The sequence below is a fragment of the Fundidesulfovibrio magnetotacticus genome (assembly GCF_013019105.1).
Lineage (GTDB): Bacteria > Desulfobacterota > Desulfovibrionia > Desulfovibrionales > Desulfovibrionaceae > Fundidesulfovibrio > Fundidesulfovibrio magnetotacticus.
In genome coordinates, this window is record NZ_BLTE01000001.1 from 444,617 (window position 1) to 500,671 (window position 56,055).

The following is a 56,055-nucleotide window of genomic DNA, read 5'->3' on the forward strand; positions in this document are numbered from 1 at the left end:
ACGAGGCCGAGGTGCTCAGGCTCTGGGAGGGCCTGGGCTACTACCGACGCGCCCGCAACCTGCACCTGGCCGCCCGGCTGATGGTGGAGCGCCACGGCGGCCGCGTCCCCGACGACAGGGAAGCCCTGCGCGCCCTGCCAGGCGTTGGCGACTACACGGCCGGGGCTGTGCTGGCCATCGCCTACAACCGCGACGAACCCGCCGTGGACGCCAACGCCGAACGCGTGCTGGCCCGGCTGCACGACGTGGCCGACTCCCCGCGCGACGCCAAGGGCCGCAGGCTCTTCCGGGAGCTGGCCCTCGGGATCACCCCGCCAGGCCGCGCGCGGGAGGCCGTGCAGGCCGTCATGGAGCTGGGCGCGCTGGTGTGCACGCCGCGCGCGCCGCGCTGCGAGGCCTGCCCCCTGTCCGGGGAGTGCCGCGCCCTGGCGGCGGGGGTGGTGCTGGAGCGCCCCGTGCTGCCCGGCCAGGCGCGCGTGACGCCCATCGGCATGGGCACGGCGGTGATCCGCCACCGGGGGCTCGTTTTCGTGCAGCGCCGCCTGGACAGGGGCGTGTGGGGCGGCCTCTGGGAGTTCCCCGGAGGACAGATGGAGCCCGGAGAGCATCCACGGGACACGGCGCGGCGCGAGGTGCGCGAGGAGACCGGCTTCGAGGTGGAGATCAGGGACAAGCTGGCGGTGATCCGCCACGCCTACACCCGCTACCGGGTGACCATGCACGCCTTCCTGGCCGGATTTCCCGAGGACTCGGACCCGCCCGAGCCCGTGCTCACGGCAGCCCAGGAGTGGCGCTGGACGAGCCTGGAGGGACTGGCGGGCCTCACCCTGCCCGCGCCCATGCGAGAGCTGGCCCAGGCCATGGCCCGCGACCCCAGGTTCGCGGGCTGAGCCCGCCCTGCCCGGTCGCGGACGGGCCGCCTCCCGCCGCCGCCCCGGGCGTGGACGGCTTCTAGGCCGTCGCCGACGGCAGCTTCACCCGGAAGAGCGCCCCCTTCCCCGGGGTCGACTCCACCGTGATGCTCCCCCGGTGATTTTCCGAGACGATGAAGTAGGCCACCGAGAGCCCCAGCCCCGTGCCCGTGCCCACGCCCTTGGTGGTGTAGAAGGGCTCGAAGACGCGCTTGCGGATCTCCTCGGGCATGCCCGGGCCGTTGTCCTCGATCTCGGCCACGGCCATGCCGTTCTCTTCCCTGGTGCGCAGGGTGATGCGCGGCCCCTCGCCCTCGTTGGGGCGGTCCCTGAAGGCCTGCGCCGCGTTGCGCAGGATGTTGAAGAACACCTGCTCGATCTCCATGGGCTGGCAGCGCGCCGTCACGGGCTGGGCGGAGTAGTCGCGCACGATCTCGATGCGCTTGAAGTCGTACTGCTTTCTGAGGTCGTAGTCGCCCCCGGCAAGTTCCACGGTGCGGTCCAGCAGATCCGAGAGGCGGCATTCGCCGTATTCTCCCGCGGACTTGCGCGCGAAGCCCAGCATGTTGCTGACGATGCGCGCCGCGCGCACCCCTGCCTCGTTGATGGCGTCCAGGAACTCGTTCACCCCGCGTTCGCGCAGGTAGACGGCCAGGGCCGCCAGGTCGATGCCGGACCGGCCCGCCTGCTGTTCGTTGGCCGCGAGCCCGGGCTCCAAACGCCTGCGCACCACCTGCAGGGCCTGGAGGATGGAGGCCAGCGGGTTGTTGATCTCGTGGGCCATGCCCGCGGCCAGCCCGCCCACGGAGATCATCTTCTCGGTCTGGATCATCATCTCCTGGAGGCGCAGGCGTTCGGTCACATCCACCAGGGCGGCCACCGCGCCCGACGCGGCAAGGCCGGAACCCGCCACGGGCGCGGCGCTCATGGCCAGGAGCCTGCGTTCCCCGCCGGGGGACTCGTAACTCAGGGCCTGGTCCTGCACGGCGCGTCCGTCCGTCAGGGCCAGGCGCACGGGCAGGGCATCGGGATCGAGGGGCTGCCCCTCGCGGTCTCGCAAGGCGCGCGTCCAGGCGTCGCCCGGCGCGCCCTCCAGGGGGAGCCCCAGGATCTCCCGGGCGCGCTGGTTCATGTAGCGGGTGTCCCCGTGGGCATCGAAGCCCACGATGCCCACGGGAGTGGTCTCGGCCAGGACGCGGTAGCGGTCCTCCGAGGCGCGCAGCCCGGCCACGGCCCTGCGCAGCATGGCCAGCGCGATGCCCACCAGGGCCAGCACGCCGGCCGCGATGAGCCCGTTCATGGTTGCCAGGTTCTCGGCGGGTCTGAGGAACTCGTTCTCGTCCACCACGCCGACCAGGAGCCACCCCGTGGAGGCGTTGACCTGGCCCATGCAGAGCCTGCGGCCCCATACGCCTTCGTAGCGGGCCACATGCCCGGGAGGGGCCGAGCGCAGCTCCACGGAGACGCCGTAAACACGGTTGAACTCGCGCTCGCGCCGCCAGGAGGGCGCGGCAAGGAGTTTGCCGTCGCGATCCAGGAAAACCGCACCGCCCGACCGGCCGATGCGCACGCCGTCCAGAATCTCGCTGCCGAGCGGGGCCACGTCCGTCACCAGGATCAGCAGGCCCTCCGGGGCCTTGTCCTTGGCGGCCAGGGGCGCGGCGGCCACCACCACGGGGCGTCCCGTGTACTTGCCCGCTTCCAGGGACTCCAGGATCACCTCGCCCTCCATGACGCGGCGGAAATAGGCGCGGTCCCCCACATAGACGTTGCCCACGGCGCGTGGGTCCGAGGAGGCGATCACGTTGCCGTCGGCCGTGGCCACGAAGGCCCGGCTGTAGCCGTGGAGCCGCACCCGATCCTCCATGCGGCGGCTGGCGGCCTCGCGGGCGGAGCGGCCCAGGTAGCTCTCGCGCAGGGCCAGCAGGAACACCTCCTCCTGGCTCCAGACGGCGGCGCTGGCCTTGATGTCCTCGGCCTTCTCGGTGAGCTCCCGGTCGATGAACCAAAGGGTCTGGGACATCTGGGCCAGGGCCATGGACTCCACGGAGCTGCGGGTGTGCACGTAGGTCAAGGCCGTGGAGAGCACCATGCCGATGAAGAGCACCGTGACGATGGGGGCCAGGTAGCGCCGGACCAGCGGAGGTTGGACGCCGGGATCCATGGCTACTCCACCACCACGCCGGCCGCTTCGATGATCTCGAAGGGCACTGTCATGCGCAGGCGTTCCGCCGCGCGCAGGTTCACGAACACCACGCCCGTGGCGTTGCCGCGCACCGGCAGTTCGCCCGCGGCGCGCCCGGACTCCAGCACCTCGCGCGTCATGAGCCCGGCCAGGTAGCCCTGCTCGTGGGCCGACTCCAGCACGCCGCAGAGGACGCCGTGATCCGGCGTGAAGTCGGCGAAGCCCAGGGTGGGCAGCCGGTTCTCGGCGTTGGTCCAGGCCATGACCTCCTCGGGTGGGACGAGGCGGCCCGTGGCCTCGTCGCGCAGGGTGTGGTAGACGCCCAGGGCCAGGGCGTCGGACGTTTTCTGGCAGGCCGCCACTTCGGCCTTCCAGGCCTGGAAGCCGCGCACCGTGCGCACGCGCTCCAGGTCAAGGGCGTACGGGGCGTGGGCCGCGAGGTCCTCGGCAACGGAGCGCCCGGTGTCCGAATCGTCGGTCAGGAAGGCCACGGAGCGCGCCTCGGGCGCCAGACGCCTGAGCAGCTCGAAACTCTCGCGGAAATGGAAGCGCTCGCGCACGCCCGAGACGTTGGATGCCGGATAGCCGTAGGACGCCGGAGGGGCGTTGACCCCGCAAAATATCACCTGCGGGCGCTCGCGCCCGGCCAGGAAGGGGCGCACCACCCAGGCCTGGGCCGCGTCGTCGGCGGCCACCACCACGTCGGGGTCGAAGGCCCGGATGCGCTCCCACGCGGCCTTGCCCGCACGGGCCTGGACCGCCGCGTCGGCGCGCTTGGCGTCCAGGTAGAAGCTCTCGAAGGCCACGTTCAGGCCGACCAGGGCGGCGCGCAGGCCCTGGTCCACGTTCCTGGTCCAGACGTACCCTGCGTCGTAGCTGTGCAGGATGAACACGCGCCAGGGCCTGCCGGTCCCGGCGCTTTCCGAAAAGGCCGGACTCGGCAGCAGACAGACGGACAGCAGGAGCGCGGCCACGGTCTGGAGGGTCTTCACGGCCGCCTCGCGTGTCCTGCAGGGCGCGGCCGTCAGCCGACGGCCAGGCTGCCCCGGAAGGTCGAAAGGTCGGTGATGCCCAGGGCCTGGGCGGCCAGGGGCAGTTCCTCGGCCAGTCGGAAGGAGAAATCCGGCCGCAGGAAGTTGGCCGTGCCCACCTGCACGGCGCCGGCCCCCACCAGGATGAATTCCAGGGCGTCCGTGGCCGAACTGATGCCGCCCATGCCCACCACGGGAATGGACACCGCTCGGCTCACCTGCCACACGCAGCGCAGGGCCACCGGCTTGATGGCCGGCCCCGACAGGCCGCCCACCACGTTGGCCAGGCGGGGCTTGCGGGTGCGCACGTCCACGGCCATGCCCGTGAGCGTGTTGATGAGCGAGATCGCGTCCGCCCCCGCGCCCTCCACGGCCTTGGCCACGGCCACGATGTCCGTGACGTTGGGCGAGAGCTTCACCATCACGGGCTTGGACCCCGCGCGCGCCTTCACCGCCTCGGTGACGCGCGCCGCCAGGGCCGGATCCTGCCCGAAGAGCACGCCGCCCGCCTGCACGTTGGGGCAGGAGATGTTCACCTCCAGGGCCGCCACGCCCTCGGCGGAGGCCAGGAGCCCGGCCAATTCGGCGAACTCCAGGGTGTCGCAGGCGTAGAGGTTGGCCACCACGGGGGTCTCGCGCCAGGGCAGCCCCGGCAGCATCGACTTGAGGAAGCGCTCGGCCCCGCAGTTCTGCAGGCCGATGGCGTTGAGCATGCCCGAGGGGGTCTCGGCCAGGCGCGGCACGGGGTTGCCCTCGCGGGGCTTGAGCGAAAGCCCCTTGACCACGATGCCCCCCAGGGAGCGCAGGTCGCCGTAGGGGGCGAACTCCAGGCCGTAGCCGAAGGTGCCCGAGGCGGTCATGACGGGGTTCTTGAGGGTCAGCCCCCCCAGGTCCACGCGAAGATCCATCGAAAACTCCGGTCGGCGGCGGCGCTCGGGCCGCGCCGGTGCGTCACGTTGTTGGCGCTTGGCGCCGGGAGGCCCCGCAAAGGCCCGGCCCAGCCTAGAGCGTCACCTTGTCGGCCCAGAACACCGGCCCCTTCACGCAGGTCTGCACGCGGTGTCCCTCGGGGTTCTCCGCCACGCAGCCCAGGCACGCGCCCACGCCGCAGGCCATGCGGTTCTCCAGCGACACCTGGGCGCGCACGCCGTGCTTGTCCGCCAGGTTCTTCACCGAGCGCAGAAGCGGCGTGGGGCCGCAAGCCAGCACCAGTCCCCCGGCGTGTTCCGCGATGCGCTTCTCCAGCAGCTCCACGAAGCGCGGGATGTCCTCGGGGGTTTTGTCCTGGAAGGACTCCACGGCGATCATGGCCCCCAGTTCGTCGTAGGGATAGCAGGAGCGCGGCGGACGGTGCCCGAAGAGCAGCGCGAGCTTCCCCGGGGTGGGGTGCGTGGCCGCATATTCCACGAAAGGCGCGATGCCGATGCCGCCGCCCACCAACAGTGTTGGCGCGCCGGGCTCCACGGCGAAGCCCTGGCCCAGAGGCCCCCACACCGTGACGGGCTCGCCCGGGGCGAGGCGCGTGAAGGCCGCCGTGCCGCGCCCGGCCACGAGGAAGTGGAAGACGATGCGGTCGTCCAGGGCTCGGGAGATGGAAAGGGGCCTGGCCCAGAGGGGGTCAAACCCCCAGGCGGGCGGACGCAGCATGGCGAACTGGCCGGGTTTAACCCCCGTGAATCCGGGGTTTTCCAGTTCCAGTCGCCAAAGCCCGTTGGCCAGGCCCTCCGGCCCGGCTGGTGCGACGGCCAGCACGGGCACGTCGCGGCAGTGTCGATGCGGCATGTTTCGCTCCTGCACCATACCTTAGCCCCCCGTAAGGCCGTTGTAAATGTTTTCTCCCCGAAGCGCGCTCCGCCTTGTTTTCCCGGGACTTTACGTATAAGATTGACAAGAGAGGGGAAACCGCGCCTTCCGCCCGGCAGGCCGGGTTCGCGGCGTCTCCACGGGGCCGTCGCGGCCTCCAGGAAGTGCGGAGCATCCATGATGAAGAAAGCGGACGTGGGGGACAAGACCAAGACCTTCCACAAGGGACAGGCCATCTACAAGGAGGGCCAGTCCAGCGGAGAGGCCTACATCATCACCCAGGGGGCCGTCGGGCTCTACAGGCTCGCTGGCAACAAGCGCGTGACCCTGGCGCTTTTGCGCCCTGGCCAGATCTTCGGCGAGATGGGCGTGATCACCGGCGAGAAGCGCACCTCCGAGGCCCTGGCCCTGGACTATACCGAGGTCATCGTCCTGGATCAGACGCTCTTGCACACGCTGCTGCTCAAGAGCCCCCGGCCGGTGCAGATCATCACCTCCTACCTGGTGGAGCGCGTGCGCGCCCTCAACGCCCTGGTGCCGGAGCGTTCCAGCTCCAACACCTTCGCCTCGGTGTGTTCCGTCATCCTCCTGGCCTGGCGCGCCGCGGCCAGGAGCGGACCCAAGAGCGAGGCCGCCCAGATATCCACCGTGGAGCTCTCGCGCACCATCAAGGACATCCTGCTCATCACCCAGACCGAGATCGACGAGGTGCTCGAAAAGCTCGCGCGCGTGCACATCGTGGACATCGTGGACGTGAAAGGCACCTACTACCGCACCGATCCGCTCCTGGGCACCAAGAAGAAGTCCGGCGAGTTCGTCAAGGAGCGCCTGCTCTCCATCCCCGACGCCGAACGCTTCGCCCGCGTCTCGCGCAACATGGCCCAGGACAACCCCGACGCCAACGGCGCGGAGCTCGAATTCATCGACCTGGACGACTTCGCCCGGGCAGTGGACGCCCAGCCCGAGACCATCCTCAAAAAGATCGCCTACGGCGAGGTTCCGCCCGCGCTCTTCCACTTCCACAAGCGCCAGGCCCTGGCCTTCGCCGCTTCCAAGGGGCAGGACTACTTCCAGCGCGCCAAGCGCCCGCGCCTGAAGGTGGAGGACCTCCAAAACGTCGACGACGTGGTCGGCGTGGACAACGCCACCCTGGAGGAGGCTCTCTCGCGCCTGGGCTTCTACAAGGTGGGCGTGCTGGCGGCCCTGGCTGGGGACGAGGCCCGCCAGAAGATCTACGCCAACCTCTCCAAGAAGATCGCCTCCGTGGTCAGGGAGGAGGTCCAGCGCATGCCCGAGCCCGATCCGGGCGAAGCCTCCGACATCGAGGACGAACTCATCGGGCTCATCAAATCCATCAAGGGGATCAGCGGGTGAACGTCGCCACCGTCATCGGGTTCGTAGCCGGCATCATCATCCTGGGCACGGCCACCTATTTCGCCACGGACTCCGCCCGGGTGTTCCTGAACCTTCCGGGCCTGGCCATCGTGCTGGGCGGCACGCTGGCCTCCACCTTCATCTGCTTCCCGCTCAAGGAAGTGGCCCGCGTGTTCAGCATCTTCCTCACGGCCCTCAAGCGCGAGGAGCTGCCCATCGGCAACTACATCGAGTCCATCGTGGACATCGCCCGCGAGGCCTCCATGCGCGGCAAGGTCCACCTGGAGAAGACCCTGCCCGGCATCGAGAACGAATTCCTCCAGAACGCCCTGCAGATGCTCGTGGACGGCTACTCCCGCGAGGAGATGAAGGAGATTCTGGAAACGCGCATCGAGCAGACCTACCAGCAGGAGCTCTCCAGCGCGGGCATCTACCGCACCATGGCCAAGCTCTCGCCCGCCTACGGGCTGATCGGCACGCTCATCGGCTTCATCGGCCTCATGCAGGCCATGGGCGGCGGCCAGCTTGCCTCCCTGGGCCAGCACATGGCCGTGGCCCTCACCACCACGCTCTACGGCATCCTGCTCTCCAACCTCTTCTTCCTGCCCATCGCCGTGAAGGTGGAAAAGCGCATCGAGGAACGGGTGCTGCTCATGTGCGTCATCCGCGACGGCGTGCTCTTCATCAAGGACAAGACCCCCGCCGCCATTGTCTACGACAAGCTCAAGGCCTACCTGCCGCCCAGGCGCTGGGCCTCCATCGGCATCCGCCCCTAGGCAGCCGCCATGCTCATGTTCCAGAAACTGCGCGGCCGCTTCAAGGACGAGGACGAGGGCACCTGGTTCATCTCCCTGGCCGACCTGCTCACCCTGCTCCTATGCTTCTTCGTGGTGATGCTCTCGGTCTCCAGCGTGGACCAGGACCGCTACCGCAAGGTGGCCCAGTCCATGGAAGCCGCCCTGGCCGCCGAAAAGGCCAAGCGCCAGGCCCTGGCGGAGCGCCAGCCCGACCGCCCCATGGGCAGTTCCCTGCACCCGGAGCCCGTGCCCGACGGGCAGTACTATCCCGTGATCCAGCCGCCCCTGCCGCCCCAGGTCTACCAGTCCGTGGGCGACCCCGTGGCCGGTCCCGGGCAAGGCGACGGCCCCGGACCCACCGCCCGCCTGAAAACCCTGGACGAAATCGAATCCGAGATGTCCGTGCGCTTCGCCAAGGACCCCGCGGGCATCCAGGTGGAGAAGCGCCAGGGCGGCGTGGCCATCACCCTCAAGGGCGCGGTGCTCTTCCAGAGCGGCAGCGCCGACCTCGCGCCCTCGTCGCGCCCCTACCTGGACTCCATCGCCCAGTCGCTGCGCGCCACGCCCTACCGCGTCACGGTGGAGGGCCACACGGACAACCTGCCCATCCAGTCGTTCCTGTTCCCCTCCAACTGGGAGCTTTCGGCGGCGCGGGCCTCCCGCGTGGCCCGCTACCTCATCGACCACGGCGTGCCCCGCGATCGCATCCAGATCGCGGGGTTCGCCGAAACGCGCCCCGTGGCCCCCAACGAGAACGCCCAGGGTCAGCCCCTGCCCGACAACCAGGCCCGCAATCGCCGCGTGGTCGTGCAGATCAACCCTTGAACGCCTGCTCCGACACTCTCGACTGCGGGCCGGAAACCGCCCCGCCCAAGCTCAGGGGCATCTTTTCCACGCCCGGCATACCGGGCGACCCGGCCAGCGGCGAGGCCAAGCGCTTCTGGTTCGCCCGCGAACAGGAGGACGGCGTGATCAGCGCCCAGCTCCTGGACGAACACCACCTGCCCACCCAGCGACAAATCATCGAACCGCGCGAGAGCTTCCTGGAACGCTTCACCCTGGAGCCGGACCTGGGCTACCGCCTGCTCACCCAGCGAGTGCTCATCGGCGACCACTTCCGCAACCAGGGCAAGAACGTCGAGGCCAAGATCGAGTACCAGAAGGTGCTGCGCATCGACGAGGAGAACATCCGGGGCACCTTCGGCCTGGGTCTGGCTTATCTGGCCCTCAACCAGCTCGAAAAGGGCCGCTACGCCTTCGAGAAGCTCGTGAAGCTCGACGAGAGCTTCGCCGCCGAACACAAGCACCTCTTCAACGACTTCGGCATCGCCCTGCGCAAGCGCGGCCTCTTCGAGGAGGCCCTGGCCTTCTACCACCGGGCCAAGGCCCTGTGCGCCGACGACGAACACCTGCTCCTGAACATCGCCCGGGCCTGGTTCGAGAAGGGCGACACGGAACACGCCTACCGGGAACTCGGCAACTGCCTGGACCTGGACCCGCACTTCCGCGAGGCCCTGGCCTTCCTCCACTATCTGCGCAAGAACAACATCCTCCCCAAAGACCCGGAGCTGCGCGCCCACTTCGACCGCGAAGCCCTCAAACGCAGCGAACTGGCTGGCCTGGCCGGGGAGTGAAGGCGTGATCCGCTACGCCATGCGCCACGAGGATTGCGTCGGAGTCTCCCCCGCCCCGACGACCGCGACGTCCACGGCCACATGCCGGGGCTTGGCGACGTGGCGGGCACTCGCAAATACCTATGTCCCCCGCTCGGATATGGATTCCTCCTTCCTGAAAGATGGAGCAGGTCACCGTGGAATACGGACGGTTGGACGGCAAGCCCAAACGTTTGCAGTGGAGCGGTCTCACTTTTCGGCGGCTTGCCAAGATGGATTCACTATACCACTCGCGATCAGCCTGTCGGACATATGTCCAGCGATAACACTTGCGAACCATGCCGTATAGTGACAGTGATCGACATATATATTGCGTTTTATATCGCGCTGAATGTCGGCAAGGGAGAACACGTCATCGAATGAATGCTCGACTGAGGCCAGCTCATTCAACAGCATAGGATATCCGTCCCCAGCCCTGTCTTGGCCCATAAACCCACCCGAATGCTTAAGCATCCGAAATGGTTCATGGTATTGCAAATCGTATCCGTACGTCGGTACGGGCTGAATAAAAAATGAAACCTTGACCCCGAAGACTGTTGAAACAGCACGGATCTCCTGATGATTGTGAAGTAACTCATCGACAATCATTCTATTAGTAGCAGCTGAATTTTTTACATTGTCGCAGTGGCTCTCGCCGGTCGAACTTATATTTTCATAATAAGAAAGCATCAATGAGGCCAAGCGAAAAAGCGGGAGGGTCGTAAAAAATTTTCTCAAAGCACCCCATTGCGGAGAAGCAGCCTGCGCATTATTTAACATCTCACGGGCGATACGATTCTTTTCGAGCAATGCAAGATGAAAACAACCGCGCGTTACAGGCTGCCTGTCATAAAAGTAAAAATCATTCAATCCATGAAAAAAGATTGCCAGGTCGGGACGATGCCCCTTTAGCAACAGTGTGGAGTGCAGGATTTTTTCTTGAGTTGAAAAATATGCCGAACGTCCAAAATTGTAAACACAAACATTCTTTTCAAGCTTCTCTGACAATAGACCTTGCAAGTAACTCGCGACACTGTGCGAATCTGCACCCGGGTGAATCGTCGTCGACCCCCCGTAAATAAATATATTGAAGTTTGCGGGGTCCAAAGGCCAAGGACCCTGATTACTGACATGACGAAAGCCGTGCTCAGACATGTTGTAATACTTACCAGAAGCTGGAGCATGCTTGAATTCGGTAAAAGACTCGTAAACCGTGTCGAGAGCGCGTCGATCCTGTTCTTCCATGTATTCTGCATACTCATCACGAGACATCGAATACCACCTGGAGGCACTTTCACGAAACTGCTCTTCGCGATACAAGTTATAATACCTGTAATCTGTCTTTTTTTTCAACAAACAAGACTGTACATATCCAAATACATAAAAAGCTGCCAAGTTCAGCAACACAAACAACAAAGACAGATTTACAGCATAGAGAGACACCTCTGAGAACAGCGCATAGTAGGCCTGCAGCATGTCACTGTGCATCGCATCACCAGAGAGGGTAAATTTTGGATGGATCGTCGGCCTTCTTCTTTTTGTTATTCGAATAGGCAGCAATGCAAACAACGCCCAGGACCACAACAAGCCCGACCACGTATAACATAGCAACTCCTTCAAAAAAAATTATCGACCGGGGCTTGTCATTGCTTAGAAAAGATCAAGCATGCCACATCGTGCTCCTCGGAAATTGACACCGGCACGACCGGAAATGCCGCCACTGACTGATTGCAATAATCGCTACCCCAGACATTGAAGTACTCTTCAGCCACAAGGCGCCAGCCGTCATTGCTTATCCACCTGTCTACATCAACCCTTGCAAATATTCGGGTCAACGCTCCGGGCCAAGGCAAATCACCACCGCAATGCTCGTAAATATTATTTACAGGACAGTTGTCGCTATACGGGAAAGTTACAATCAAATGTCCGCCACTGCGAAGCAACCTGTACATATTCGACATGGCCGCGTCACAGTCGAAAATGTGTTCCAGCGTGCTAACACAGACAACAATATCAAACTGTGTATCGAATTTCTTCGTAACGATATCCCCAAGCTCCACATAAAAACATGTGTTGAATTGCTCGCTCGCGTCCAAGGCGACAACTTCAAAACCACATGCATGCAACAAATTAGGCAAGGATGTGCGTGACGTGCCGACATCCAGCAAGCGACGCCCGGGAATCGTCCTTAGCTTATTCATCACAAACGAATACTCAGCAAGCCGTTCTGACGGTTCAATTTGCTTACTACTCTCACGTTTAAGGTACATCTCTTTGAAAGACGCGAAAAAATCTTTCAACATCGCATAGCTTTCTTCTCGAATCAGTGGATTCTTCAAATACTGAACATCCTCGGCGTCTGTGTACATATAGGCAATTGAACACATCCCGTTGCCAGGAGTAAAGTAACTTGACACAATAGCAGCATAATGCTTGGGAGCCGTAGCGATGAACACCAAATCAACACCAGCAAATGCATTTTTATGGAGAGGATTGATATACGGTATGCGGTCCATTGGCGTGCTTGGAGCCCTCGTGTCCGCGACCCCAACCACTTGAATGCCCTCACACTCCCTAAGAAGACTGTATGCAATATGCCCACTCCCCCCCGCTCCATAGATACAAATCCTGACAGGCGAAGCGAGTTCCTGCGTTACGTTATGCGCAAATCCCTCGAACAACTTCCGGGCACGATCAATATTACCCAGAAAGTCAATTGCTATATTTTCAAACCATTCATACGGAATACCGACACAATAAGTACCCATCTGGTCCTCCAGCTCTTTATGATATTACACCACCAAGGCCTTCATTCCGAAGCAACCATGAAAAATATGAAAATTCAGCTGATCGAGGAGGCTCGCGACGTCGTACGCTGGTTTCTGCTCTCATCCATGTCAATTCCGCACTTTAACGGGGCGTGTCAGTATTGGAACCGACAAACGCCGACGAGGTCTCAACAAGCTGTCCGCCATCATCCTAGCCGCATATAGGACGTAGCTGTCGCCTTCGCAAGGACGTTGCAACTGCTTGGCATAACACCACATTGCCAGTTGTTTAACCGTTCGCATTCCGAGGACGACCGATTCGTCCTCCAAGATGGAGTCAGCCCCGTGATATGCTCGGCTCTGTTCGGACCAGGTGGAACTAAGAAAGGTGGCTCCCGACGACGGATGAGGGCCATTGGGAAATCATGATTCCTGGATGAGCAGATCATGGGCATCCTGCGTAAAACTGAACGCTAATCGAAGTCTCAGGCAAACCGTCGGTTAGCCGGACATGGCATACGAAGCGGCTGCCCTGTAATCAAAGGACATCCTTGTGCCAACATGGGGCAACTTCCTCCCTCGGAGCATAGCCCGCTCAAATATCCTGCATGCTGTCCAGCGTGCCCGTTGAGGGCGGGCCGCCGGTCATGCCCGCGCCCTTGGGGGCCTTGAACTCGCGGTTGAAGATCTTCAGGTGGAGCTTCAGCCCTTCGGTGAAGTTGGGGTTGATCCACAGGGCCTTCAAGAGCGAATCCTGCGCGCCTTTGGCGTCGCCCATGAAGTGCATGGCCTTGGCCATGTTGAAGTGGATGTTCTCGTCGTCGGGCGTCAGCTCCAGGGCCTGGCGGTAGGCGTGCAGCGCCCCGGGCAGGTCGCCCGCCTTGCGCAGCCGCACGCCCAGCGAGTTGAAGGGGTTGGGGCTCGCGGCGTCGTACTTGAGCACCTCGATGAACAGCTCCTTGGTCTCCTCCAGGCGGTTGAAGTGCGCGAAGGTCTCGGCCGCGCGCTGCAGGTAGGTCTTGTAGCCCTCCAGATCGCCCTTGCCCTTGTAGGCCTCGGCAAGCCCCTTGTAGGCCTCCGCGAAGAGTTCGTTGATCTTCACGGCCTTCTTGAACGAGAGGATCGCCTGACCGTACTTCTGCTTCATCAGGTACTTGCAGCCCATGTCGTAGTACTTCTGGGCCTGGTTGTCCTCGCTGACCAGCTCCTCGAAGGCCTCGATGGCGTCCTCGAAATGCCCGGCGGCCAGCAGACGCTTGCCCTCCTGCAACTGGGCCGTCTCGATCTCCACCAGCTTGTCCACCTTGAGCGCGCGCAGCATGTGCCGCTGGAACGTCTCCAGCGAATAGGGGCGCAGCACGTAGCCGTCCACGCCCGCCGCGATGGCCTCCAGCACCCTGTCCTTCTGGCCCTCCTGCGTCACCATCACCACGGGCGTGTCCTTGAGGTTCATGTTCAGGCGCATGAGCCGCAGGAACTTGAGCCCGTCCATGTCGGAAAGGGCGGTGTCGAGCACCACGAGGTCCACGTCCTGGACGCCCAGGAAGTCGATGGCCTCGGAACCGGACGTGAAGGACTGGATCATGGACGCCTTGAGCTGCTTCAGGCACTGCCTGTCGCGGCGGGCGTTCTCCTCGTTGCCGGAGACGATCACGGTCACGTTCAGTCGGACGGGGGAAGGCGCGCTCTGGGCCACGCGGGCTCCGGGGGATGAAGGGTTGGACCGGGGAATAGTCTACGTGTCCAGGACAGTATAAATCCTGTCGCGCAGGGGCGTCAACCGGGGGTCCCGAGGGAGGAGCCCCAAAAGCTCGTCCGCGTGGCCGCGCAAACGGAAGGCCCGGCGTGAAGCGGCGAAGTTGAGGTCGTGCACCCAGCTGAGCAGCAGGAGCACGAAGTCGTTGCAGGTGCGCATGGCCGAGTAGTCCCCGATGCGCCCGGCCATGATCTGCTCCACGATGGCGGGGGAGAAGCGCTCGGGGTCCTCCTCCAGGTGGAGCACCACCACGTCGGAGCGCTGGCCGCCGGGGCGCAGGTGGTCGAGCATGATGCGCACGATGTCGAGCTTGTCGGCGTCGCGCACGATGCGCGCCAGCAGCGCCAGTTCCGGGGACGCGAAGGGGGGCAGCGCCCGCCGGTTGTGCAGGGCCACCGCGCCGCGCACCAGGGCGCGGACGCGCGCGTCCCGCACGTCCGGGACGCCCTCGACGCGCAATGTGCGTGCGCCCAGGAGCCCGTGGTCCACGCTCTGGGAGTCGCGAAAGGTCTTGTAGGCGCGGTACTGGGGGAAGCGCCCGGCGTCGTGCAGGAGCGCCGCCAGGTGCGCGGCGCGCTCCGCGGCCGCATCCAGGCCGAGGGTGGGCGTGATGGCCCGGGCCTCGTCCAGCACCTTCAGGGAGTGCTCGCGCTTGAGTTGCAGGTGGTGGTCGTCCTCGGGGTTCCCGGTCAGGAACCCGGCGACGTACTCCTCGAACCAGCGGATGTGGGCGTGCATCCCGAGACCTCCAGCGCGCGGGGCGCGTCCGGTTCGTGCCCTACGAGCGCCGTGGAATCAAGCATTATCCCTTGTCTCCTCGTTGCATTGGGACTAAAAGAGAGGAAAGTCCTGATTTGGAGGTTCTCAATGAAGGCGCTCGTGGTGGAAGACGATTTCGCAAGCAGGAAACTGTTGCAAAAAATACTCGCCCCGTACGGTGATGCCGACATCGCCGTGAACGGCCTGGAAGCCATCGACGCCTTCAAAAGGGCTCTCGATGAGGAAGCCCCCTACGACCTCATCTGCATGGACATCATGATGCCCGAAATGGACGGCCAGGAGGCCCTGAAGAAGATTCGCGCCATCGAACGCGAACGCAAGATCCCTCCGCTGCAGGAAGCCAAGGTGATCATGACCACGGCACTGGACGACCCCAAGAACGTGGTGGAGGCCTACTACAAGGGCGGGGCCACATCCTACGTGCCCAAACCCATCGACAAACAAATGCTCCTGCACCTGCTCAAGAACCTCGGGCTGATCTGCTGATGGACCTCCTCCCGCTCCTCGGCGCGTTTCCGGCCCAGGCTGCGCAGGACGTGCTGGGCCAGCAGCCCTCCCGGGCCCTGATGGGCCTTCTGGACGTCATCTTCATCGCTCTGGCGGGCTGGGTGGCCTGGCGGGTGATCTCCAACCTCTCCAAGCGCCGCCCCCCCGACGAAGACAACACCTACGACGTCACCCCCCGTGACGACGAAGGCGATTCCGGCATGGACCAGCGCAGCCGCCGCGCCCAGGCGGCCTGGGAATACCTGACCGGCCAGCAGGGGCGCGACCTGCGCCAGCCCCCCGCCCAGGACGAACCCCACGAGCCCGACGCCCCCGGGACCTTCAACCAGGCCGAATTCCTGCGCGGGGCCAAGGTGATGTTCGGGCGCATCAAGCAGTCCTGGGCCATGCGCAACCTCTCGGACCTGCGCCAGTTCGCGGCCCCGGACATGATGGCCCGCTTCGAGCGCTGGGCCGCCGAGCGTCCGGACCGTCAGGCCGTCTCGGTGCTGCTGGTGGAGGCCCAGGTGCTGGAGGTGCAACGCGAGGCGGGACGCACCGTGGTGGAAGTGGCCTACCAGGCCACCGTGGCCGACGACCCCAGCGCCAGCCGCCAGGTGAACGAGGTGTGGCGCTTCTCCCGAGAGGAGAACGTGGCCGACGCCAAGTGGCTCCTGGAAGACATGGCCCAGCGCCAGTAAGCGCCCGCGCCCGGACGCCTCCGTCCCTACGGCTTGGAAGCGTTCCGGGCCGCCATCAGGCTGCGGCCCGGATTCTCAACGCGCCCCCTTTCCGGCCCGACGCCTAGCGGTAGACCACGAGGGTGGACGCCATCTTGTCGTGCAGGCCCTGTTTTTTCGCGGTGAAGATGATCATGATGTATCCGAACAGCAGCAGCAAAGCGGAAAGCATCTTCGAGAAATAGCGGCCGGTCGCCTGACCGAAAGAGATCCTCCGACCCTGCAGATCGGTGACCATGACGCCCACGGCCCGTTTGCCGAAAGTGCCCTGGGACGACGAACTTTCCTGCAGTGCGAAGTAGAGCCAAGAAAGAACTATGGACAGCAGGGTCAGGAAGTTCTCGTTGTCGCCATTGGAGACAACCGCGCTCAGCACTCCCAACGCGACCATCGCCACACTGCATATGAGCACGTCGATCAGGTAGGCCCCGATCCTGATCCAGGATGCATAGCGAGGCTGCCCACCGGTCTGTCCCGAAACCCCGGCTGCTGGACCGGGGCTCCCGGCAGGCTGCCGCGTGACGCCGACATTGACCGATGCCTGGGCCGTGACACCCACCCCACCCGGGGGCCGACCTGGAACTCCCACCCCCCCGACCGGCTGGGCGGAACTGCCCAGCGGTTGGCCGCAGGCCTGGCAGTACTTAGACAAATCGACGTTGTTCTTGCCGCACTTCGCACAAACCATTTCCCTTTCTCCTTTTGCACTCCGCCCCCGCGCACAAAAGGCACCATGCCCTCAGGCAACAGGAAGCACGGGACCTGCCAAGTCAGGTTAGCGAAATCATAAGGACGAGTCCATACAGAACCATCGTGATCAATGACGAATCCACGACAGCTCCGTCTGCCCGGATACTGAAGGCAGGAGGGAACAGGCGTCGGCCGCACTAGCGGACGCCTTGCGCGGCAACGTTCCGATTGGCTGCGGCCAACGGTCACGAAACCCTCAACGACAAACCACCACGGTCCCGGCCAGCAGGTCGTGCAGGCCCTGGCGCTTCTTCGTGAAGAGGATCATGGCGTAGCCCAGCAGGAGCAGCCCGCCCGAGAGCAGCTTGGCGGCGTAGCGCCCCGTGGCCCGGCCGAAGCTGATGCGGCGGCCCTCCAGGTCCATCACCTTGAGGCCCATGATCCGCTTGCCCAGGGTGGCCTGGACCGGGGAACTCTCCTGGAGCGCGTAATAGAGCCAGACCACCGCGTTGGCCATGAGCGCCGCCACCGCGTCGCCTGACCCGCCGCGCGGCCGGGAACTTCCCGGACTCTGCCGTGCGCTAGCAGAGCCCCCGTGCGAAGTCCATCGGCCGTGCGCGGAGCGCGGAGCCCGGAAAATGAAAACGGCCGGACAGGGACCCATGCCCCCGTCCGGCCGACGCGATGCGGTCGTCTAGAGGGACACGCCGTTTTGGGCCAGGTCCTTCTTCAAGAGTTCCAGGAGCCTGCGGCTCACCGGTCCGGGAGTTCCGCCGCCCACGGGGCGGCCGTCGTACTCCACGATGGAGAGGCACTGGGCCGTGGTGCCCAGGATGAGCATCTCCCGGGCCTCGCGGATGTCGTCCTCGGTGATGGACTTGTAACAGTGGCTGATTTCGCCCCGGGCCAGCTCCAGCACGCGCAGGAGCGTGGTGCCCGAGAGGGCGTTGTCCAGCCTGGGCACGGTGATGCAGCCGTCCTTGTCCACCAGGGCCACGTTCTCGGTGGCCCCCTCGGCCAGGAAGCCGCGCGCGTCGAAGCACACGGGGAAGTCCTTGCCTTTGGCCAGGGCCTCCTTCTTCATGAGCACGTTGGGCAGATAGTCGATGCTCTTGATGGTGGCCAGGTAGCTCTGCTTGGCCGGGATGGACGTGCGGAAGGCCGTGACGCCCTTCTGGTAGAAGGCGTCGGGCTTGGGCGCATACTCGTAGGCCGCCACGTAGAGGCTGGGCTCGGGGCACTCGGAGGGGTCCAGCCCGAAGCCGCCGGGGCCGCGCCCAAGGAGCATGCGGAAGAGCCCGTTGGGCGTGCCCGCCGCGCGCCCGGTGGCCAGCACGATCTCGCGCACCGCCTCCCAGGGGCAGGGGGGCTCGAGCCCGATGGCCTGGCCGGAGCGGCCCATGCGGGCCAGGTGCTCGTCCAGGAGGTAGACCTTGGAGTCCACCCACTTGATGGTCTCGAAGACGCCGTCGCCCCGGTGGACCAGATGGTCGTCCCAGGGCATGAGCATGAGGGCCGGGTCCTTGCAGACGGCCCCCACGCGGTGTTCGTAGAAGGCCAGCACCTGGCCGGAGCCGGGGCGCGGGGCCGCGAGCATCCGGTCCAGGTAGGCCTTGGAGTCGAGGATATCCACGCTAGACCTTCAGCTTGCCCTTTTTGAGCAGCAGTTCGGCGATCTGCACGGCGTTGAGCGCCGCGCCCTTGCGGATGTTGTCGGCCACGATCCACAGGTTCAGGCCGTTGTCCACGGTGTCGTCCTGGCGGATGCGGCCCACGAACACCTCGTCCTCCCCGGCGGCCATGATGGGCATGGGGTACATCTTCTCGCCCGGGTTGTCGTACACCTGCACGCCGGGGGCCTGGCTCAGCACGGCGCGGGCCTCGCCCGCCGTCACGGGCTTTTCGAACTCCACGTTCACGGACTCGGAATGGCCGTAGAACACCGGCACGCGCACCGTGGTGGCCGTGACCTTGATGGACTCGTCGCCCATGATCTTGGCCGTCTCCTTGATCATCTTGATCTCCTCGAAGGTGTAGTCCCCCAGGGAGAACACGTCGATCTGCGGCAGGCAGTTGAAGGCGATGCGGTGCGGATAGACCTTCACTTCGGGGTCGATGCCGTTGAACATCTGGCGCACCTGGCGGTCCAGCTCCTCGATGGCCTTCTGGCCCGTGCCGGACACGGCCTGGTAGGTGGAGACCACCACGCGCTTGATGGTCCAGGCGTCGTGCAGGGGCTTCAGGGCCACCACCATCTGGATGGTGGAGCAGTTGGGGTTGGCGATGATGCCGGTGTGCCAGTCCACGTCGTCGGGGTTCACCTCGGGCACCACCAGGGGCACCTTGGGGTCCATGCGCCAGGCGCTGGAGTTGTCCACCACCACGCAGCCGCTGGCCACGGCGTGGGGGGCGAAGGTCTTGGAGGTGGCGCCGCCGGCGGAGAAGAGGGCCAGATCCACGCCCTTGAAGCTTTCGGGAGTCATCTCGCGCACGGTGAGTTCGCCGTCTTTGAAGGGCACTTTGGTCCCGGCGGAACGGGAAGAGGCCAGGGCGATCACTTCGGAGGCGGGGAAGTCCCGCTGCTCCAGGGTCTTGAGCATCTCGCGGCCAACGGCCCCGGTTGCTCCCGCGACGGCGACGACAGGCTTGGACATGACAGTGGCTCCTATGGGTTTGAGGGGGACGGCCCGGCGCTAGCCGAGCTTCAAATCCCCAGCGATGTCGAGGCAGGCCTGGGCCTTGTTGAGCGTGTAGAGGTGCACGCCCGGCGCGCCGCGCTCCAGGAGGTCGCGGCACTGCGCCCTGGCGTAGGCCACTCCCTCGGCACGCACGGCCTCGGCCCCGCCGCTGGCGTTGGCCGCTTCCAGGCGGGCCAGGTAGTCCGGCGGCAGGGTTGCGCCGCACATGGAGAGGATGCGTTTGATGGAGGCCAGGTTGAGGATCGGCAGGACGCCCGGAATGACGGGCGCGTCGATTCCCCTGGCGCGGCACCGCTCGACGAAGCGGAAGTAGTGGTCGTTGTCGAAGAAGAGCTGGGTGATGACGAAGTTGCCGCCCTTCTCGATCTTCAACTTGAGGAAGTCGATGTCGGCGTCCAGACTTTCGGCCTGGGGGTGCTTCTCGGGGTAGCCCGCCACGCCGATGCACAGGTCCGGGTAGGCCTGGCGGATGAACCCGGCCAGGTCCGAGCCGTGCTGGAAGGCCTGGCCCTCCAGGGTGAAGTCCGGCTGGTTCTGGGGCGGGTCGCCGCGAAGGGCCAGCACGTTGTCCACGCCTGCGGCCTTCAGGGCGTCCATGAAGGAGCGCAGCGACTCCTCGGAGGCCCCCACGCAGGTGAGGTGCGCCATGGGGTTCTGCCCCAGGTCGCGCGAGAAGCGCGTGACCAGCTCCAGGGTGTTGGCCTGGGTGGAACCGCCCGCGCCGTAGGTGACGGACACGAACAGGGGCTTGAGGACCGAGAGGCGTCCGGCCTCGTAGAAGAAGGCGGGCCAGGCGTCCTTTTCCTTGGGAGGGAAGAATTCCAGGGAGATGAACTGCTTGCCCCTGGAGAGCAGATCGTCGATGCGCAAGACGTGCTCCGTGCGTTGGATGGTCAGGGGGCGTCCGGCGGCTGGGCGAGCGCCTCCACGATGTCCCTGTCCGCCTCCAGGAATGGCAGTTCCCGGGCCTGAGCCGGCGTCAGCCAGCGCAGTCCTTGGCCTTCGAGGGGACGGGGAACCCCTTTGAAATCACGGATATGAAAAAAAGACAAGCGGACGATGCCGCCGGGATACTCGTGAATTTTTTCCCGCCAGTAACGGGGCTCGCGCGCCTCGATCCCGAGTTCCTCGCGCAGCTCGCGCACCAGGGCCTGAGCCGGGTCTTCGCCCGCCTCCACCTTGCCGCCGGGGAACTCCCACAGGCCCGCGTGGGCCTTGCCCTCGGGACGCCGGACGCCGAGACAGAGGCCGTCGCGCCAGAGGATGCCCGCCACCACGTGGATCATAGGGCCTCCCGCCGCGCTTCCAGCTCCCCGATGCGCTCCTCCAGGTCCGCCAGCTCCAGCACCAGGGCGTCGCCCTGCTCCTTGAGCCCGTGGTATTCCTTGGAAAGCTCCGAGAACTTCGCCGCGTCGGCGTAGGTCTCGGGCATCGCCAGCACCTGCTCCACGTCGTGCTGGCGGGTCATGGCTTGTTCAAGCTCCCCTTCAAGTTGCGCGTAGCGCTCCCTGAGGGGTTTGAGCTGGCGCGAAAGGGCGTTGCGTTCCTCGGCCTGGCGGCGCTTGGCGGCCTGGCGCTCCTCGCGAGACTCCTTGGCCATGGCCTTGTCGCGCCCGCCCGTGGAGAGGGCGCAGGCGGCGCTGGCCTGCGCCTTCAGGTGCGCCTCGTAGGCCTCGTAGCCGCCCAGGAACTCCGAGAGCCCCTCCGGTCCAACGGTCCAGATCACCTCGGCCGCCTCGGCCAGGAGATGACGGTCGTGCGCCACGAAGAGGATCGCGCCCTCGTAGTCGGCCAGGGCGTTCACCAGGGCCTCGCGGCTCTCCAGGTCCAGGTGGTTGGTGGGCTCGTCCAGCACCAGGAAGTTGGCCCGCGCCAGGAACAGGCTGGCCAGCACCAGGCGCGATTTCTCGCCGCCGGAGAGGTCGCGCACGAAGCGCTCGAAGTACTCCTCGCCCAGCATGAACAGGCCCAGCACCGAGCACAGCTCCTCCGTGGAGGAGCGCGGGTCCGACAGGCGGCGGATCTCGCCCATCACCGTCTCGTTGGCGCGCAGAATCTCGGTCTGGTGCTGGCTGAAATACCCCATGCGAACCTGCGACCCCATGCGGATCGTGCCGCCGGAGGGCTTCAGCTCGCCCGTCAGGCACTTGAGCAGCGTGGTCTTGCCCGCCCCGTTGGGACCGGCCAGCGCCACCTTCTGGCCACGGTACAGGTTGAACGTGAGCCGGGGCCAAAGGGACCTTCCCCCAGGGAAGGCGAACTCCAGATCGGCCACGGAAAGAATGTTCTTGTCGGCCCGGGCGGGCTCGGGAAGCTTGAAATCGAGCGTCTTGCGCCTGCGCTCGATGTTGCCCGCCACGCCCGACAGCTCCTTCTGGAGCTTGTCCACGGCCTTGAGCTTGCTCTGGGCCTGGCGCGCCTTGGTGGCCTTGTAGCGGAAGCGGCTCACGAAGGCCATCTGGCGGCCGATGGCCCCGGAAAGCTGAGCGGCCTTGGCCTCCATCTGCTGCTGCGTCTGAGCGCGCCACTCCAGAAACTCGCTGAACGTGCCCTGGCGCAGCGCGGGCTTGTCGCCGCCCAGGAAGAGCACGTGGGTGCCCACGCGGTCCAGGAACACCCGGTCGTGCGCCACGAAGATGAGCACGCCGTTGAAGCAGAGCAGATACTGCTCCAGCCACTCCACGGCCTCGATGTCCAGGTGGTTGGTGGGCTCGTCCAAAAGCAGCACGTCGGCCCCGGCCACCAGCACCCGCGCCAGCTTGGCCCGCTCGCGCCAGCCGCCCGAGAGGAGCTTCACGGGATGGGGCCAGGCCTTCTCCTCGAACCCCAGGCCCGAGAGGATCGCCTTGGCCCGGTGCTCCGGATTGTAGCCCAGCGAGTGCTCCATCTCGGCCTGGCGCGCGCTCAGGGACTCCAACGCCCGCTCGTCGCGCTCGAGGCTCGCGCGTTCCCACTCGCGCCAGAACTCCTTCCAGGAGGGGAGCGCGCTCATCACCCAGGCCAGCAGCGGCTCCTCCAGGTCGGACGATCCCAGCTCCTGCGCCACGTAGCCCAGCCGCGCCCCCGGCGGCAGCAGCACGCGCCCGGAGTCCGGCTCGGCCTCGCCCGCCATCAGGCGCAAAAAGGTGGACTTGCCGCAACCGTTGGGCCCCGTGACCGCCAAACGCATGCCCGAGACGGCCTCCATGCTGAAGCCCGACATGAGATCCCGGCCGCCAAGGGACTTGGAAAGATTCTGGATGGTGATCTTGGACATAGGAAAAATCGCGGCGGACTATGCTCCCTCGCCGCGCGCGTGTCAAATGGCGGCCGGGGCTCCGCCCAGCCGCCCTACTTCCCCCCTCCCTGGCGGTTACGCGTCTTGTAGCCCGGGTCGATGGCTTCTTCCAGACGATCCGTCGCCAAAGGCGGTGCAACGGACAGCGCCGTGACGGCATCGAGCGTCTCGCGGTCCACGTCCAGGCACGCGGCGGCGAGGGAGTCCTTGAGTTGTTCGACGCTGCGCGCGCCGATGATGGGCGCGGTGACGCCCGGGTGGGAGGCCGCCCAGCGCACGGCGAGGCTCACCGGGTTCAGTCCGCGCTCGCGGGCGAAGGCGGCGAAGCGTTCGGCCACCTGGTGGTAGACGGGATCGGAGTAGCGGGTGTTGTACATCTTGTTTTCAGCGATGCGCCCTTGCCCATGGCCGGAGGCGTATTTTCCGGTGAGCAGCCCGGCGGCGAGGGGGTTGTAGGGGATCACCGCCAGGTTCTCGGAGAGCGCCAGGGGGAGGATTTCCACTTCCACCTGCCGTTTCACGAGGTTGTACATGGGCTCCAGGCATTCGAAGCGGGCCAGCCCCCGCGCCAGGGAGATGCCCAGGGCCTTTGCGGTCTGCCAGGCGGCCCAGTTGCTGGCCCCCGGGTAGAGCACCTTGCCCTGGCGCACCAGGTCGTCCAGGGCGCGCAACGTCTCGTCCATGGGGGTGAGGGGGTCGAAGTGGTGAATGAAATAGATGTCGATGCGGTCGGTGCCCAGCCGCTTGAGGCTCTTCTCCACCTCCAGCATGAGGTGGCGGCGCGACGCGCCCAGGGCGTTGACGTCGGGACCGGCCACCTGGGCGGCCTTGGTGGTCAGCACCAGTTCGTCGCGGCAGCCACGGACGAGTTTGCCCAGGATGGTCTCGGCCTGGCCGCCCGAGTAGACGTTGGCGCAGTCGAAGAAGTTCACCCCAGCGTCGCGGCAGGCGGCGAACATGCGGCCGCACTCGGCCTCGTCGGCCTCCTTGCCGAAGGTCATGGTGCCGAAACACAGCTCGGAGACGAGAACGCCGGTTCTTCCCAGGGGTTTGTAGCGCACGGGGTGCTCCTTGGAGTCCGGGGACGCGGCCCCGGAGGTGTTTGCCCAGGCTTATGCCCGGCGCGCCCCCGAAGCAAGCGGCGTCAAAATCCCACGTCGATCCATTGATGTTGATTCTCAATTTCACTAAAGCCCGTGCCATGCACACCAAGGAGAAAAACATGACCGTCCCCGCGCGCCGCAAGCTCTGGGAACACGAGGACTACCAATGCCCCATCCTGGGAACCTGCCTGTCCATGGCCGAGTTGCGCAAGCTGGCCCGTCGCCTGGAACTGACCGTGCTCCCGCACGCGTCCGACTACGAACTCCACGGCTACTTCGTGCGTGAAAGCCGCCGCGAAGGCCGCATCGCCCAGACCGTGAACCGCTGCCTGGACAAGAAATACCGCAAGGAAATCCGTCTGTTCGCCAAGGCGGCCGACGAGGCGGCCCTGGAGGCCCTGTGGAAGCAGTCCCTGGCCGCCGGGGATGTGCCCGGACCCTTCTGGGCGGTGATGAGCCACCCGGTGGCCGGCATGCGCCTGTTGAACAAGGTGTTCGGGGAGGTGCACATGCTCTCCCACCTGCTGGGCGCGGCCAACCGGGCGGACCTGAAGCGCCTCTCCCGGCTGGAAACACGCGTGGACCAGCTCTCCCAGGCCCTGTCGCGCGTGCAGGCTGCACGGCGCGCCCGCAATCTGGAATGGGCCGTGCGCGTCAAGGACCTGGAGGATCGCCTGGGCGCCGAACGCCTGGAACGTCTCAAACTCTCAAGACAGGTGCGCGAGACCGCCCTGCCCCGCCCCATGGGCCGGGAGGACGAGGTGCGCGCCCTGCGCGAACAGCTGGAAGCCGCCAGCCGGGAGACGCGCCGCCAGGCGGCTGTGATCGAGGAACTCTACCGCGACAACCTGATCCTGCGCGAGCAGGCGGAGGACGTGAGCGCCGACCTGGAGCGCGCCGAACAGGAGCTGGTGCGCGCGCTGCCCTGCGCCGAGGGCGGAGGCTGCGGCCCCGGAGGCGGCTGCCCGGCCGAAGAGGCGGGCCAATTGCCCGGCATGGAGGGCAAGACCGTGCTCTACGTGGGCGGACGCTGCAACCTGGTGCGCCATTACCGCGAGCTGGTGGAACGCCGGGGCGGCCGCTTCCACCACCACGACGGGGGCATGGAAAACTCGGCATCGGAGTTGCACGGCAAGCTGGCGTCGGCCGATGTGGTGCTCTGCCCCGTGGATTGTGTGAGCCACGAGGCGTGTCTGGCCGTGAAAAAGGCGTGCAGGAACTGCATGAAGCCTTTCCATCCGCTCAGAAGTTCTGGACTTTCCGCTCTGGCGCGCTCCCTGGAGAGCCTGGCCGGAAATGCCAACTGATCCGGAACAGGCCCATGCGGGTCCCTGCGCCGGGGCCGCCCCCCCGTCACACTTGACGCGCAAGCGTCAAAAAAAGGATTGCATCGGGCGCGCCTTGGCTATACCTCTTGCCTGGACGGCGGTTTCCTCGCCTAGTGGAGGTTTTCGTGCGCTCAGCATTTGCTACCGCATTGATCGTTACGCTTCTGCATCTTGCATCGCCCTCCTGGGCCGGCCGTTTCGACGGCGTCTACGAGGGGGAATTCCTGGGTGAATTCACCGGCCGCATCTCCATCGTGGTGCGCGGCGAGGAAGTCCAGGGCGAGATGAGCAACAAACACGGCTTCTCCGGCACCATCGCCGGCAAGGTCGATCCCGAGACCGGGCGCATCGCGTGCGACCTCACGGGCAAGTTCCTGTTCCTCAAGTTCAACGGCATCGCCGCTGGCGCCCTCCAGGGCGAAGGGGCCCAGGGAGAATGGGCCGCCCAAGGCATGCGCAAGGACAAGGGGACCTGGTACGTGGTGCTGGCCCAGCGTTAGCTTCCCGACCGCCGTGGGCTGACATTCCCGGCTGAATACAGTAGACAGGAGGCATGTTCCAAAAACGCCTCCTCGTCTGTTTTGTCAGCCTCGTCCTCCTTGCCGGACTGGCCCTCGCCAGCGACGGACCTACCTATCTGCCTCCGGGCCAGCCGGATTTGATACGCCTGCTGCCCCCGCCGCCCTCCGCCGTGCAAAGCGTGGCGGAGATCAATGAACTGCTGACGCTCCAGCACTCCCGCACGCAGGATCAGGCGGCCTTCGCCCGCGAGGATGCCGAGCGCTCCCCGCTACGTTTCGCGGACGTGCTGGGTGCGGGCTTTCGCAAGGACGCCCTGCCCCTGACGCTGACGCTCTTCAAGCACGTGCTCAAGGATTCCAACACCGTGCTGGACGCGGCCAAGAAGCACTGGGACAGACCGAGGCCCTTCAAACTCTCGGAGTCCCTTCGTCCCTGCCTGGACAGGCCCGTCAGCGCCTCCTACCCCAGCGGCCACAGCACCTACGGCCACCTTGCCGCCATCCTGCTCTCCTGGGCCGTGCCCGAGAAGGCCCCGGAACTCTTCGCCCGGGGCGATTTGTTCGCCAGGCAGCGCCTGGTGGGCGGCGTGCACTACCCGAGCGACGTGGAGGCCGGAAAGCTCTGCGCCGTGGCCATCGCCCAGGTCATGTCCCAGAACCCGCGTTTCCGGGAGGAGTTCGCCAAAGCGCGCATCGAAATCCGAACCGCGCTGGGTCTGCCCTGACCCCGGCGCAAGGAGGCTCCGCCATGAGCCGGTCCGCCAGACGGATCCTCGCCGTCTTGTGCCTTTCGTGCTGCCTCGCCGCCTGCAAGTCCGCCAGCAAGAGCGCCCACGAGCTGGCGGACCAGGCCCTCTACCAGCCCATCGCCTACGCCAACGCCTCCGTGCCGGGACCGGCCGTGGTGGTGCTCCCCGGGACCATGCAAGGCGCCACGGCAGCCTTCCGCCAGCGCGTGGACTCCGGGAACCTGGCCGACGCGGGCGAAATGGAAATGTCCAAGGCCGGTTTCACCGTGCTCGACCGCGCCAACCTGGACGAGATCGTCCAGGAGATCGGCCTGGCCGCCAACCTGGGCGACGCCAAGGCCCTCAAGGTGTTCCGCAAGGGCAAGTTCGCCCAGGCCCGCTTCCTGGTGCGCTTCGACGTGGCCAAGGCCGAGCGCCTGGACATCCAGCGCAAGGACTTCGACGGCACGCTCCTGGGCATCCTGGTGGGGGGCGTGGTGGCGGGGGTCACCCAGGACTCCGGGGTGGGCACTGCCGCAGGAACGGCCGTGGCCTCCATCAAGTCCGGCGACGAGAAGAGCACCTGGAAGGCCGGGCTGCGCTACACCGTCATCGACGCCGACACGGGCCAGCAGGTGGCCGCAGGGCTCATGGAGGACACCTTCGTGGTGCACAGCCAGCTCAAGGGCTTCCTGGGCTCCACCGAGGAGACGCGCACGGGCCTGACCATGGACACAATGGCCATCCGCCTGGTGCAGATGGCCGTGTCCGAGATCGACGCGCGGCACAAGGAGGCCCTGAACCAGGCCCCCGCGCCAGCGCCAGCCAAGGACCGCGTGGACGAGGCGGCCGTGCGCAAGCAGTACGACGCCATCAAGGAGCAGCAGCGCAAGGAGCGCGAGGAGGCCGCACGGCTCGCCCGCTTCGACGGCACCTACATCGGGGAGTTCGCCGGGGGCACCAAGGGCAAGGTGCGTCTCACCGTGGACGGAAAGGGCGTGGAGGGCGAGGTGTCCAACACCGACGGCCTGCACGGCCGCTTCATCGGCACGCTGGACCAGCAAACGGGCACGTTCGACTCCGAACTGAACGGCAAGATCGCGTTCATCACGTTCAAGGGCTCCGTCTCCGGGACGCTCTCCGAGGACGGCACGGCCCAGGGGGCATGGCGCGCCTCGGGCTGGGGCACGGAACAGGGCGCCTGGGCCGCCAAGCGGCAGTAGCCCCGCGCCCCCCCGGAAACGCATGCGGCCGGAGGCGCAAGCCTCCGGCCGCTTCAATCGCTTCGCTGGGGGCCCCGTGCGCAACGCCGCACGGGACGGCGTACATGCGGGAACGGAGGCCTGCGCCTCCGGCCGCTCGGCCTTTCCTTCAACCCGGGCGGACGCTAGAGCCCCTTGCCCGCCATGTAGGTGATCAAATCGCCCACGCGGCAGGAGTAGCCCCATTCGTTGTCATACCAGGCCACCAGCTTGGCCAGCACGCCGTCCTGGACCATGGTGAACTCCGCCTCCACCACGCCGGAACGGGGGTCGCCCTTGAAGTCCGAAGAGACCAGGGGCTCCTCGCAATAGCCCATGATGCCCTTGAGAGGCCCCTCGGCCGCCGCCTTGAGCGTGGCGCGCAGCGTTTCGGTGTCCGTGGGCTTCTCCAGCACGGCCGCGAAGTCCACCACGGAGACGGCCGGGGTGGGCACGCGCAGGGAATAGCCGCTGAAGCGGCCCTTGAGCTCCGGGATCACCAGGGCCACGGCCTTGGCCGCGCCCGTGGACGTGGGGATGATGTTGCAGGCCGCCGCGCGCGCCCGGCGCAGGTCCTTGTGGGGCAGGTCCAGGATGCGCTGGTCGTTGGTGTAGGAGTGGATGGTGCACATCACGCCGGAGCGGATGCCGAAGGCCGCGTGCACCACCTTGGCCACGGGGGCCAGGCAGTTGGTGGTGCAGGAGGCGTTGGAGAGGATGTGGTGCTTCGCGGGGTCGTAGCGGTCCTCGTTGACGCCCATGACGATGGTGATGTCCTCGTCCTTGGCGGGCGCGGAAATGATCACCTTCTTCGCGCCGGACTCCATGTGCATGGCCGCCTGGGGGCCGGTGCGGAAGATGCCCGTGGATTCCACCACCACGTCCACGCCATGCCTGGCCCAGGGGATGTTCTTGGGGTCGCGTTCCTTGGTGCAGGTCACGCGCCAGGAGCCCACCACCATGTCGTCGCCGTCCGTGGAGACGGGGATGGGGCAGCGCCCGTAGTTGGTGTCGTAGGCGAGCAGGTGGGCGTTGGTGTGGGTGTCGAAGAGGTCGTTGACGGCCACCACCTCGATGCGCTCGCCGTGCTGCTCGTACATGGCCTTGAGCACCTGGCGGCCGATGCGTCCGAATCCGTTGATGCCGACCTTGATCTTTTGCATGGGGCGCCTCGCTAGTCCTCGAAGGTTTGGTATTGGAAGGCGGTCAGCAACTCGTAGTCGGACTTGAGCGCCTGGTGCAGCCGCGCGTTCTCGATGGCGATGGCCGAGAGGTTGGCCATGATGGAAAGGAACTCCACCTCGGACTCGCAGAAATCCCGCTTCGCCCCGGTGTAGACGCGCATGACGCCGATGATCTTCTCCTCCACCCGCAGGGGCACAACGAGCACCGAAACCAGCCCCTCGGCCTTGGCGGCCTCCTGGTACTGGAAGCGTTCGTCGTTGGCGGCGTCGGCCACGTACACGGAGTCTCCGGCCAGGGCGAACTTGTCGAGCCTGCTCTTGGCCACCTCCACCTTGCCCTTGCGCAGGTAGCCCTTGGAGAGCCCGAAAGACGCTCCGGGAAGAAGGTTCAGCCCCGCGCGGTCCAACAGGCGCAGGGAGCAGGCCTTCACGTTCAGCGCTTTCGCGGTCTGTTCCGCGATGCGCCCGAGAAGCTCCATGGGCTCCAGGCTCGAATTGATGACCTTGATGGCCTCGTAGAGGGTTCTATAGTAGTTGCGTTCGCAGTCGGACATGGGTCTCTCCTTGATGGATCGGGCTTTCCGGCATCTTGAGGCGCAAAGGTGATTGGTTGTCCACTCGGACCGCGCCCCGGAACGACGCCGGGGCGTTGCAACATGATCCGCCGCGCATTGTCTCCCGCGAAAGGAGGCTTTGCTGTGCCAGGACCGGCATACAACACGCCCTGACACGAAAGGAACAAGCGGTCAAACGGAAAGCACCGATGGGAACGCCGCAGGGTTGCCGCGCGCGTCGATGGGCTGGGGCCTCCCGCGGCCAGGGCTCCGCCCTGGACCCGCTGGAGAGGGCGCTGCCCTCTCCAGACCTCACCCGCCAGTGGGGAGCCCCCTCTGGACCCGGCGGTTGCTTCGCGACGGCGGGAGGTGCTGCCGGGCAGTGCGGCAAGGGCGACAGGAAAGTGACTGCCCTTGTCCAGGTGACCGCCGCGCGGCGGCCAAGCGGCAACGTGTGAAGAGGCTATAACGAAAAGAAACCCCTCACGGCCGGGCCGGGAGGGGTTTCGGGAGAGCGCGGGGCCGTGAGGGCCTAGAGGCGTTCGGCCACCAGGTCGCCCATCTTGGCGCAGCCCACCTGGGTCTTGCCCGGCTCCATGATGTCGCCGGTGCGGTAGCCCTCCTGGAGGATGGCGGACACGGCGTCCTCGATCACCTGGGCCTCCTGGACCATGGCGAACTGGTAGCGCAGCATCATGGCCACGGAGAGGATGGTGGCCAGGGGGTTGGCCAGGTCCTTGCCCGCGATGTCCGGGGCCGAGCCGTGGATGGGCTCGTAGAGTCCGGGGCCGGAAGCGCCCAGCGAGGCCGAAGGCAGCATGCCGATGGAGCCGGTGATCACCGCCGCCTCGTCGGAGAGGATGTCGCCGAAGAGGTTTTCGGTGACGATGGTGTCGAACTGCCCGGGGTTGCGCACCAGCTGCATGGCGGCGTTGTCCACGTACATGTGGGTGAGTTCAACGTCGGGGTAGTCCTTGGCCACTTCCAGCACCACCTCGCGCCAGAGCTGGGACACGTCGAGCACGTTGGCCTTGTCCACCGAGCAGAGCTTCTTGCCGCGCTTGCGGGCGGTCTCGAAGCCCACCTTGGCGATGCGGCGAATCTCGGACTCGGAATAGATCATGTTGTTGTAGGCCACGCGCTCGCCGTCGCGCACTTCCTGGCCCTTGGGCGTGCCGAAATAGGCCCCGCCGGTGAGCTCGCGGATCACCATCACGTCCAGGCCCTGGCCCACGATGTCCGGGCGCAGGCAGCAGGCGTCCTTGAGCTCGGGGAAGAGCTTGGCGGGGCGCAGGTTGGCGAAGAGCCCCAACTCCTTGCGGATGGCCAGGAGCCCGCGCTCGGGCCGGATGGACTTCTCGATGGCGTCCCACTTGGGGCCGCCCACCGCGCCCAGCAGCACGGCGTCGGCCTGCTTGCAGGCGTCCACGGTCTCTTGGGGCAGGGGGGTGTTGCAGGCGTCGATGGCCGCGCCGCCGATCAGGTGGTAGCTGGTCTTGAACTGATGGCCGAAGCGCTCCCCGATCTTTTTCAGGGTCTTCTCGGCCTGGGCCATGATCTCGGGGCCGATGCCGTCCCCGGGCAGAATGACGATGTTCTTGGTCATGAGCGTCTCATAAGCCGCTTGAGCGCCCGGGTCCGGGCGCGCGGCGTCTTGGCCGGGCGTTTACGCCTCCAGCCGGTCCTTCACGTAGTGCACCAGGCCGCCCTTGGAGAGGATCTCCTGCATGAAGGGGGGCACGGGGGCCGTCTTGATCGCCTCGCCGGTGGTGAGGTTCTTGATCTCGCCCTTCTCGGCGTCCACTTCCAGCTGGTCGCCGTCGTTGATCTTGGCCGCGTCGTCGCCCACTTCCAGGAGCACCAGGCCCATGTTGAAGCCGTTGCGGTAGAAGATGCGGGCGAAGCTGTGGGCCACCACCACGGGGATGCCCGCGCCGAGGAGCGCAAGGGGCGCGTGCTCGCGCGAACTGCCGCAGCCGAAGTTCTCACCGGCCACCATGATGTCGCCCTTGCTCACCCGCTTCACCCAGCCGGCCTCCAGGCCCTCCATGCAGTTGGCCCCCAGCTCGGCCGTGTCCGTGGTCACCAGGAACCGGGCCGGGATGATGGCGTCCGTATCGATGTGTGCGCCTACCTTGTGCGCGCGTCCTTTGTACATGATGCTTCTCCTTGGCGGGGGCTCCGCCCCCGCACCCCCGCCAGGGCGCTGCCCTGGACCCGCCAGGGGGATGATCCCCCTGGACCCTCAACGGGGGGTTCGGTTCGCCGTCGGCCTCGCGGGCAGACCCGCGAAGCCCACTAAAGTTTTTTGGAAGGGGGGTCCGGGGGGAAACCTTTTGTTCACAAAAGGTTTCCCCCCGGTTCTCCTCCCTCCTACACCGACTCGGGGTGGACGATCTCGCCCGCGATGGCGGACGCGGCGGCCACGGCCGGGTTGGAGAGGTACACTTCGGACTCCAGGGAGCCCATGCGGCCCTTGAAGTTGCGGTTGGTGGTGGCGATGGAGCGTTCCCCGGCGGCCAGGATGCCCATGTGTCCGCCCAGGCAGGGGCCGCAGGTGGGGGGGCCCACGATGCAACCGGAATCCATGAAGATCTCCAGCAGGCCTTCCTTGAGGGCCTGCTTCCAGATCCTGGGGGTGGCGGGCAGCACGATGCAGCGCACGTGATTGGCCACCTTGCGTCCCTTGAGCACCTGGGCGGCCTCGCGCATGTCCTCGATGCGCCCGTTGGTGCAGGAGCCGATGACGGACTGGTCGAGGCGGATGCCCTTGCACTCGGCGACGGGCTTCACGTTGTCGGGCAGGTGGGGGCAGGCCACGCGGGGAGTCATGGCGGAGCAGTCGATGGTAAGGGTCTGCTCGTAGAAAGCGCCTTCGTCGGCGTGGATTTCCTTGTCGCCGGAGCGTCCTGCGGCCTTGGCGTAGGCCAGGGTCTTGGCGTCGGCGGGAAAGAGCCCGGCCTTGCCTCCGGCCTCGATGGCCATGTTGGCCATGGTCAGGCGCTGTTCCACTGAGAGCCCGGCCAGGGCGGCGCCGCCGAATTCCAGGGCCTTGTAGAGCGCGCCGGAGACGCCGATGCGCCCGATCACTTCCAGGATGAGGTCCTTGCCGCCCACCCAGGGGGCCAGGGTCCCTTCCAGGAGCACGCGGATGGTGGGGGGCACCTTGAACCACGTCTCGCCCAGGACCATGGCCCCGGCGATGTCGGTGGAGCCCATGCCCGTGGCGAACGCGCCCAGGCCGCCGTAGGTGCAGGTGTGGGAGTCCGCGCCCACCACCACGTCGCCGGGGCCGACCAGGCCCATTTCGGGCAGCAGGGCGTGTTCCACGCCGCAGTCGCCGCCTTCGTAGTAGTGGGTGATGTTCTTCTCGCGGGCGAACTCGCGCACCACCTTGACCTGCTCGGCGGAGTCGATGTCCTTGTTGGGCGTGAAGTGGTCGCAGACGAGGGCGATCTTGTCCTTGTCGAAGACCTTGTCCGCGCCCATGCGCCGGAAGCTCTTGATGGCCAGCGGCGCGGTGATGTCGTTGGCCAGGACGAGGTCCACCCGGCAGCGGACGATCTGTCCGTCCTGGGTGATGGTCTCGTCGGTGCGGCCCTGCAGTATTTTCTGGGCTAAAGTCTGGCGCATTCCCTTTCCTCCTCCTTTTTGGCCAACCGGTTGAGAGCGTTCACGAAGGCCTTGGCGCTGGCCACGATCACGTCGGGATCGGAGCCGCGGCCCACGGACTTGTGCCCGCCCTCTTCCAGGCGCACGGTCACCTCGCCTTGGGCGTCCGTGCCGCTGGTGACGGCGTTGACCGCGTACTGCTTGAGCACCGGGTTGCGTCCCGTGAGTTGGCTGATGGTGTTGAACACGGCGTCCACCGGGCCGACGCCGAAATGAGAGAGCTTTTCCTCGCGGCCCTCGATCTCCATGACCACGGCGGCCACGGGCGAGACGCCCATGTTGCCCGAGAGCACGGAGAGCTTCTTCAGCCGGTACCTGTCCGGCAGGCGGTAGATCTCCTCCAGGACCAGGGCCTCCACGTCCTCGGAGAAGATGTTCTTCTTTTTGTCGGCCAGGTTCTTCACGGCCTCGGTCATCTGGGTGACCTGCTCCTCGGTGAGGGAGAAGCCCAGCTCCTCCAGGCGCGACTTCACGGCGTTGCGGCCCGAGTGCTTGCCCAGCACCAGCTCGGTGCCCGCGCGGCCCACGGACTTGGGCGTCATGATCTCGTAGGTCTCGGGACACTTGAGCACGCCCGCCTGATGGATGCCGGACTCGTGGGCGAAGGCGTTGGCCCCGATGATGGGCTTGTAGGGCGGGATGGGCTGGCCGATGATCATGGAAAGCAGGCGCGACGAGGGGTAGAGCTGCTCGGTCTTGATGCCGGTTTCCAGGTTGTAGAGGCAGGCGCGGGTCTTGAGGGCCATGGTCACCTCTTCGAGGGAGGCGTTGCCCGCGCGCTCGCCGATGCCGCAGAGGGTCACCTCGGCCTGGCGCGCGCCAGCGGCCAGGGCGGCCAGGGTGTTGGCGGTGGCCAGGCCCAGGTCGTTGTGGCAGTGCACGCTGAAAACGGCCTTGGAGGCGTTGGGCACGCGCTCCAGGAGGAAGCGGATGAGGTCGTGGAACTCCTGGGGCTGGGCGTAGCCCACGGTGTCGGGGATGTTGATGGTGGTGGCCCCGCGCGCGATGGCCAGCTCCACGGCCGTGGCCAGGAAGTCCCGCTCGGAGCGGGAGGCGTCCTCGCAGGAGAACTCCACGTCCCGGGTGAGCGAGGAGGCCAGGGAGACGGCTGCCTCGATCATCCCCAGCACCTGTTGGGGCTCCTTGCCGAGCTTGTGCTTCATGTGCAGGGGGGAGGTGGCCAGAAAGGTGTGGATGCGCGGATGTTTGGCTTCCTTGATGGCCTCGTGGCAGCGCCGGATGTCGGATTCGAGGGCGCGGCACAGGCCCGCCACGCGCACGTCGCGCACGGCCTTGGCGATGGCGCGCACGGCCTGGAAGTCCCCCTCGCTGGCGGCCGGGAAGCCGGCCTCGATCACGTCCACCCCCAGGTGTTCCAGCTGCTGGGCGAGCCGGACCTTCTCTTCCTGGTTCATGGTCGCGCCGGGAGACTGCTCGCCGTCGCGCAGGGTGGTGTCGAAAATGACGACACGCTCTGACATGGTGTTCCTCCGCAGGGAATGCAATGCGGTGAGATCGGTGGCCGGAGACGGCTTGTTAGCCCAAGTCGCTTCCGGTTGACAATTGCCTTTTTTGGCAGAAAGAGGGGGTAATGTTAGGATGAGAGCTCTTCGGAGGGCTCTCGTAGCGAGGAACGGCGGGGCAGGATCACGTAGGTGTAGAAGATCCCGGAGAGAATGTACCCCGCGAAAATCACGAAGCCCAGGAGCTTGGGCTGGGAGGCCACCAGCACGAAGAGCAGGATGGCCGTGACCATCATCGAGAAGGGATGGGCCTTGATGAGCCCGTATTCCTTGAAGGAGGCGTAGCGCACGCGGCTGACCATGAGGAAGGAGAGCACGTAGACCATGCCCAGGCAGACCTTGGGCATCCAGGCCTGCATGGCGGGCGGCAGGTACTGGGCGAAGAGGTAGAACGTGGCCACGGTGCAGGCCTGGGCAGGAATGGGCAGGCCCACGAAGAACTTCTTGTTGGAGGTCTTGGTGATCACGTTGAAGCGCGCCAGCCGGAGCGCCCCGCAGGCCACCAGGAGGAAGGAGGCCATGAGGCCCAGGTGGCCGAAGCGCGAAAGCTCCCACTGGTAGACCATGATGGCCGGGGTGACGCCGAAGGCCACGAGGTCGCACAGGGAGTCGTACTGGACGCCGAAATCGGAGCTGGTGCCGGTGAGGCGGGCCACCTTGCCGTCGAGCCCGTCGAAGACGCAGCTGACCAGGATGGCCACGGAGCACAACTCGAACTGCCCGGAGATGGCCCACAGGATGCCCATGAACCCCGAGAACAGGCTCGCGGTGGTGAGCAGGTTCGGGAGGATGTACACCCCTCTGGCGGGCGGCTTGCGGGCGGGTTCTTCCATGGCGTCCTGGGCCGGAGCGCGGCCTGGGGAGATGCTAGCGCTTTTCGGGCGAAGGTCAAGGGGTATTGTCGCCCCCCGGTCTGGCGGCCCGCCGACAGCATGCCCTCCGGCCGCGGGAACCTCCCTGCGCAGCGGGCCGCTAGATGCGGTCCACTTCTTCCTGCACCCGCCGCCGGAAGGCCAGGGGGTCCGCGATGCGGTGGAAGGGCTCGCGCGTGCCGCCCGTGCCGCTGACCACGATGGTGCCGTAACCCAGGATGCGCCCCAGGATGCCCTGGTCCACCTGGATGCCCTCCACCTTCTTCAGCAGCACCTCGAAGGAGGTGCGGCGGATGAAGCCCACCTTCACCAGCACGCGCTTGTCGGTGAGCGCGAACTCCGAGGTGGCGTAGCGGATGTAGGCACCCAGCCCCGTGAACGCCGCCAGCGCCAGCGCGGCCAGCCCCGCCGCCCGGGCCTCCTGCACGGGGCCGGTGAAGAGCGCGGCCGCAAGGGCCAGCCACAGGCCAGGCCAGGCGAAGACGACCCAATGCACATTGGCGCGGTAGACGATGCTCTCACCGGCCAGGAGATTCTTCTCCACGTATCCCAAGCTGCCTCCCCCGGCGTGCGGCCGCATCGCCGTTCATGCCATAGCGTCAATGGAACCGGACTGCCAACCCAAGAGGGACATCCCCTGTATCGCGACGTCGCGCAAGCATCCCCCCGCGTTCTGTCCCGCCCGTGCGAGGCTACGCCTTTTTGGCGATCACCGTCTGCCCGGCCGCCGTGCGCGCGCCCTTCTCCACCGCGGGCTCCCAGCCCTCGGGCAGGTACACGTCCACGCGCGAGCCGAACTTGATCATGCCGTAGCGCTGGCCGCGCTTCAGGTGGTCGCCCGTTTCGGCCCAGGGGATGATGCGCCGCGCGATGAGCCCGGCGATCTGCACCATGGTCCAGCGGTCGCCGGATTCGTCGGCCAGCTGCACGCCCAGGCGCTCGTTGTCCTCGGAGGCCTTGTCGAAGCTCGCGTTGATGAACTTGCCCTCCCAGTAGCGCATGGCGCTCACGCGCCCGGCCACGCAGGCCCTGTTCACGTGCACGTTGAACACGTTCATGAAGATGCACACCACCGTGCGCTCCTCGCCGCTCAGGGGGTCCGCGGCGCGGGTCACCTTGATCACGCGGCCGTCGGCCGGGGCCACGGCCACGCCCGGGTCGGCGGGGACGAAGCGCTCGGGGTCGCGGAAAAAGTTCAGCAGCAGCGCCAGGACCGCCAGGCCCAGCACGGCGGGCACGGCCCAGCCCAGCAGGGCGAAGACCAGGGTGGCCGATCCGGCCAGGAGAATGGAGGGCCAGCCCTCGGGCGTGAGCGATACGGAAGGTTTGCGCATGATCGTCGTGATCCTTTGATGGTCTTGTTCAGTCCAGGAGCCCGGGGCAGTAGGCCGCAAGCTCGCGCTCGAAGCCCGGCTGGTCCACGTAGAGGATGGCCCCCATGCCCAGGGCGCGGGCGCGCTCCACGTTGCCGGGATTGTCGTCCACGAAGAGCGTCCGGCCCGGCTCCGCGCCAAGGCGCTCCAGGGCCAGCAGGAAATAGGCGGGCTCCTGCTTGGTCATGCCGTGCCGCCAGCTGTTGAACACGGCGTCGAAATGCCGGGAGAAGCCCTGAGCGGCGTCCAGGCGCTCCAGCCAGTCGGTCTGGTCGGAGAGCACGGCCGCCGTGCGCCCCTGGGCGCGGAAGCGGTCTGCCAGCTCCAGCATGCGCGGGCGCACCACGAAGCGCGAGAGGATGTCCTCGCGCCAGCGGGCCTCGTCGCCATCGAGCCCGGAGCGCTCCTTGAAGAGCCTCCAGAAATCGGCCTCACCGGCGCGGCCGGTCACGTAGCCCGAGTCCCATACGGCGCGCAGGCCTTCGCGCCAGAGGTGGGCCTCGTCGCGCTCCAGTTCGCGCGCCAGGGCGCGAAGCCCCAGCGCGAAGCCCTCTTCGGCCACCACGCCGCCATAGTCCAGCAGAAGCCAACGGATACGGCACTCGCCCATGTCGTCTTTCCCATCTCCACGAAATACGGTAAGCCAGCGTCAGTAGCCTCTTCCACCCGTCAACGCAAGGAGACCCCATGGCCTTTCTCCCCCCGCCGCAGGACCGGCTGCGCCAGTTCCGCGAACTCCTGGGCCTCTCCGACACGCCCGAGGCCAACCCCCTCACGCGGTGGGCCGACATCTTCCTGCCGCGCACCGCCGAACTGGCGGACAAGGTGGAGGGCTTCGTGCGCTCCCGCGCCCAGTTGCGCATCATCCTGGAAAACCAGCCCACCGGCAAGCTCAACGCCAACTGGCGCAGCTGGTTCGGCATCCTTTTCACCTCCGGGGTGGGCGAGGACTTCATGGCCCACGTCTGGAAGAGCGGCCAGGCCCACGTGATCCACAACATCGATCACCGCTACGTCACCCTGGCCTACAACATCGCCCGGGCCTTCCTGCACGAGATCGCCGTCACGGCCCTGCCCCTGGAGGAGCGCACCACCGCCCTCACCGCCCTGGACCGCGCCGTGGACTTCTCCATGCTCGTGGAGACCGACGCCTTCGTCACCTACGCCACCCAGTGCGAGCTGGAGGTGATCCAGGGCATCTCCCACCAGGTGCGCAACCCCGTCTCCGTGATCGGCGGCGCGGCCCGCAAGCTCCTGCGCCTGCACCCGGAGGACGGGCCGGAGCGCGAGGCAGCCGGGACCATCCTCGCCGAGGCCCAGCGCCTGGAGCGCATGGCCAAAAACGTGAACGCCTACATGGACATCACCACCCAGCAGGCCTCGTTCCGCCGCGCGGAACTGGACGCCGTGCTGGACCGCGCCCTGGAAAAGCTCGCCGCCGCCAGCACCCTGCCCCTGGCGCCCCTCGCGCGAGAGATCGACCCCGCCGCCGCCGTGCTCTCGGGCGACCCCATGGAACTCTGCGTGCTCTTCGCCTGCCTGCTGGACAACGCCTTCCAGTACGCCGACCGCCACGACCCGCGCGTGGCCGTGAAAGCCTACCCCGCCCAGGCCCAGGGCGGTTTCGCCACCGTCGTCATCACCAACAACGGCATCCGCTTCGACCAGTCCAAGACGGGCCAGGCCTTCAGCCCCTTCCACTCCACCCAGCCCACGGCCACGGGCTTCGGGCTGCCCATGGCCCGCGTGATCGCCAGCAAGTACTTCGGCAACGTCACCCTGGCCCCCCTGGAGGACGAGGGCACGCGCTGCGTGGTCACCCTGCCCCTTTTCGCGGGCTGAGCGCGCGCGGCTCCCGCAAACCCCGCAACGGGGCTTGTCGGACGCCGAGGCCCCTCGCGGGAGGCGGCCCCCGTCATCAGCCCGCGCGCGTCCGGGCTACTCCCTGGCCCAGCCCTTGGCCCGTTCCACGGCGCGCCGCCATTCGCCCACCAGGGCGTCGCGCCCGGCCCGGGACATGGCGGGCTCGAAGCGCCTGTCGAGCCGCCACAGAGATTCCAACTCTTCAAGATCGCTCCAGAAGCCCACGGCCAGCCCGGCCAGGAAGGCCGCGCCCAGGGCCGTGGTCTCCGTCACGCGGGGGCGCTCCACCGGCGCGCCCAGCACGTCGGCCTGAAGCTGCATGAGCAGGTTGTTGCGGCTCGCGCCGCCGTCCACACGCAGCGCGTGCAGCGTTACGCCCGCGTCCTTCTCCATGCATTCCATGATGTCCAGGGTCTGCAGGGCGATGGACTCCAGGGCGGCGCGCGCCACGTGGGCCTTGGTGGCCCCGCGCGTGAGCCCGACCATGGCCCCCCGGGCGTACTGGTCCCAGTGGGGCGCGCCCAGCCCCGCGAAGGCGGGGACAAGCACCACGCCGCCGTTGTCCGGCACGGAGAGCGCCAGCTCCTCCACCTCGCGGGCCTCCCGGAGGATGCCCAGGCCGTCGCGCAGCCACTGCACCACCGCGCCCGCCATGAACACGCTGCCCTCCAGGGCGTAGGAGCGCCCCCCGGAGAGAGACCATGCCGTGGTGGTGAGCAGGTTGTTCCCGCTGCGCCGGGCGTTGTCGCCGGTGTTGAGCAGCATGAAGCAGCCCGTGCCGTAGGTGTTCTTGGCCATGCCCGCCCGGAGACAGGCGTTGCCGAACGTGGCGGCCTGCTGGTCCCCGGCCATGCCCGCGATGGGCAGGGGCCTGCCCAGGAACTCCGGGTGCGCCTCGCCCACCACCTCGGAGGAACGCGCCACCCGGGGCAGCATGGAGGCGGGCACGCCCAGGATGTCCAGCAGCTCCTCGTCCCACGCGCCCGCGCGGATGTCGAAGAGCAGCGTCCGGCTGGCGTTGGACTCGTCCGTGACGTGCGCCGCCCCCTTGGTCAGGTTCCAGACGAGCCAGGAGTCCACCGTGCCGAAGGCCAGCCCGCCCTCTTGCGCCCTGGCCCTGGCCCCGGGCACGTTGTCCAGGATCCAGCGGACCTTGGTCCCCGAGAAGTAGGCGTCGAGCACCAGGCCCGTCTTGTCCCGGAACACCCCGTCGAGCCCGCGCGCCTTGAGCTCGTCGCAGAACCCAGCCGTGCGCCTGTCCTGCCAGACGATGGCGTTGTGCACGGGCGCGCCGGTCGCCCTGTCCCAGACCACGGTGGTCTCGCGCTGGTTGGTTATGCCCAGGGCGGCCACCTCCCCGGCCCCCACACCGGCCTGGCGCAGGCACTCGGCCATCACCCAGGCCTGGGTGTCGAAAAGCTCGTAGGGATTGTGCTCCACCCGGCCGGGCTGCGGGTAGATCTGGGTGAACTCCCTGGCCGTGATCTGGCGGATGTCCCCCTCGCGGTTGAAGAGGATGGCCCGGGAACTGGTGGTGCCCTGGTCGAGTGCGAGGACGTATTCGCTCATGCGGCTCCTCCTGCTGGATCGGCGGCGCGACGCCGCCCGCGCAGTGAGCCACGAAATCGGCTTCGCCGCAACCTTTCTCCCGCTTTGGCGCTCCCGACGTTCGACATCGCGCCCCGACGGCGCTAGAGTGCCCGGTCATGAAGACCACCAACTCCACTCCCGCTCCCGCCGCCGTCCGCGCCGAGGCCCCCATGCGCCTGGGCGTCAGCTCCTGCCTGCTGGGCAACCCCGTGCGCTTCGACGGCGGCCACAAGCACGACCGCTGGATCACCGGCGAACTGGGACGCTACGTGGAATTCGTGCCCGTGTGCCCCGAGGTGGAGGCGGGCTTCGGCACGCCCCGCGAGGCCATGCGCTTGGTGGGAGACCCCGCCGCGCCCCGGCTCGTGACCATCCGCTCCGGACGCGACCTCACGGAGACCATGCGCGCCTGGGCCGCGCGCCGCGTGGAGGAACTGGCCGGGGAAAACCTCTGCGGCTTCGTCTTCAAGAGCCGCTCGCCCTCCTCCGGCATGGCGCGGGTGAAGGTCTACCCGGAAAAGGGAGGCATGCCCGCGCACACAGGCGTCGGCCTCTTCGCCAGGGCCTTCATGGAACGCTTCCCCCTGATTCCCGTGGAGGAGGAAGGCCGCCTGAGCGACCCCAGGCTGCGCGAAAACTTCATCGAACGCCTCTTCGTGCTGCGCGCCTGGCGCGACACCCTGGCCCGCGGCGCGGACACCGCAGCCCTGATCGACTTCCACGCCCGCCACAAGCTCCTGGCCATGGCCCACTCCCCCGCCCTGGCCAAGGACATGGGACGGCTCGTGGCCCAGGCCGCCTCCCTGCCCGACGCCCCCGACCGCTACGAAGCCATGCTCCTGGCCGCCATGGCCAAACCCGCCACCGTGGCCCGCCACGTGAACGTGCTCCAGCACATGGCCGGATACTTCCGCAAAACCACCACCCAGGACGAACGACAGGAACTGGCGGAAGTCATCGAGGACTACCGCCGGGGCCTCACGCCCCTCATCGTCCCCGTCACCCTCATCAACCACCACGTGCGCCGCCACGGCGTGGAATACCTCGCCCGCCAGACCTACCTGCGCCCGCACCCCCTGGAACTCAAGCTGCGCAACTACTACTAGCGGCCGCTCGCCCGCGTGGCGGCGCGAAGGCGTGGGCTGTCGGAGAATATGCCTCCGGCGGCCAAAGGGCTGCGCCCTTTGGAATCCCTTTCCGCTTCGCGACGGCGTGCGATCCGGCAGGGATGAGCGCTGCTTTGAGCGCGTTCCCGGCGGGTGTCTGCTGCTGTGCGGGCGTTCCGGCCCTGTGTGCCCCTGCGCGCGACCTCTCGCCGGACCGATTGGAAGACGATCCGCCGAGAGGTGCGCGCGCAGGGGCACACAGGGCCGGGACACGACGGCATACCCGGTGAAGCCCGCGAAGCAATTGCCGGGTCCAGGGGGGGCTCCCCCCTGGCGGGAGAGGTCTGGAGAGGGCAGCGCCCTCTCCAGGGTGCAGGGCGGAGCCCTGCCTGGCTTCGTCCTGGCCGCGCGGCCCCTGCGACCTCAGGGTTCGATGACCAGCAGGCGGGCTTTCTCCGGGTCGAGCACCTGGGCGGCGAGTTTGCGCACGTCTTCGGGACCCAGTTGGCGCGCCTTGGCGAGCAGTTCGCGCTCGTAGTCGAGCGGCAGTCCGAAGGCCAGGTTTCCGGCGGCTTCGTGGCTGCGGCTGGAGAGGCTTTGGCGGTCCTGGTAGTAGTCTCCTTCCAGGGAGTTCATGGCGCGTTGCAGCAGTTCGAGGGGCAGGGGTTGCGCGGCGATGTCGCGTGCGATGCGGTCGAAGCCGTCGAGGGCCTGCTGGCGTTTCTCCGGGGTGGTGCCGATGTAGAAGGCCAGGAAGCCGGTCTCCTGGGCCTGCCAGAGGAAGGCGGTGACGGAGTAGCCCAGGCCCTGGTTGTCGCGCAGGTCCTTGAAGAGCAGCCCGCCCTGCCCGGCCAGGGCGGTCTTGAGCAGTTCCAGGGCCGGGGAGTCGGGGCTGGTTCTGCCGGGCACGGGGTAGACGCGCAGGATGTGCGTCTGGTTGCGTCCCGGGAGGTTGAGCGCGAGCTGTTTTTCGCCGGTCCAGGCGGGCTGGGTAAAGCCGGGGGCGGCGGTGGCGGGGGTGGCGCCAATTCGTTGGGCCAGTTCGAGGATTTCCTGGCGGTCGAAGACGCCGCAGACGGCCATGGTCCAGGGCAGCGCGCGCTGGGCCTCCCAGTAGGCGCGGGCGTCTTCCGGGGTGAAGGCGGCCACGGCCTCGGGGGTTCCCGCGCGCAGGTAGCCGTAGTGGCTCCCCGGGTAGAGGTAGGGGAAGAGGTGGCGGAAGGCCAGGCTCATGGGGCGGTCCTGGGCCTGAGCGATCTGGGCGAGCTGGAGTTTGGCGGCGCGTTCGATCTCGTCCGGCGCGAAGGCGGGTTCCAGAATGGCTTCCGCCAGGATTTCCAGCACGTCCTTGGAGAAGCGCGCGGGGTAGCTGGCGCTCACTGTGAAGCCGTCGCGGCCGGAGGTGGCGGCGAGGCTGGCGGCGCGGTCGGCCAGGTCGTCTTCCAGCTGGTGGGTGGAGCGTTTGAGGGTGGAGCGCGTGAGGGCCTTGGCCGTGAGTTCGCCCAGACCCTGCTGCCCGGGCGTGAGCAGGGCGTCTCCGCCGCGCCAGGAGAGGGCCACGGAGGCGTAGGGCATGGTGGGGTCGGGCAGGAGCACGAGGGTGCGGCCCTGCCCCAGTTCGATCACCTCGACGCCTGTCGACTTGGCGTCGGGGTCCTTGGCGGCGGCCGGGGCGGGCTTGGGCCAGGCGGCGGCCAGGGCTGCGACGAAGCGTTGGGCCGCTTCGCGGGCCTCGCCCTGGTCCTTTCCGGGCAGGAGCAGCGAGAGGCTGGCGTTGGCGGGGTTGAGGTAGGTGTCGATGAGTCCCTGGAGTTCGGCGGGATCGGTGTTGCGCACGGCGTAGACGGCGTTGGCCTCGCCGGGGTCTCCGAAGCCGAAGAAGTGGTAGTAGGCGAGCTTGCTGGCAAGGCCGGAGAGGGTTTCGCGGGCGCGCAGGAGGGAATCCTCGATGCCCAGGCGGGCGCGGTCCATTTCCTCCGCCGTGAAGTCGGAGGCCTTCAGGGCGGCCAGCTCGGTCACGAGGGCCCGCCAGAATTCGGGGAGCTTGGCGGGGTCCAGGGTGGCGTCCACGGAGAGCATGCCGCCGCGCTCCAGGGTGATGGCCCCCACGCTCACGGAGTCGGCGAGCTGGAGGTCGTAGACGAGCTTGCGGTGCAGCCGCGACGTGCGCCCGCCGCCCAGGATGTCGCAGAGCACTTCCAGTGGGCCGTCCTTGGCGGAGTGCATGCCGGGCACGGCGAAGCTCAGGCGCAGGCTGGCTTTGCGCAGGTCCAAGGCGGCGGCGTTGGAGGTGGGTCCTGCGGCGTTGGGGGGCATGTCGGCGGTGGGGGGCGGGAGGGCGTCGCGGTCGTTGGCCTGCGTTCCGAAGAGCCGGGCGGCCTCGCTGTAGGCCTCGCGGGCGTCCACGTCGCCCACCACCACCAGGAGCATGGACTGGGGCTGGTAGAGGCGGCGCACATAGGCGCGCAGGCTCTCGGGCGTGGCGGCCTGGACGGTTTCGCGCGTGCCGATGATGGGATGGGCGTAGCCCATGCCCTTCCAGACCTGTGCCTGGCTCATCTGGAAAAGGCGCTGGCCGGGTTCGTCCTGTCCCCGCTCCAGTTCGGCGATCACCACCTTCTTTTCCTGTTCCAGTTCCTCGGGGTTGAAGGCGGCGTTCCAGACCATGTCCTGGAGCACGTCCAGGCCCATCTTCCAGGCGGCGGCCGGGAGGTTGGCCATGTACTGGGTGTAGTCGAAACTGGTGGCGGCGTTGGCGTCGCCCCCGGCGGCTTCGATGTCCCGGGCCGCGCCGCCCTTGGGGCGCTTGCCGGTGGAGTTGAAGGCCATGTGTTCGAGGAGGTGGCTCAGGCCTTCCTGGCCGGGGGTTTCGTAGGCGGACCCGGCGCGCACGTAGAGGCGCTGGGCCACCAGGGGGAAGCGGTGGTCCTCCTGGATGAGCACGGTGAGCCCGTTGGGCAGTTTGGCCAGGATGCGGCCGTCGACCACGGGGGGGATGTCCGGGGCCGCAAGCGCCGGGACGGGCGCGGCGTCCGCCTGTGCGGCGGGAGGCGAGGCTGGGGCTTCGGCCGGGACCAGAGAGGCCGGAGCCTGGGGGGCGGGAGCGGGCGCGGCCTGCTCCTGCGGCGGCGTGGTCGCCGGTGTCCGCTGGAGCCGGTCGTGGAGCACGAAACCTGCGGCCACGGCGACCGCCACGAAAAGCACGACGAAGAGCCTGCGCATCATGGGAACTCCCTGGGGGGACGGGTAGCGGCGCATTGCCGCCCCATCCCCATACCCCAAAGCCGCCCGCGCCGCCAGGGAATCGACGGATCGATGGTCCCTTCCGCGCCCGGCCTTGATCATTTTCCGCTCGTCGCGTAGCCTAGTAAGACTTGGAGTCGTCCGTGGCGAATCCATCTCAACCGGGCCGGGCCATGCTGCGTTACAAGCCGCCGCTTTCGCGACTGATCAGCCTCACGCTGTTCTCCGTGGTCACCACGGTGCTCGTGTCCGTGGGCGCGGCGGACTACCTCGCCCAGCGCAACACGCACCTGCGCGGGCTGCGCGAATCGGTGGAGTCCACGGCGCGCCAGCTGGCCTCGGCCCTGGCCCTGCCCATCTGGAACTTCCAGGAGGACCTCACCCGAAAGATCGTGGACAACGCCCTGCAGGACCGGGCCGTGGTCGCGGTGGCGGTGCACGATTCGGTCACCGGGAGCGCGGTGGTGGTGCGACGCCGCGACGCCCAGGGCGAGCTGCGGGACGCCTCCGGAGACGAACCGCCCCTGGGCGAGATACACGTTTTCCAGCCCATCACCTACAACGGGCGCCTCATCGGCAGCGTGGACGTCCACGCCACGGACACCCACGTGATCGAGACGTTGCGCGGGCTCATGCTCAAGATGCTCCTGGGCATCGTGCTCATGAACCTGCTCGTGGTGGGTCTTTTGCACATCGTGCTGGACCGGCTGGTGGTGCGCCCGCTCAAGGCCGTGGAGAACTACGCCGCGCACGTGAGCTCCAGCGAGGACGCCGACGCCCTGCCGCCCGTTGGCGCGCTGCCGCGCGAGGTGGAAAGCCTCTCGAGCTCCATCGTGGTGATGGTGCGCAAGCTGCGCGAGCGCTATGAGGCCCTGGCCGCCTCCCGGCATGGACTGGCCGAGGCCGAAAGCCGCTACCGCGACCTCTACGAGAACGCCCTGGCGGGCATCTTCCGTTCCCTGCCCGACGGACGCCTCATCTCGGCCAACTCGGCCATGGCACGCATCCTGGGCTACGAGTCGCCCGACGACCTGGTGGCCTCCATCACCGACCTGGGCTCCCAAATGTACCTGCGCGCCTGCGACCGCGACCGGCTCCTGAACGCCGTGGCCCGGCTGGGCCAGGTCTCCAACTTCCGTTTCCCCTTCCGCCGCGCCGACGGCGACGTGCGCCAGGGCCTGATCCACGTGCGCGCCGCCCAGGACGGGCACGGCCGGTTCCTGCACTACGACGGCATCCTGGAGGACATCACCGAGCGCACCCGCGCCGAGGAGCGCCTGCTGGCAGCGCACGCCTTCATCCAGAACATCCTGGACTCCATGCCCTCGGTGGTGATCGGCGTGGACGAGGCGCTGCACGTCACCCACTGCAACAAGGGCGCGCTGGCCGCCACGGGCCTGCCCGCCGAGTCCCTGCTGGGCAGGCGCTTCGATGAGGTTCTGCCGCGCCTGGGAGCGCACCTGGAGGCCGTGCGCACCGCCATGCGCGAGAACAAGCCCGTCTCCCTGGACAGCCAGGCCTACGAACACGATGGCGAACAGCGCCAGGAAGACGTGCTGGTGTTCCCCGCCTCCACCGGCTCAACGCCCGGCGCGGTGATCCGCCTCGACGACGTGACAGCCAAGACGCGCATGGAAAAGCTCATCCTCCAAACCGAGAAGATGATGTCCCTGGGCGGTCTGGCGGCGGGCATGGCCCACGAGATCAACAACCCCCTGGCAGGGGTGCTCCAGGGCGTGCAGAACATCTCCCGACGCCTCTCGCCGGACCTTCCGGCCAACCAGGCGGCCGCCCGGAAGGCCGGGTGCCCCCTGGAGGCCGTGCGGCGCTACGTGGAAGACAGGGAAATCCTCGATTTCCTGACGGGCATCCGGGAATCAGGCGAGCGCGCGGCGCGCATCGTGGCCAACATGCTCTCCTTCACCCGGCGCGCCCAGGAGCAGTCCACCCCCGTGAACCTGACGGAACTGCTGGACCGCAGCTTGGAACTGGCCTCCACCGACTACGACCTCAAGCGCAAATTCGACTTCAAGCAGGTGGAGATCGTGCGCGACTACGCCCCCGGCGTGCCTCCCACGCCCTGCTCGCCCATGGAGATCGAGCAGGTGGTGGTGAACCTGTTGCGCAACGCGGCCCAGGCGATCTTCGCCCACCCCCCGGCGGACGGACAACCGCGCATCCGCCTGGGACTTCGCCGCGAGGGCGGCCACGCCGTCATCGAAGTGGAGGACAACGGCCCCGGTATCGACCCGGCCAACCTGCGCAAGGTGTTCGAACCCTTCTTCACCACCAAGCCCCCCGGAGAAGGCACTGGGCTCGGGCTCTCGGTCTCCTACTTCATCGTCACGCGCAACCACGGCGGCACCATCCGCGTGGAGAACGCCGAGAAGGGCGGAGCGCGTTTCGTCATCGCCCTGCCGCTGGCCAGGGAAACCGCCTGCCTTGACTGAAGCCCCCCGGGACCGCGCGCCCAGCTCCCCGCGGGATCCGGCAGCCTCCTGGCGCGCGTCAGCCCCGGGACAGGGGGGCGTCCGGCCCCTCGAAGATCTGGCGCACCTTGGTGAGCGAGAAGTCCTTGAGCGAGAGCCCCTCGTTCACCGCGCACACCAGCTTGAGGGGGCTCGCGTAGCGGTTGTCGCGCCAGGAGAAGACGATGGACAGTTCCGCGTCCTGACGCTCGGTGAGACCCGTCACCAGGGGGCGGATGTCCATGGTGCGCGCGCCGCGCTTGGTCACGCTGTACCAGGGGAAGTGTCCGGCAGCCAGGAAGTCCCGCCACTGGGCCACGCGCGTTGCCCGCTCCGCCTCGGGCAGGTGGTAGGCCAGACGGAATTCCTCGGCCACGGGCTGGGCCACCTTCTTGCCCATGCCCAGCGGATCGGTCCGCAGGATCTTGAGTCCCTCGGGCAGCGCGGCCCCGAGCTTTTCCGACACGGCGCCTGGCAGCGCGGGCTCACGCAGGAAGAGCGCGAACCACTCCTCCCGGCTCTCCACGCCCACGGGCAGGGCCCAGCCGAAGGTGATCATGGGCATGGGGTGGAACCCCGCCGAGAACGACGGCTTGAGCCCCGAGCGCCTGAGCGCGCGCTCCAGCACGCTGGCCAGCTCCAGCTGGCTCAGGTATGCCGCCGGGCCGGTCTTGGAGAACCACACGCGGTAGTGGGCCGCGCGCCGCGTGAGCTCCTCGCGCGCCTGGGGCCTGGGGGAGGCCGCGTTCCCGCCGCCCTCCTGCGCACCCGCGGACGCATCCGGGGCGTCCTCCCGGGGCTCTCCGGCAGGTTCCTCGCGGGATTGCTCCATGGAAGCCTTCCACTCGGGCTCGCCCCGGTTGAGCCTTGGGCGCACGCCCGAGGCGTCCTGCTCGTCGCCGCAGAGGGATGGGCAGGCCCCGCAGCGCACGCAGTCGCCGTAGCGGCAGTCCGGCGTGGCCTTTTCCGCCAGGGCGCGCTCGCGCTCGCCCAGCAGGTGACGCCGGGTGACGCCGCAGCCCAGGTGGTCCCACGGCAGGGGGGCGTCCAGGGGGCGGGCGTCCAGGTAAGCGCCCGCGTCGATGCCGCATTCCCGGAAGGCCTGTTCCCAGGGGTCCAGGTCCAGGTGCTCCACCCAGCTGGAGAAGGTCGCGCCCAGGGCGTAGGCGCGCTCCACGGCCGGGGCCAGCTCGCGCCCGCCCCGGGAGAACACGCCCTCAAGCCAGCTCATGCGCGGCTCGTGCCATTTTATGGAGATGCGCTTGTAGGGCGCGATGCGCGCCTTGATGAGCCCCAGGCGGCGCTCGGTCTCCTCGCGCCCGATCTGGGCCTCCCACTGGAAGGGCGTGTGGGCCTTGGGCACGAAGGTGGAGACGGCCACCGTCACCTGGAGGCGCTTGGCCCCGCGCGGGGCGCGGCCGAGCACCTTCACGGCCAGGTCGGCCAGGGCTTCCAGGTCCTCGTCGGTCTCGGTGGGCAGGCCGATCATGAAATAGAGTTTCACCGACTGCCACCCGGCCGCGAAGAGCCGTTCGGCGTGCGCCAGGATGTCTTCCTCGGTGATGCCCTTGTTGATCACGCGGCGCAGGCGCTCGCTGCCCGCCTCGGGGGCCACCGTGGCGCCGGTGCGCCGCAGCTTCGCCATGAGCCCCAGCATGCGCGGCGAGAGCGTGCCCGCGCGCAGGGAGGGCAGGCTGATGGCCACCTGGTCGGCCAGGCAGCGCTGGGCCGACTGCTCGAAGAGGCTCTCCAGGGCCGAGAAATCCCCCGTGGAGAGCGAAAGGAAGGACAATTCCTCGTAGCCGGAGGCCGCCAGCCCTTCCCCGGCGATGCGCCCGAGTTCCGGCAGGCTGCGCTCGCGCACGGGGCGGTAGATCATGCCCGCCTGGCAGAAACGGCAGCCGCGCGTGCAGCCCCGGGCGATCTCCAGGCTCATGCGGTCGTGCACGGCCTGGCCGCAGGACACGGCGGGCAGCAGCGGGAACGGGGCCTGGTCCAGGTCGGCCACCACGGCCTTCTCCACGCGCCCGTAGCCCTCCACTAGGGGCTTGGAGCCCTCGAAGAACGCGGGCACGTAGACGCCCCGGACGGCGCGCAGCGCGTGCAGGAGGCCCAGGCGGTCCAGCCCCTGCTCCCTGGCCCGGCCGATGGCTTCCAGCACCTCGGGCAGTGCCTCCTCGCCGTCGCCCAGGACCATGGCGTCCACGAAGGGGGCCAGGGGCTCGGCGTTGAAGGCGCAGCCGCCGCCCGCCAGGATCAGCGGATGCTCCGCCCCGCGCTGGTCCGCGCGCAGGGGGATGCCCGCGAGGTCCAGCATGTAGAGCACGTTGGTGTAGCACAGCTCGTGCGTGATGTGGAACGCCACGGCGTCCAGCTCCGCCAGGGGCGTGTCGGACTCCAGGGTGCACAGGGGCTCGGCGTGCTCGCGCAGCACCTGTGCCGCCTCCCGCGAGGGGGCGTAGACGCGCTCGGCCCAGAGGCGCGGGCGGCGGTTCACGGCCTCGGAGAGGATCTTCTGGCCCAGGTAGCTCATGCCCACCTCGTACATGTCGGGGAAGGCGAGGGCCACGCGGACCGAGACGGAGGCAGGGTCCTTGCGGACCGCGCCCCACTCGGCCCCGGCGAAATGGCTGGGCTTGGGGAGAAGGCGCAGGATGCGTCGCATGATGGATGGTCGCCGGGAAGGCCCGGCCTTGGTTGAGAGGGTTGGCGTCCCGGGAGCGGACGATCGGCGCGATGGTGGGCCGGACGGCGCCCGGCACGGAGCTGAACTCCCCGGCGCGACGCGCTCTCCGGCGGGTTGCCGCGCGCGGGAACCCGCCGGAGAGCGCTGGGGCCATCCGGTCGACGGACGGGGAAAACAAGTCCGGAGATTCCCGTCTCGGGGCGTTGCGGCGGCCAAGGCCGCATCAAAAACACCCCCGGGCCGGACGCCCAAAAAAGCTGGGGAACGCTGCGCGCCCCCCGCTCGGGAACTACTTCAGGATCAGCCCGGAGCCGCTCTTGCCGCCCGCGGGGGCCATCTTGTTGAGCATGTTCAGGTCGCGGGCCGAGGAGATGGTCAGGTTGGAGGTGGCCTCCAGGTACTTGTTCTTGAGTTCCTCGGGGAACGTCTTGAAATTGTAGAGGATGTGCTCTCCCTTCACGGCCCCGCCGATCTCGGTCTCGAAGGGATAGCCGAAGGGCAGGAGCAGCATCTGCACGCCCTGCTGGGTGGGCACGGACTGGAGGATGGCCACGTCCTTCAGGCCCTGGGTCTCTTCGTCGTACTTGCCGAGCACGGTCTCGCCGTTGATGAGCTTCACGAGGCGGATGTCGTACGCCATATGGGGGACTCCTTTGGAGAATGATGCGTTGGGGGATGGAATCGTGCGCGAACAGGCCTAATTATGACCCCGCTCCTGCCGTGTCAAGCCGCGCGCGCCGCTCACGACCCCAGGAGGGGCAGCTCCAGCACGCGCCCGTACGCCTCCAGCGCCACCCCGGCTGCGGCGTCCCAGCTGAAGCGGGCCGCCTGCGCCTCGCCCCGGCGCGAAAGCTCCCGGCGCAGCACCTCGTCGGACTCCAGGCGCGCCATGGCCGCCGCAATGGACCCGGCGTCCAGCGGGTCCACCAGCAGCGCCGCGTCCCCCGCCACCTCCGGCAGGCTCGACACCCCCGACGTGATCACCGGCGCGCCCAGGCTCATGGCCTCCAGCACCGGCAACCCGAACCCCTCGAACAACGAAGGGTACACGAACCCGAAACAGTTGGCGTAGAGCCACGCCAGCTCCGCGTCGTCCACATACCCCGTAAGCTTCACCCGCGAGGCCAGGCCCAGGGCGTTCACCTTGCGGCCCATCTCGTCCATCAGCCAGCCACGGCCGCCCGCCAGCACCAACGGCCGCTTCCCGCCCAGGCGCGCCAAGGCCTCGAAGAGCCGCTCCTGGTTCTTGCGCGGCTCAATGGTGCCCACGCACAGCCAGAACTTCCCAGGCTCCACGCCCTTCAGGCGCGCCGGGACACGCATGGCGCTCCCGAGACCGAACCGGCTCGCAAGATGCATCACCGACGTGCGCTCCCGGGGATAGTGCGGGAACACCCGCAGAAAATGTTCCAGGCTCGCCCGCGAGATCGAAACGATCCAGTCCGCGCGCAGGCTCGCCCCAAACACCCCGTCCAGGCACCCCACCCGGTTCTGCTCCGTGGTCCAGCCCGGGTTCTCCAGGAACGACAGGTCGTACAACGTATAAACCTGCCGCGCTCGCTTCAACCCCACGGGACAAAAGAAATTGTTGGAATGCACCACGTCCGGCCCGCCCAGGCGCGCCTCGAAATCCTCGGGCGGTTCGCGCCAGAAACGCTTGCTGCGCTCGAACCAGCGGAACGTCGGACCACGCCGCCCCTCGCCAGGACACGAACACGCCCCGGGCCGGGGCTCCCAGTAGAGGTCCCCGAAGTGCGGATAGAACACGAAACGCACCCCGCGCGCCGCCAAGGCGTGCACCAGCCCGTGCGCCAGGTAACCGCAACCGGCCTTGCCCGCACCCGTCTGGCTGACGTCGAAGCCTACCAGCATGCGCGCCCCCGGAGAACGGGGCTCCGCCCCGGACCCCGCCGGGCTCCGCCCGGACCCGGCAGGGCGCTGCCCTGCACCCGCCAGGGCTCCGCCCTGCACCCGCCAGGGGGGGGCCCCCCCTGGACCCGCAATTGCTGCGCGGGCTTCACCAGGCACGCCGGAGACGACCAGGCGCAAGCAGCAGACAGCCGCCGACGCGAAGCAACCGCCGGGTCCAGGGGGAGGCTCTCCCCCTGGCGGGAGAGTGCAGAGAGGGCGGAGCCCTCTTTGCCCGCCGGAGGCCTCTTCTCCCTTCTTCTCGCGCTCACAACCACGACTTCACCGTCCGCCACAGGCTGGCGGGGATCGTCCGGTTCCAGCGCAGGCTGGCGCCCAGCGCCGCCGCAGCGATGAGGGCGGTGGTGTACCGCCTGGCGGGGTCGAAGCCCATGGTGTCGCGCAGGAGGGTGTGGGCCCAGTTGCAGAGCCAGCGGTCGGGGACCCGGCCAAGGGTGTCGGCGAGCATACGGTTGATTTCGGTGTGCACGGGGAGGCGCTGGCCCAGGGTCTTGGTGTCGGGGTAGAAGCGCGAGCCCGCGAGCTTCACGGGCAGGTGGTGGAAGCGCGCCCCGGCCAGGCCCAGGCGCAGCCAGAATTCGTAGTCCATGCAATAGCGCAGGTTCACGTCGGGGAGCCCGAAGCGGCCGACGACGCGGCGTCGGAAGAAGAGCGCGGGCTGGCAGATGATGCAGCGCTCCTCCAGGGCCGTGAGGTCGAAGGGTTCGACGGGATATTCCTCGATGAAGGCGTCGTGCTCGTCGATGTGGTCGGCCTGGCCGTAGAGCACGTCGCACTCGGGGTGCGCGGCGAAGTGGTCCAGCACGGCGCGCAGCGCGCCGGGGTAGTACACGTCGTCGGAGTTGAGCCAGCCGATGATCTCGCCGGAGGTGACGGCGATGCCCTTGTTGAGGGCGTCGGTCTGGCCCTTGTCGCGTTCGGAGACGAAAAGGAGGCGTCCTTCGTAGGCCCTGGCCACGTCGGCGGTCTCGTCGCAGGAGCCGCCGTCCATGATCACGTATTCCAGGTCCACGCCCTGGGAGAGCACGGAGTCGATGGTGCGGCCGATGAAGCGGCCCTGGTTGAAACTGGGGGTGACGACGCTCAGGGTCGGCATGGGGTCTCCAGGAGATCGAGGGGATGGGACCCGGCGAGGGCCAGGCGATCGCAGCGCACGTCGCGGGGGTTCTCGAAGGCGATGTCCAGGCAGCCGCCGTAGGGGCTGGCGAGGCGGCGGATGTCCAGGCTCGCGCCGGGCGCGAGGGTCGCGGGGACGGGCAGGGGCTTGCCGTCCAGGCTGGCGCGCACGGCCACGGGCTCGGGGCCGTGGTTGACGAAGCGCGCCTCGATCCACTGTCTGCCGGAGGCGGGGCCGAAGGCGGCGAAGACGGGGCCGCTGACCCGCCCGCCGGCGATGCCGTCCAGGGCGTGGCTCTGCGCACCCAGGCCGCGCAGGGCCTCGTCCAGGAGGTCCAGGTAGGCCTGGGCCATGTCCTGGGGGCCGCCCATGGCGGCGGCGCGGGCCAGGCCCCTTGCCGAGAGCTCGGCGGCCAGGCCGGGTTCCAGGGCCAGGCGGGCCAGGGTCTGGGCCACGTCCTCGGGCTTGCGCGGGTCGAAGAGGAGCACGGCGTCGCCACCCACCTCGGGGAGGCTGGTCACGTCGGAGCAGGCCACGGGCACGCCCAGGGACATGGCCTCGGCCACGGGCATGCCGTAGCCCTCGAAGAGCGAGGGGAAGACCAGGGCCAGGGACGCGGCCGTGAGCGCGGCCAGATCGTCGTCGCTGACGTAGCCGGTGAAGAGCGTGCGCTCCGCGACGCCCATGGCGCGGGCGGCCTCCTTGAGGGCCTGGGCCTGACCGGTATCGGCCCCGGTGAGCACGAGCTTCACGGGCGCGTCCGGGTGGGCGCGGGCGAAGAGCGAGAAGGCCGTGAGGAGCACGGCGTGGTTCTTGTGGGGCCAGAAGTTGGCCGGATAGATGAAGTAGCCCTTGGGGGAGAGCCCCAGGCGGTCCAGCACGGCGCGGGTCTCGGCCTCGGAAGGAGGGGTGAGGCGGCGCGGGATGAGGATGTGCACGGTGCGCGCCTTTTCGGGCGGCAGCTTGCCGTATTCCAGCACCGTGGAGCGCACGTAGTCCGAGATGCAGGCCAGACGCGCCGAGCGGCGCGCGGCCAGCTGGAAGGTCTGGTCGCGGCCCCGGCGCTCCTCGTCGGAGAAGAACTGGGGGTAGTAGTGGTACTGGAGGTCGTAGATCACGCTGACCAGGGGGATGGCCGGATCCTGGAAATAGGGGCGCGTGAAGGGGCAGAACCAGGCGTCGATGGGGCGTCCCAGGAGCTTTTTCGGGGGCCTGGCCAGCCACTGCTTGCGGGCCGGGAGCACCTTGAGGTTGGGGGCCTCCAGGGCGCGCAGCTCGTCCAGGGCGGCGGGGTTGGCCACCAAGACAAAGGTGCGCTCCGGGGCCATGGCGGCCATGGTCTCCAGGAGCACCAGGGTGAAGACCTTGGCCCCGCCGTTGGCCCCGCCGGGCAAGAGCGGCCAGAGGTCCACGGCGACCAGGGGGGATTCTCCCGGCCTGCGCCCGGCGCAGAGGGCGGGGAACGTCCGGCCCAGGCCCTTCAAGCCCATGTCCCACCAGCGCCAGAGCTTGGGGACGTTCAGGAGCAGGCGTTCGAAAAACGCCGGAAGCGGGGCCTCGGCCCGGAAGCCCGTGGAGAGGTCCCGAATGACGGCCTTGAAGTCTTCGTTCATGCGCTCTCGCAGTGGGGGTTGGGGTCCTGGTCCCGGGGCGGCAGGAAGGCCGTGCTGGCGTTTCCGGGAAGATTGGCCGCTCCGTGGTGGGTGAGCTGAACGGGCGCGGTGTCGGTGGTGCGGAAGACCACCGAGAAGCTGCCCGCGTTGGAGAGCGCGGAGAGCACGGCGTTGCGCGAATCCAGCTCCGGGTGGGTCATTTCGGCGCGGCGGGCGAAGTCCTCGCGGGTCATGGCGGTGAGGCCCACGCCGAAGGCGTATTCACCGATGCCCAGGTCCAGCTTCACCTCATAGATGAAGCGCAGGCGACTCCCGGCCGGAACGCTCTCGGGGACGCGGCAGTCGTACTGCAGGGTGTTCTTGCCGAAGACGATGACGCCCTGCTCGCTGACGATCTCCACCCCCGCCACGGGCACTTCCAGGGGCTCGCGGACGTGGTATTCCACGCAGAAGCGGGCGGTGGCCCCCTGCTCGAAGGCGCGGCAGGGCCGGCCGGAGCAGTCGGTGAGGGCCACGGCCTCGCAGACGGCGAAGCCGGATTCGGCGCGCCCGGCGGCGGAGAGGTCCAGGAAGGCCTCGGGGGCGGGCCAGGGGGCGTCCTCTCCGAAGGGTTCGGGGGCGGGCAGTTCCGCGTCCAGCCCGGAAGGCGCGGGGCATGCGGAGCCCGGCCCCAGCATGTAGATCTTCACGGCGTCCATGGCCGGACCAAGGAACTTGACGCCCCCGCGCTCCAGGTAGAGGGCGCGCGAGCAGAACTGGGCCACGTCGTTCATGGCGTGGGAGACCAGCACCACGGCCACACCCTTGTCCATGAGCTGGCGCAGGCGGGCGTAGCAGCGCTGGCGGAAGAACACGTCGCCCACGGCCAGGGCCTCGTCCACGATGAGCAGCTCGGGCTCCAGGCAGATGGTCACGGCGAAGGCCAGGCGCAGGAACATGCCCGAGGAGTAGGTGCGCACGGGCTGGTCGATGTGCGCGCCGATGTCGGCGAAGGCCAGGATGTCGTCCAGGCGCTCCTGGGCCACGCGCCGGGGCACGCCCAAGACGGCTGCGTTCACGAACACGTTCTGGCGTCCGGTGAAGTCGGGCTTGAAGCCGCTGCCCAGCTCCAGGAGGGCGGCCACGCGCCCGGGGGTCTCCACGCGGCCCAGGGTGGGTTGGAGCACCCCGGCCATCACCTGGAGGAGCGTGGACTTGCCCGCCCCGTTGCGCCCGATGATGCCGAAGGCCTCGCCGGGGGCGATGTCGAAGCTTACGTCCCGGAGCGCCCAGTGTTCCTTGTAGAAGCGCCGCCCGCCCACGGCCAGGAGCTGGCGCAGACGGTCGCGCGGGCTCTGGTAGAGGTGGTAGACCTTGCCCACGCCCTCCACGCTCACGAGGGGGCTAGAGGAC

49 protein-coding genes (3 of these 49 cut by a window edge) are annotated in these 56,055 nt (G+C 67.6%); 14 read left to right on the top strand and 35 right to left on the bottom strand.

Features of this window, described 5'->3' with window-relative positions; all coding sequences use genetic code 11:
- Positions 1–890: the 3' portion of an A/G-specific adenine glycosylase gene (locus NNJEOMEG_RS02050; protein WP_173080785.1), read on the top strand. It extends 205 nt beyond the left edge of the window; 890 of the gene's 1,095 nt are visible here — the last part of the coding sequence; its start codon lies off the left edge, out of view; the stop codon is at positions 888–890.
- 61 nt (positions 891–951) lie between these two features.
- Here NNJEOMEG_RS02050 and NNJEOMEG_RS02055 read toward each other — a convergent pair whose 3' ends face one another.
- The 4 genes from NNJEOMEG_RS02055 to NNJEOMEG_RS02070 form a co-directional block, all read right to left on the bottom strand.
- Positions 952–3,075 carry a sensor histidine kinase gene (locus NNJEOMEG_RS02055; protein WP_173080787.1) on the bottom strand — a complete coding sequence of 708 codons (2,124 nt, stop codon included), beginning with the start codon at positions 3,073–3,075 and terminating at the stop codon, positions 952–954.
- Positions 3,076–3,077: 2 nt separating this feature from the next.
- Positions 3,078–4,088, bottom strand: a complete 1,011-nt coding sequence (locus NNJEOMEG_RS02060; protein WP_235956797.1) for an ABC transporter substrate-binding protein — start codon at positions 4,086–4,088, stop codon at positions 3,078–3,080.
- Positions 4,089–4,120: 32 nt separating this feature from the next.
- A complete protein-coding gene (locus NNJEOMEG_RS02065; RefSeq protein WP_173080789.1) occupies positions 4,121–5,035 on the bottom strand; it encodes a dihydroorotate dehydrogenase in 915 nt (304 codons plus the stop codon).
- A 94-nt stretch (positions 5,036–5,129) separates the two neighbouring features.
- A complete protein-coding gene (locus NNJEOMEG_RS02070; RefSeq protein WP_173080791.1) occupies positions 5,130–5,909 on the bottom strand; it encodes an iron-sulfur cluster-binding protein in 780 nt (259 codons plus the stop codon).
- 198 nt (positions 5,910–6,107) lie between these two features.
- On the opposite strand from NNJEOMEG_RS02070, the gene NNJEOMEG_RS02075 reads away from it, so the two are divergent.
- The 4 genes from NNJEOMEG_RS02075 to NNJEOMEG_RS02090 are packed head-to-tail and all read left to right on the top strand — an operon-like array spanning position 6,108 to position 9,735.
- Positions 6,108–7,304 carry a Crp/Fnr family transcriptional regulator gene (locus tag NNJEOMEG_RS02075; RefSeq protein ID WP_173080793.1) on the top strand — a complete coding sequence of 399 codons (1,197 nt, stop codon included), beginning with the start codon at positions 6,108–6,110 and terminating at the stop codon, positions 7,302–7,304.
- Positions 7,301–8,080, top strand: a complete 780-nt coding sequence (locus NNJEOMEG_RS02080) for a motility protein A (protein ID WP_173080795.1) — start codon at positions 7,301–7,303, stop codon at positions 8,078–8,080. Before NNJEOMEG_RS02075 ends, NNJEOMEG_RS02080 begins: the two co-directional genes overlap by 4 nt.
- A 9-nt stretch (positions 8,081–8,089) precedes the next feature.
- The gene (locus tag NNJEOMEG_RS02085) at positions 8,090–8,926 is read left to right on the top strand and encodes an OmpA family protein (RefSeq protein ID WP_173080797.1); all 837 of its coding nucleotides are present in this window, start codon (positions 8,090–8,092) and stop codon (positions 8,924–8,926) included.
- Positions 8,923–9,735, top strand: a complete 813-nt coding sequence (locus NNJEOMEG_RS02090) for a tetratricopeptide repeat protein (RefSeq protein ID WP_173080799.1) — start codon at positions 8,923–8,925, stop codon at positions 9,733–9,735. Before NNJEOMEG_RS02085 ends, NNJEOMEG_RS02090 begins: the two co-directional genes overlap by 4 nt.
- Positions 9,736–9,963: 228 nt before the next feature.
- Here the strand turns inward: NNJEOMEG_RS02090 and NNJEOMEG_RS02095 are convergent, their stop codons facing one another.
- From NNJEOMEG_RS02095 to NNJEOMEG_RS02110, 4 genes are all read right to left on the bottom strand, one after another.
- Positions 9,964–11,229 carry an SGNH/GDSL hydrolase family protein gene (locus NNJEOMEG_RS02095; protein ID WP_173080801.1) on the bottom strand — a complete coding sequence of 422 codons (1,266 nt, stop codon included), beginning with the start codon at positions 11,227–11,229 and terminating at the stop codon, positions 9,964–9,966.
- 167 nt (positions 11,230–11,396) lie between these two features.
- Positions 11,397–12,521, bottom strand: coding sequence for a class I SAM-dependent methyltransferase (locus NNJEOMEG_RS02100; protein WP_173080803.1), 1,125 nt, complete (start codon positions 12,519–12,521; stop codon positions 11,397–11,399).
- 595 nt (positions 12,522–13,116) lie between these two features.
- Positions 13,117–14,217 (bottom strand): tetratricopeptide repeat protein, encoded by a 1,101-nt coding sequence (locus tag NNJEOMEG_RS02105; protein ID WP_173080805.1) that lies wholly within the window; start codon positions 14,215–14,217, stop codon positions 13,117–13,119.
- Between the two features lie 39 nt (positions 14,218–14,256).
- Complete coding sequence (locus tag NNJEOMEG_RS02110; protein WP_173080807.1) at positions 14,257–15,015, bottom strand: HD domain-containing protein; 759 nt, start codon at positions 15,013–15,015, stop codon at positions 14,257–14,259.
- A 129-nt stretch (positions 15,016–15,144) separates the two neighbouring features.
- Here NNJEOMEG_RS02110 and NNJEOMEG_RS02115 point away from each other — a divergent pair, with 129 nt between their 5' ends.
- Positions 15,145–15,543, top strand: coding sequence for a response regulator (locus NNJEOMEG_RS02115; RefSeq protein ID WP_173080809.1), 399 nt, complete (start codon positions 15,145–15,147; stop codon positions 15,541–15,543).
- A complete protein-coding gene (locus NNJEOMEG_RS02120; protein ID WP_173080811.1) occupies positions 15,543–16,244 on the top strand; it encodes a Tim44 domain-containing protein in 702 nt (233 codons plus the stop codon). The genes NNJEOMEG_RS02115 and NNJEOMEG_RS02120 overlap by 1 nt, the downstream gene beginning before the upstream one ends.
- A 103-nt stretch (positions 16,245–16,347) precedes the next feature.
- On the opposite strand, the gene NNJEOMEG_RS02125 is transcribed toward NNJEOMEG_RS02120, so the two are convergent.
- The 8 genes from NNJEOMEG_RS02125 to NNJEOMEG_RS02160 all read right to left on the bottom strand — a co-directional run bounded on the left by NNJEOMEG_RS02125 (position 16,348) and on the right by NNJEOMEG_RS02160 (position 24,010).
- Positions 16,348–16,971: an RDD family protein gene (locus NNJEOMEG_RS02125; protein WP_173080813.1), complete on the bottom strand. Its 624-nt coding sequence runs from the start codon at positions 16,969–16,971 to the stop codon at positions 16,348–16,350.
- Positions 16,972–17,229: 258 nt separating this feature from the next.
- Positions 17,230–17,490: an RDD family protein gene (locus NNJEOMEG_RS21130; protein WP_217270461.1), complete on the bottom strand. Its 261-nt coding sequence runs from the start codon at positions 17,488–17,490 to the stop codon at positions 17,230–17,232.
- A 177-nt stretch (positions 17,491–17,667) separates the two neighbouring features.
- The gene (locus tag NNJEOMEG_RS02135; protein WP_173081202.1) at positions 17,668–18,570 is read right to left on the bottom strand and encodes an aminotransferase class IV; all 903 of its coding nucleotides are present in this window, start codon (positions 18,568–18,570) and stop codon (positions 17,668–17,670) included.
- Positions 18,571–18,607: 37 nt separating this feature from the next.
- Positions 18,608–19,627, bottom strand: a complete 1,020-nt coding sequence (locus NNJEOMEG_RS02140) for an aspartate-semialdehyde dehydrogenase (RefSeq protein ID WP_173080817.1) — start codon at positions 19,625–19,627, stop codon at positions 18,608–18,610.
- A gap of 39 nt (positions 19,628–19,666) precedes the next feature.
- A complete protein-coding gene (metF, locus tag NNJEOMEG_RS02145) occupies positions 19,667–20,542 on the bottom strand; it encodes a methylenetetrahydrofolate reductase [NAD(P)H] (protein ID WP_173080819.1) in 876 nt (291 codons plus the stop codon).
- Positions 20,543–20,565: 23 nt separating this feature from the next.
- Complete coding sequence (locus tag NNJEOMEG_RS02150) at positions 20,566–20,958, bottom strand: (deoxy)nucleoside triphosphate pyrophosphohydrolase (RefSeq protein ID WP_173080821.1); 393 nt, start codon at positions 20,956–20,958, stop codon at positions 20,566–20,568.
- Positions 20,955–22,928 carry an ATP-binding cassette domain-containing protein gene (locus NNJEOMEG_RS02155; RefSeq protein WP_173080823.1) on the bottom strand — a complete coding sequence of 658 codons (1,974 nt, stop codon included), beginning with the start codon at positions 22,926–22,928 and terminating at the stop codon, positions 20,955–20,957. Before NNJEOMEG_RS02155 ends, NNJEOMEG_RS02150 begins: the two co-directional genes overlap by 4 nt.
- Before the next feature lie 74 nt (positions 22,929–23,002).
- Positions 23,003–24,010 carry an aldo/keto reductase gene (locus NNJEOMEG_RS02160; protein WP_173080825.1) on the bottom strand — a complete coding sequence of 336 codons (1,008 nt, stop codon included), beginning with the start codon at positions 24,008–24,010 and terminating at the stop codon, positions 23,003–23,005.
- A 161-nt stretch (positions 24,011–24,171) separates the two neighbouring features.
- On the opposite strand from NNJEOMEG_RS02160, the gene NNJEOMEG_RS02165 reads away from it, so the two are divergent.
- The 4 genes from NNJEOMEG_RS02165 (at position 24,172) to NNJEOMEG_RS02180 (ending at position 27,852) form a co-directional block, all read left to right on the top strand.
- The gene (locus tag NNJEOMEG_RS02165) at positions 24,172–25,359 is read left to right on the top strand and encodes a DUF2325 domain-containing protein (RefSeq protein WP_173080827.1); all 1,188 of its coding nucleotides are present in this window, start codon (positions 24,172–24,174) and stop codon (positions 25,357–25,359) included.
- A 146-nt stretch (positions 25,360–25,505) separates the two neighbouring features.
- A complete protein-coding gene (locus tag NNJEOMEG_RS02170; RefSeq protein ID WP_173080829.1) occupies positions 25,506–25,880 on the top strand; it encodes a hypothetical protein in 375 nt (124 codons plus the stop codon).
- A 53-nt stretch (positions 25,881–25,933) separates the two neighbouring features.
- Positions 25,934–26,626, top strand: a complete 693-nt coding sequence (locus tag NNJEOMEG_RS02175) for an acid phosphatase (RefSeq protein ID WP_173080831.1) — start codon at positions 25,934–25,936, stop codon at positions 26,624–26,626.
- 23 nt (positions 26,627–26,649) lie between these two features.
- The gene (locus NNJEOMEG_RS02180; RefSeq protein ID WP_173080833.1) at positions 26,650–27,852 is read left to right on the top strand and encodes a hypothetical protein; all 1,203 of its coding nucleotides are present in this window, start codon (positions 26,650–26,652) and stop codon (positions 27,850–27,852) included.
- Between the two features lie 164 nt (positions 27,853–28,016).
- Here the strand turns inward: NNJEOMEG_RS02180 and gap are convergent, their stop codons facing one another.
- From gap to NNJEOMEG_RS02230, 10 genes are all read right to left on the bottom strand, one after another.
- Positions 28,017–29,033 (bottom strand): type I glyceraldehyde-3-phosphate dehydrogenase, encoded by a 1,017-nt coding sequence (gene gap / locus NNJEOMEG_RS02185; RefSeq protein WP_173080835.1) that lies wholly within the window; start codon positions 29,031–29,033, stop codon positions 28,017–28,019.
- A gap of 11 nt (positions 29,034–29,044) precedes the next feature.
- Positions 29,045–29,608 (bottom strand): GAF domain-containing protein, encoded by a 564-nt coding sequence (locus tag NNJEOMEG_RS02190; RefSeq protein WP_173080837.1) that lies wholly within the window; start codon positions 29,606–29,608, stop codon positions 29,045–29,047.
- A gap of 532 nt (positions 29,609–30,140) precedes the next feature.
- Complete coding sequence (gene leuB / locus NNJEOMEG_RS02195) at positions 30,141–31,214, bottom strand: 3-isopropylmalate dehydrogenase (RefSeq protein ID WP_173080839.1); 1,074 nt, start codon at positions 31,212–31,214, stop codon at positions 30,141–30,143.
- A gap of 60 nt (positions 31,215–31,274) precedes the next feature.
- The gene (locus tag NNJEOMEG_RS02200; RefSeq protein WP_173080841.1) at positions 31,275–31,766 is read right to left on the bottom strand and encodes a 3-isopropylmalate dehydratase small subunit; all 492 of its coding nucleotides are present in this window, start codon (positions 31,764–31,766) and stop codon (positions 31,275–31,277) included.
- Positions 31,767–31,981: 215 nt separating this feature from the next.
- A complete protein-coding gene (leuC, locus tag NNJEOMEG_RS02205) occupies positions 31,982–33,241 on the bottom strand; it encodes a 3-isopropylmalate dehydratase large subunit (protein WP_173080843.1) in 1,260 nt (419 codons plus the stop codon).
- Positions 33,226–34,761, bottom strand: coding sequence for a 2-isopropylmalate synthase (locus NNJEOMEG_RS02210; protein ID WP_173080844.1), 1,536 nt, complete (start codon positions 34,759–34,761; stop codon positions 33,226–33,228). Before NNJEOMEG_RS02210 ends, leuC begins: the two co-directional genes overlap by 16 nt.
- Positions 34,762–34,874: 113 nt before the next feature.
- A complete protein-coding gene (gene pssA, locus NNJEOMEG_RS02215) occupies positions 34,875–35,636 on the bottom strand; it encodes a CDP-diacylglycerol--serine O-phosphatidyltransferase (protein WP_173080845.1) in 762 nt (253 codons plus the stop codon).
- 139 nt (positions 35,637–35,775) lie between these two features.
- Positions 35,776–36,219 (bottom strand): PH domain-containing protein, encoded by a 444-nt coding sequence (locus NNJEOMEG_RS02220; protein ID WP_217270462.1) that lies wholly within the window; start codon positions 36,217–36,219, stop codon positions 35,776–35,778.
- Between the two features lie 148 nt (positions 36,220–36,367).
- Entirely contained in the window at positions 36,368–37,009 is a 642-nt protein-coding gene (locus tag NNJEOMEG_RS02225; RefSeq protein WP_173080847.1) for a phosphatidylserine decarboxylase family protein, read from the bottom strand.
- Between the two features lie 28 nt (positions 37,010–37,037).
- Entirely contained in the window at positions 37,038–37,658 is a 621-nt protein-coding gene (locus tag NNJEOMEG_RS02230) for an HAD family hydrolase (protein ID WP_173080848.1), read from the bottom strand.
- A gap of 77 nt (positions 37,659–37,735) precedes the next feature.
- On the opposite strand from NNJEOMEG_RS02230, the gene NNJEOMEG_RS02235 reads away from it, so the two are divergent.
- Positions 37,736–38,890 carry an ATP-binding protein gene (locus NNJEOMEG_RS02235; protein WP_173080849.1) on the top strand — a complete coding sequence of 385 codons (1,155 nt, stop codon included), beginning with the start codon at positions 37,736–37,738 and terminating at the stop codon, positions 38,888–38,890.
- Between the two features lie 96 nt (positions 38,891–38,986).
- Here the strand turns inward: NNJEOMEG_RS02235 and glpK are convergent, their stop codons facing one another.
- The gene (gene glpK, locus NNJEOMEG_RS02240; RefSeq protein ID WP_173080851.1) at positions 38,987–40,480 is read right to left on the bottom strand and encodes a glycerol kinase GlpK; all 1,494 of its coding nucleotides are present in this window, start codon (positions 40,478–40,480) and stop codon (positions 38,987–38,989) included.
- A 137-nt stretch (positions 40,481–40,617) separates the two neighbouring features.
- On the opposite strand from glpK, the gene NNJEOMEG_RS02245 reads away from it, so the two are divergent.
- Positions 40,618–41,607: a YbgA family protein gene (locus NNJEOMEG_RS02245; RefSeq protein WP_173080853.1), complete on the top strand. Its 990-nt coding sequence runs from the start codon at positions 40,618–40,620 to the stop codon at positions 41,605–41,607.
- A gap of 423 nt (positions 41,608–42,030) precedes the next feature.
- Here the strand turns inward: NNJEOMEG_RS02245 and NNJEOMEG_RS02250 are convergent, their stop codons facing one another.
- A complete protein-coding gene (locus tag NNJEOMEG_RS02250; RefSeq protein WP_173080855.1) occupies positions 42,031–44,832 on the bottom strand; it encodes a M16 family metallopeptidase in 2,802 nt (933 codons plus the stop codon).
- 161 nt (positions 44,833–44,993) lie between these two features.
- Between NNJEOMEG_RS02250 and NNJEOMEG_RS02255 the strand changes: the two genes are divergently transcribed.
- Complete coding sequence (locus NNJEOMEG_RS02255) at positions 44,994–47,300, top strand: PAS domain-containing sensor histidine kinase (protein WP_173080857.1); 2,307 nt, start codon at positions 44,994–44,996, stop codon at positions 47,298–47,300.
- Positions 47,301–47,358: 58 nt separating this feature from the next.
- Here the strand turns inward: NNJEOMEG_RS02255 and NNJEOMEG_RS02260 are convergent, their stop codons facing one another.
- A complete protein-coding gene (locus tag NNJEOMEG_RS02260) occupies positions 47,359–49,983 on the bottom strand; it encodes a TIGR03960 family B12-binding radical SAM protein (RefSeq protein WP_173080859.1) in 2,625 nt (874 codons plus the stop codon).
- A gap of 310 nt (positions 49,984–50,293) precedes the next feature.
- Positions 50,294–50,644, bottom strand: a complete 351-nt coding sequence (locus tag NNJEOMEG_RS02265; RefSeq protein ID WP_173080862.1) for a hypothetical protein — start codon at positions 50,642–50,644, stop codon at positions 50,294–50,296.
- A gap of 101 nt (positions 50,645–50,745) precedes the next feature.
- Positions 50,746–51,876: a glycosyltransferase family 4 protein gene (locus NNJEOMEG_RS02270; protein WP_173080864.1), complete on the bottom strand. Its 1,131-nt coding sequence runs from the start codon at positions 51,874–51,876 to the stop codon at positions 50,746–50,748.
- A 304-nt stretch (positions 51,877–52,180) separates the two neighbouring features.
- Positions 52,181–53,029, bottom strand: coding sequence for a glycosyltransferase family 2 protein (locus NNJEOMEG_RS02275; protein ID WP_173080866.1), 849 nt, complete (start codon positions 53,027–53,029; stop codon positions 52,181–52,183).
- Positions 53,017–54,663, bottom strand: coding sequence for a glycosyltransferase family 4 protein (locus NNJEOMEG_RS02280; RefSeq protein WP_173080868.1), 1,647 nt, complete (start codon positions 54,661–54,663; stop codon positions 53,017–53,019). Before NNJEOMEG_RS02280 ends, NNJEOMEG_RS02275 begins: the two co-directional genes overlap by 13 nt.
- On the bottom strand, positions 54,660–56,055 hold the 3' portion of the coding sequence (locus NNJEOMEG_RS20870) for an ABC transporter ATP-binding protein (RefSeq protein WP_173080870.1). 2 nt of this gene lie beyond the right edge of the window; the window shows 1,396 of its 1,398 coding nt (coding positions 3–1,398); the start codon is cut by the window's right edge — 1 of its three bases falls inside, at position 56,055; its stop codon occupies positions 54,660–54,662. Before NNJEOMEG_RS20870 ends, NNJEOMEG_RS02280 begins: the two co-directional genes overlap by 4 nt.
- A protein-coding gene (locus NNJEOMEG_RS02290; protein WP_173080872.1) for an ABC transporter permease crosses the window boundary here: on the bottom strand, positions 56,047–56,055 show its 3' end. 867 nt of this gene lie beyond the right edge of the window; only the last 9 of its 876 coding nucleotides appear in the window; its start codon lies off the right edge, out of view — the gene reads right to left on this strand; it ends in the stop codon at positions 56,047–56,049. The genes NNJEOMEG_RS20870 and NNJEOMEG_RS02290 overlap by 11 nt, the downstream gene beginning before the upstream one ends.

Excerpts from the sequence above, each read along its gene's own strand:
- NNJEOMEG_RS02165 (WP_173080827.1), top strand. The coding sequence starts at position 24,172 with ATGACCGTCCCCGCGCGCCGCAAGCTCTGGGAACACGAGGACTACCAA.
- NNJEOMEG_RS02075 (WP_173080793.1), top strand. The coding sequence starts at position 6,108 with ATGATGAAGAAAGCGGACGTGGGGGACAAGACCAAGACCTTCCACAAG.
- NNJEOMEG_RS02280 (WP_173080868.1), bottom strand. The coding sequence starts at position 54,663 with ATGAACGAAGACTTCAAGGCCGTCATTCGGGACCTCTCCACGGGCTTC.
- NNJEOMEG_RS02200 (WP_173080841.1), bottom strand. The coding sequence starts at position 31,766 with ATGTACAAAGGACGCGCGCACAAGGTAGGCGCACACATCGATACGGAC.
- NNJEOMEG_RS02180 (WP_173080833.1), top strand. The coding sequence starts at position 26,650 with ATGAGCCGGTCCGCCAGACGGATCCTCGCCGTCTTGTGCCTTTCGTGC.
- NNJEOMEG_RS02260 (WP_173080859.1), bottom strand. The coding sequence starts at position 49,983 with ATGCGACGCATCCTGCGCCTTCTCCCCAAGCCCAGCCATTTCGCCGGG.
- NNJEOMEG_RS02115 (WP_173080809.1), top strand. The coding sequence starts at position 15,145 with ATGAAGGCGCTCGTGGTGGAAGACGATTTCGCAAGCAGGAAACTGTTG.
- NNJEOMEG_RS02100 (WP_173080803.1), bottom strand. The coding sequence starts at position 12,521 with ATGGGTACTTATTGTGTCGGTATTCCGTATGAATGGTTTGAAAATATA.
- NNJEOMEG_RS02250 (WP_173080855.1), bottom strand. The coding sequence starts at position 44,832 with ATGATGCGCAGGCTCTTCGTCGTGCTTTTCGTGGCGGTCGCCGTGGCC.
- NNJEOMEG_RS02095 (WP_173080801.1), bottom strand. The coding sequence starts at position 11,229 with ATGCTGCAGGCCTACTATGCGCTGTTCTCAGAGGTGTCTCTCTATGCT.
- NNJEOMEG_RS02175 (WP_173080831.1), top strand. The coding sequence starts at position 25,934 with ATGTTCCAAAAACGCCTCCTCGTCTGTTTTGTCAGCCTCGTCCTCCTT.
- NNJEOMEG_RS02210 (WP_173080844.1), bottom strand. The coding sequence starts at position 34,761 with ATGTCAGAGCGTGTCGTCATTTTCGACACCACCCTGCGCGACGGCGAG.
- NNJEOMEG_RS02065 (WP_173080789.1), bottom strand. The coding sequence starts at position 5,035 with ATGGATCTTCGCGTGGACCTGGGGGGGCTGACCCTCAAGAACCCCGTC.
- NNJEOMEG_RS02150 (WP_173080821.1), bottom strand. The coding sequence starts at position 20,958 with ATGATCCACGTGGTGGCGGGCATCCTCTGGCGCGACGGCCTCTGTCTC.
- NNJEOMEG_RS02110 (WP_173080807.1), bottom strand. The coding sequence starts at position 15,015 with ATGCACGCCCACATCCGCTGGTTCGAGGAGTACGTCGCCGGGTTCCTG.
- NNJEOMEG_RS02235 (WP_173080849.1), top strand. The coding sequence starts at position 37,736 with ATGGCCTTTCTCCCCCCGCCGCAGGACCGGCTGCGCCAGTTCCGCGAA.
- NNJEOMEG_RS02265 (WP_173080862.1), bottom strand. The coding sequence starts at position 50,644 with ATGGCGTACGACATCCGCCTCGTGAAGCTCATCAACGGCGAGACCGTG.
- NNJEOMEG_RS02270 (WP_173080864.1), bottom strand. The coding sequence starts at position 51,876 with ATGCTGGTAGGCTTCGACGTCAGCCAGACGGGTGCGGGCAAGGCCGGT.
- glpK (WP_173080851.1), bottom strand. The coding sequence starts at position 40,480 with ATGAGCGAATACGTCCTCGCACTCGACCAGGGCACCACCAGTTCCCGG.
- NNJEOMEG_RS02230 (WP_173080848.1), bottom strand. The coding sequence starts at position 37,658 with ATGGGCGAGTGCCGTATCCGTTGGCTTCTGCTGGACTATGGCGGCGTG.
- leuC (WP_173080843.1), bottom strand. The coding sequence starts at position 33,241 with ATGCGCCAGACTTTAGCCCAGAAAATACTGCAGGGCCGCACCGACGAG.
- NNJEOMEG_RS02245 (WP_173080853.1), top strand. The coding sequence starts at position 40,618 with ATGAAGACCACCAACTCCACTCCCGCTCCCGCCGCCGTCCGCGCCGAG.
- NNJEOMEG_RS02225 (WP_173080847.1), bottom strand. The coding sequence starts at position 37,009 with ATGCGCAAACCTTCCGTATCGCTCACGCCCGAGGGCTGGCCCTCCATT.
- NNJEOMEG_RS02275 (WP_173080866.1), bottom strand. The coding sequence starts at position 53,029 with ATGCCGACCCTGAGCGTCGTCACCCCCAGTTTCAACCAGGGCCGCTTC.
- NNJEOMEG_RS02055 (WP_173080787.1), bottom strand. The coding sequence starts at position 3,075 with ATGGATCCCGGCGTCCAACCTCCGCTGGTCCGGCGCTACCTGGCCCCC.
- NNJEOMEG_RS02190 (WP_173080837.1), bottom strand. The coding sequence starts at position 29,608 with ATGTCCGACTGCGAACGCAACTACTATAGAACCCTCTACGAGGCCATC.
- NNJEOMEG_RS02135 (WP_173081202.1), bottom strand. The coding sequence starts at position 18,570 with ATGCTCGCGGCCCCGCGCCCCGGCTCCGGCCAGGTGCTGGCCTTCTAC.
- NNJEOMEG_RS02155 (WP_173080823.1), bottom strand. The coding sequence starts at position 22,928 with ATGTCCAAGATCACCATCCAGAATCTTTCCAAGTCCCTTGGCGGCCGG.
- gap (WP_173080835.1), bottom strand. The coding sequence starts at position 29,033 with ATGCAAAAGATCAAGGTCGGCATCAACGGATTCGGACGCATCGGCCGC.
- NNJEOMEG_RS02070 (WP_173080791.1), bottom strand. The coding sequence starts at position 5,909 with ATGCCGCATCGACACTGCCGCGACGTGCCCGTGCTGGCCGTCGCACCA.
- leuB (WP_173080839.1), bottom strand. The coding sequence starts at position 31,214 with ATGACCAAGAACATCGTCATTCTGCCCGGGGACGGCATCGGCCCCGAG.
- NNJEOMEG_RS02125 (WP_173080813.1), bottom strand. The coding sequence starts at position 16,971 with ATGGTTTGTGCGAAGTGCGGCAAGAACAACGTCGATTTGTCTAAGTAC.
- NNJEOMEG_RS02085 (WP_173080797.1), top strand. The coding sequence starts at position 8,090 with ATGCTCATGTTCCAGAAACTGCGCGGCCGCTTCAAGGACGAGGACGAG.
- NNJEOMEG_RS21130 (WP_217270461.1), bottom strand. The coding sequence starts at position 17,490 with ATGGCCAACGCGGTGGTCTGGCTCTATTACGCGCTCCAGGAGAGTTCC.
- NNJEOMEG_RS02120 (WP_173080811.1), top strand. The coding sequence starts at position 15,543 with ATGGACCTCCTCCCGCTCCTCGGCGCGTTTCCGGCCCAGGCTGCGCAG.
- NNJEOMEG_RS02140 (WP_173080817.1), bottom strand. The coding sequence starts at position 19,627 with ATGTCCAAGCCTGTCGTCGCCGTCGCGGGAGCAACCGGGGCCGTTGGC.
- pssA (WP_173080845.1), bottom strand. The coding sequence starts at position 35,636 with ATGGAAGAACCCGCCCGCAAGCCGCCCGCCAGAGGGGTGTACATCCTC.